The following is a 56,705-nucleotide window of genomic DNA, read 5'->3' as shown; positions in this document are numbered from 1 at the left end:
ACTCCTGCGCGAATGGAACACGATCTCCCCATCCGCGTCGACGGGACGCGGGAAGACGGTGCGGAAAGGGCATCGTCGGCCATCGACACGTCACCGGGTAGGTGCGGTGGTCGCCATAGCGGCGTGCCATCTCAAATCCGTCGGTCCGCCGAGGGCAGGAATCCGATACCGGATCGAGAAGGAGAGCAATTCGATGCGCAGGTCCACACGAGCGCGCCGGTCACCCGGCATCGCGCGGAGCAAGCGTCTGCTGGCCGTTGTCGGCACGCTCGTGGTCTTCGGCGGAGTCGTCGCCGTGACCCAGATTTCGTCGGCCGGGGACCGGCGGAACAACAAGCCCCGACCGGCATCGGGACAATGCGTGGAGCCGAGCCCGGGCGCCACCGCGCCGAGTGGGGGCGGTTCGACCAGCAGGACCTGGCAGAACGGTCGGTGGGTGCGCAATCACTGGGGTGACGGGCAGCAGTCGGTCCCCGAGTGTGAGGACGGCAAGGACGGCACGACGGGCCCCGGCTCGGCCATCGCCTGCCCGGACGTGACGGCCAAGCTGCCGCAGGTGCCGGCTCAGGCCCGGGCCGAGGTGGACCGCAACCTCGCCCAGTTGCAGACCCAGATCGCCGAGGCGGACCGCCGGCTGGCCGCCGAGGGCAACAAGGGCGAGGCGTTCATCCGGAGCGCGATCCTCCAACCCCTCGCGGCCAAGCGCACCGCGACGTTGGCGCGGATCACGACCGCCATCGACCGGGTCGGGCCCCGACCGCAGGGTCTGGCGCAGCTCGCCCAGTGCCAGGTGCAGCCGACTGGCAACAACGGTGGCGGCAACAACGGTGGTGGCAACTCCGGTGGCGGCAACAACGGTGGTGGCAACTCCGGTGGCGGAAACAACGGTGGCGGAAACAACGGCGGTGGCACCGAGCCCGGCGCCGGACTCGGCGTACTGGCCAACGACTGTGACGAGAGCCGGCTCGAGCCGCACAACGGTTTCCAGCTCGGCAACCGTTGCGTGAGCACCGAATTCGGCGAGGTCGGCGCCGCCGCCAACAACCCGTCGCTGCTGATCACCCAGTTCCCCGGGCAGGTCGGCCGCAACCAGGCCTTCACCCTGCGGGTCAGCACCCGCAACCTGATCCGGGACCGCTTCCTGGCCGCGGGTCAGGGCGGCTACTACGTGGAGAGCTCGCTGCTCAACGACCAGGGCCTGGTGCGGGGGCACTTCCACACCGCGTGCCGGATGCTGGACAGCCTGACCACCCCGCCGGAGCCGCAGGAGGTGCCCGCGTTCTTCGTCGCCACCGAGGATGGGCGCGGTGGCGCCCAGCCGGACGAGGTGACCATCCAGATTCCGGGCCTGCCGGAGTCGGGCACGGCGCAGTGCGCGGTCTGGGCCGGTGACGGCTCGCACCGACTGCCGATGATGGAGCGGGCGAACCAGACCCCCGCCTTCGACGCCGTGCGCATCGAGGTCAACTGACGGAGCCAACCAGCGGCGGCCGGTCGCCCGGGGCGGTGAGCCCGGGGTGGTCGGCCGCCGCGTCTCTCCGCGCAGCCCGGAGGGGGAAAAATCCGACGGGGCCACGCCGTTCTCCGGCGGGACCCCGTCTGCGTGTCGGCTGTCAGCGAGTCTTGTACGCCTCGACGACCTCGACCGGGATCCGGCCCCGCTCGGAAATCTTGTAGCCGTTCTTGACGGCCCATTCCCGAATCGCCCGGTTCTGCTCCCGATCCATTCCGGCGCCGCTGGGTCGCCCCGGCCGCCGGACCGTGCGGGCGTTCTCCACCGGGCCGCGGCCGATGCGCCGGCCCGCATTGATGTACGGGTCGAGCGCCTTACGCAGGACGCCGGCATTCTCGTCCGAGACGTCGATGGTGTAGGCCACGCCGTCAAGACTGAACTCGACGGTCCGGTCGGCCTTCCCGCCGTCGAGGTCGTCGGTCAGCACCGTGATTACTTTTCTCGCCATTGCCAATTACTCCCTGTGTGTGGCGGGATGTGTCCAAAGTCTGACCCACCACCCGGGGAAACCGCAACAATGAGCGTCCCGTTCATTTTGGCGCGTCGCGATTTGACTGCCTGACAAAACCGTGAACGGACGGGGGAATCGGCCGATGGCCGGTCGTCATTCGCCGAGCAGACCCGCGTGGCCAGCGACCGCGGCTGCCTCCGCCCGGTTGGAAACCCGCAGCTTGCGCAGCAGTGCGGCGGTCATCCGTTTCACCGTTCGCTCCGAGACGTGCAGTTCTTCGGCGATGTCCACCGTGCTGCGGCCGGCGGCGATCGCGCGCAGCAGTCGGCGTTCCTCGTGGTCCAGGTCCACCGGCGTGGCGCGCGCGGGCCGCAGCAGTTCCCGCAGCAGCTCCGCCGGCAGCACCGCCCAGCCGTCGAGGACGGCCAGCAGCGGCGGCAGCAGCTCCTCCGGTTCGCTGGTCTTCGGCAGGTACCCCTCCGCGCCGGCCCGGAGCGCGTCCAGCGCGGGTGCCGAATCGGCGGAGCCGGACATCGCGACCACCCGTACCCGTGGGGTGGTCCGCCGGATGGCGGCCACCGCCCGGATGCCACCGGGCGGCGGCATGTGCAGGTCGACCAGCGCCAGGTCGGGCTGACAGCGGCTGATCATGGCGGCGGCCGCCGCGGCGTCGCCGGTCGAGCCGACCACCTCGGCGCGGCCCTGCGTGGTCACCGGAAGCAGCAGCTCCAGGCCCCGGACGAAGAGCGGATGGTCGTCCACGACGGCGAGTCGAATGGCGGGGGCGTCCGGCATGTCTGCGCCGTTCCCCAGCGGGTACCGATCATGCGGGTACGGACCGAACGAGGGGAGTCGGGTGGATGCGCGCACCGCACGGTTTGCAGGGCTTGCTGCGAGGGTTGCGCCGATCCGAATCCGTTCATCTCGACCAGCGACCCCCAGACGGTGACTCCGAGCTGCTGCTGCGCGTGCTGTGCCACGAGTTCCGTACCCCGATCAGCACGTTGACCTCGCTGACCCGGGCGTTGGTCGACGAGCGGGGGGAGTTGACCGGCGACGACCGCCGGGCGATCACCGCGCTGGCCCGCGATCAGGCCGTCCACCTGCAGAGCCTGCTGCGGGACGCGACCGCCAGCACCGGGGCGCTCACGCTGACCGCCCAGCCGGAGCCGCCCGTGCGGCTGACCGCGATTCTGCGGGAGGCCGCCGCGTTGGTGCCCGCCCACCGGCGGCGGGCCCGGGCCACCCGCCGGGCGGGTTCGTGCCCGGTGCCGGCCGGCCGGACCCGGCAGGTGCTGGTGAACCTGGTGGAGAACGCGCTGCGGCACGGGCCAGCCGACGGGCAGATCGGGCTGTACGCCGCGCTGCGTCGTCCCGGCCTGAGCATCCTGGTCACCGACGAGGGGCGGGTGGACGACGCCCTGCTGGCGGCGGTGCGGCGCCCGGTGCCGGCCGCCGGGATGTCCGGCCTCGGGCTGTGGATCGTGCGGCAGTTGGTGGCGGCGGACGGGGGAGTGCTGCGGGTGCACCGGCTGCGACCACGGGGGGTGGCGCTGGAGGTGCTGTTGCCGGTGGCCGGGCCGACGCTCTGACCCCACCGGGACACGGGTTGGCCCGGCTGGGTCAGTCGAGCGGGAACCTCCCTCGTCACCAACGTTCCGGTGCCGAGGAGGACAGATGTTCAGCCATGTCAAGGAGCTGCAGTTCGAGGCCAAGCCGGACGGCCCGGACGCCGCGTTCGCCCGCCGGCTCCAGGAGGTCCTGGGCGGCAAGTGGGGCGAGATGACCGTCGCCAACCAGTACCTCTACCAGGGTTGGAACTGCCGGCTGCCCGGCAAGTACAAGGATCTGCTGCTCGACGTCGGCACCGAGGAGATGGGCCACGTCGAGATGATCGTCGCGATGATCACCCGGCTGCTGGAGAACGCGCCGCTGTCACTGTCGGAGGCCATCGCCGAGAACCCGGGGGGCGGGGCGATCTACGCCGGGTCCAACCCGGCGCACTTCATCCACGGCGGGGGAGGGGCGCTGCCCACCGACGCCAACGGGGTGCCCTGGAACGCCGCGTTCATCACCGCCAGCGGCAACCTGCTGGCCGACTTCCAGCTCAACGTCACGGCGGAGGCGCAGGGTCGACTCCAGGTCGCCCGGCTGTTCCACATGACCGACGATCCGGGTGTCAAGCAACTCCTGCGCTTCCTGCTGGCCCGCGACACCATGCACCAGAACATGTGGCTGGCGGCCATCGAGCAGCTCAAGGAGGACGGCCTCGAGGAGATGCCGGTGCCGGAGGCGTTCCCGGACTCGGAGGAGTTCGCCGAGGAGTTCAGCTACACGTACCTGGGCTTCTCCTCGGGTGCCGACGCCGCCGAGGGGCGGTGGGCCTCCGGGCCGACCCCGGACGGCAAGGGCGAGTTCCGGTACGACGACAGCCCTCAGGCACACGCACCGGAGCCGGTGCTTCCCCCGGGCGACCCCCGGCTCTACGGCACCACGCCGGGCCCGGTCGGCGGGGTCGTGAACACGGTCAAGAGCAAGCTCACCTGACGCCGTCTCGTCGGGTCGCCCGCCCGTCGCGGGCGACCCGGGCCGTCGCACCGAAGGAGGACGCTCATGTCCGTCGTACCCGCCCGGGAGACCGGGGTCGTGTCGCTGTCCCGTACCCGGGTCAAGCTGGTGGTCTTCGCCGCGCTCACGGTGCTGGCGGCCCTCGCCGGGTTGCCGGCCCGGATCGTGATCGCCCTGGCTGTGCTCAGTCTGGCCATCCCGATCGCCGTGGCGGTGGCCGGAGGCGGCGGGCTGGCCCGGGAGCTACTGCTGCCGATCCGTCGGCCAGGTCCGGGGAGTGGCCTGGGTCACAGTCCGGAACAAGGGGAACGCCTTGTTACTTGAGTCAGACACGCTCAAGTCAACGCGATAGTAGGTGTTCGATGGCAACTCTTCCGGTACTTCCCCTGACCGACGCCGTGCTGCTGCCCGGCATGGTCATCCCGGTGACCCTCGACCCGACCACCCAGGCTGCGGTCGACGCGGCTCGCGCGAGCGGCGACGGCAGCCTGCTCGCCGTCCCCCGCATCGACGGCGAGTACGGCCCGGTCGGCGCGGTCGCCACCATCGAGAAGGTCGGCCGACTGCCCAGCGGCGAGCCAGCCGCCGTCATCCGTGGCCTGTCCCGGGCCCGGATCGGCTCCGGCGTGCCCGGCCCGGGCGCCGCGCTCTGGGTCGAGGCGACCGAACTCGACGAACCCGCGCCCGCCGGCAAGGCCCGGGAACTCGCCCGCGAGTACCGCGCCCTGGTCACCTCCGTGCTCCAGCAGCGGGGTGCATGGCAGGTCATCGACGCCGTGGAGCGGATGACCGACCTCTCCGAGCTGGCCGACTCGGCTGGCTACGCGCCCTGGCTCAGCCTGGAGCAGAAGACCGAGCTGCTCGGCGCGCCGGACGTCACCGCCCGGCTGGAGCTGCTGGTCGGCTGGGTGAAGGACCACCTGGCCGAGCAGGAGGTCACCGAGCAGATCAACACCGATGTGCGGGAGGGGCTGGAGAAGTCCCAGCGGGAGTTCCTGCTCCGCCAGCAGCTCGCCGCGATCCGCAAGGAGCTCGGCGAGGACGAGCCGGACGGCTCGGCCGACTACCGGTCCCGGGTCGAGTCCGCCGACCTGCCGGAGAAGGTCCGCGAGGCGGCCATGCGCGAGGTCGGCAAGCTGGAGCGGGCCAGCGACGCCTCCCCGGAGGCGGGCTGGATCCGTACCTGGCTGGACACCGTGCTCGAGATGCCGTGGGGCACGCGTACCGAGGACAACACCGACCTGGCCGCGGCCCGGGCGGTGCTCGACGCCGACCACGCCGGCCTGGCCGACGTGAAGGACCGCATCCTGGAGTACCTGGCGGTGCGCAACCGCCGCGCCGAGCGCAACCTCGGTGTGGTCGGCGGTCGCGGCTCCGGCGCGGTGCTCGCCCTCGCCGGTCCTCCCGGGGTGGGTAAGACCAGCCTCGGCGAGTCCGTGGCGCGGGCGCTCGGGCGTAACTTCGTCCGGGTGTCGCTCGGCGGTGTCCGCGACGAGGCGGAGATCCGCGGCCACCGGCGCACCTACGTCGGCGCGCTGCCCGGCCGGATCGTCCGCGCCCTGCGCGAGGCCGGCTCGATGAACCCGGTCGTGCTCCTCGACGAGGTGGACAAGCTGGCCGCCGGCTACGCCGGTGACCCGGCCGCCGCCCTGCTGGAGGTGCTCGACCCGGCCCAGAACCACACCTTCCGGGATCACTACCTGGAGGTCGACCTCGACCTGTCCGACGTGCTCTTCCTGGCCACCGCCAACGTGGTGGAGTCCATCCCCGGCCCCCTGCTGGACCGGATGGAGCTGGTCACCCTCGACGGGTACACCGAGGACGAGAAGGTCGCGATCGCCCGGGACCACCTGCTGCCCCGGCAGCGGGAGCGGGCCGGGTTGACCACCGACGAGGTGAGCGTCGCCGACGAGGCCCTCGCGCGGATCGCGGGGGAGTACACCCGGGAGGCCGGCGTCCGGCAGCTCGAACGTGGCCTCGCCAAGATCCTGCGCAAGGTGGCGGTGGCGCTGGCGACCGACCCGTCGCCGGTACGCGTCGACACCGACAACCTGATCCGCTACCTGGGTCGGCCGAAGTTCACCCCGGAGTCGGCGGAGCGCACCGCGGTGCCCGGCGTGGCCACCGGCCTCGCCGTCACCGGAGCCGGCGGGGACGTGCTCTTCATCGAGGCCACCAGCATGGAGGGCGAGCCGGGGCTGACCCTGACCGGCCAGCTCGGTGACGTGATGAAGGAGTCGGCGCAGATCGCGCTCTCCTACCTGCGCTCCAACGGGCGGCGGTTCGGCATCGACCCGAACGCCCTGGCGGGACGCCGGATCCACGTCCACTTCCCGGCGGGCGCGGTGCCCAAGGACGGCCCGAGCGCCGGCATCACCATGGTCACGGCCCTGGCGTCGCTGGTCACCGGTCGCCCGGTCCGCCCCGAGTTCGGGATGACCGGTGAGGTGACGCTCTCCGGTCGGGTGCTGCCGATCGGCGGGGTGAAGCAGAAGCTGCTCGCCGCGCACCGGGCCGGCCTCACCGAGGTGATCATCCCGGCGCGCAACGAGCCGGACCTCGACGACCTGCCGGCCGAGGTGCGCGAGGCGCTGACCGTGCACACGCTGGCCGACGTGGCCGACGTGCTCGCCCTGGCGCTGCGCCCGGCCGAGGTCAAGGCGCTGGACGGTCCGGCGCTCTTCGCGGTCTGACGCGTACGCCCCAACGGGCCCGCACCGTCCTTCGAGACGGAGCGGGCCCGTTGCTATGCGCGCCGTTCGAAGAACCGTACTGTCGCGCTCGAAATCTCAACTACCTCTCCGCCGTGCGGCGGTACCCCCGGAGGAAACCCGTGAACCTGGTGCTCTGGATCGTCCAGATCCTGCTCGCCGCCATCTTCGGCGGCGTTGGCGTGGCCAAACTGACCCAACCCAAGGAGAAGCTGCACGAGACGATGGGCTGGACGGAGGCGGCCACGCCGATGCAGGTCAAGGCGATCGGCGCGCTCGAACTGCTGGCCGGCATCGGGCTCGTGCTGCCCGCCCTCACCGGCATCGCCACCGTGCTCACCCCGCTGGCCGCCCTCGGGCTGGTCATCATCATGATCGGCGGCATCGTGGTGCACCTGCGCGGCGTGCGGACCGACACCGTGGCGGAGCGCCGCAAGCTGGAGATCCAGGGCACGGTGACCTGCGTGGTGCTGCTCGTCCTCGCCGCGCTCGTCGCGTGGGGCCGGTTCGGCCCGTACTCCTTCTGATCGGTGGGCCGGCGACCGTCGTACCCCGGCGGTCGCCGGCCACGCGCTCAGCGCTCGCCGCCGCGATCCCGGCGTACGGTGGCCTTGCGGCCCTTGATCGTGCTGCCGCGCAACCCGGCGATCACCTCGTCGGCCATCCCCTGCGGCACCTCCACCAGCGAGAACCGGTCGGCGATCTCGATCGAGCCGATGTCCCGGCCGCTGATCCCGGTCTCGCCGGTGATCGCGCCGACCAGGTCCTGCGGACGCACGCCCGCGCGCCGGCCCAGGCCGATGAAGACCTGGACGCCGTTGCCGCCCGAGCGCGGCCGGCCGCCACCGCGCCGGTCACCGCCCCGACCGCCGGACTCCGGCCGGCCCTCACGGGGAGCGCGCACCGGCGCCTGCGGGATCTCCTCCTCGTCGTCCGAGCCGGGCGAGGTCACCTCGTGCGCCAGCTTCACGGCGGCAAGGGCGACCTCCATCAGGTCGAACTCGTCGGTCAGCGTCTCCACGATCACCCGGAACGGGTCCAGGTCGTCCTCGAGCAGGCTCTCCCGCAGCGCCGCCTGGGTCAGCTCCAGCCGACGGGTGCGCATGTCCGCCACCGTGGGGATCTTGTCGATGGTGATCCGCTGGCCGGTCACCCGCTCGATGGTCTTGAGCATCCGGTGCTCGCGCGGCTCGGCGAGGGTGATCGCCACGCCCTCGCGGCCGGCCCGGCCCACCCGGCCGATCCGGTGCACGTACGACTCCGGAGCCGACGGAACGTCGTAGTTGACCACGTGGGTGAGCTGCTCGACGTCCAACCCGCGCGCCGCCACGTCGGTGGCGACCAGCAGGTCGGCGGTGCCCGCCCGCAGGCGGCTCATCACGCGATCCCGCTGCTCCTGGCTCATCCCGCCGTGCAGCGCCTCGGACCGGTAGCCCCGACCGTTCATCGTCTCGGTCAGCCGGTCGACCTCCTCGCGGCTGCGGCAGAACACGATGGCCGCGGTCGGCGACTCCACGTCCAGCACCCGGCCCAACGCGGCCGGTTTGTGTGCCCGCGTCACGATGTACGCGCTCTGCCGCACCCGGGGCGCCTCACCGGCCACCGGCTGCTCCCGGCCGATCTCGATCCGGACCGGCTCCCGCAGGTGCTGCCGGGCCATCCCGTCGATCCGGGACGGCATGGTGGCCGAGAAGAGGACCGTCTGGCGCTGCGCCGGGGCGTGCTCCAGGATCGCCTCGATGTCCTCGGCGAAGCCCATGTCGAGCATCTCGTCGGCCTCGTCGAGCACCACCGTGGCCAGCCCACCGAGCCGCAGCGTGCCCCGGGCGATGTGGTCCAGGGCCCGCCCCGGGGTGGCCACCACCACGTCGACGCCGCTGTCCAGAGCCCGCAGTTGCCGGCCGATCGGCTGCCCGCCGTAGATCGGCAGCACCCGGGCGCCCAGGTCCTTGCCGTAGCGGTGGAACGCCTCGGAGACCTGCACCGCCAGCTCACGGGTCGGCACCAGCACGAGCGCCACCGGGTCCCCGCCATCGCGGTGCGCCGGCATCCGGTGCAGCAGCGGCAGCGCGAACGCCGCCGTCTTGCCGGTGCCGGTGGCCGCCTGACCCAGCAGGTCCCGACCGTCGAGGAGCGGCGGGATCGCCTCCCGCTGGATGGGGGTCGGCTCCTCGTAGCCGAGGGCGGCCAAGGCGCCCAGCAGCTCGTCGCGCAGCCCAAGGTCCGTGAAGGCGAACGCCTCGTCGGTGCCGTCGGGGGTGGTATCGGTCGGTGCGTCGTGCCCTGCGGGTGCGGAACTCATGCGTCAAGCTTTTCATCACGCCATCACACCCGCTGAGGCGACCGGCACAACAACGTCCACCAGCGCTGTGCGGCGCGGTGAGCGGCGGTCCTGCGGGCGGTCAGCCGCCGGTGGTGAGCAGCGCCAGGATCATGGTGGCGGCGACCACGGTGTCCAGGACGCCGCACCACTCGGCGTACCCGCGGGGCACCACCCGGGCGGTGCGGTGGTGCACCAGATCCCAGCCGGCGTGCGCCAGCCAACCCAGCGCCACCAGCCACGTGGCGGCCCGTCCGCCGACGGCGACCGCGACCAGCGTCAGGGCCGCCCAGCCGGCCAGGCCGACCAGTTGGGTGACGAGCACCCCGGGCCCGCGCAACGTACGACGGGCCACCCCGATCAGCAGGTAGCCACCGGGCAGCACCAGCATCGTCCACGGGCTGAGCGCGATCGGATCGACCCACAGGTCGACCGTCACCAGCAGCACCAGCCCGGTCGGCCAGCGACGGGCGATCGCCACCACGGCCGGGTGTCGACGGATCCGCGCCGGCACCTCGTGCCGGTGCCGCACCGCCACCAGCACCATCGCGGGCACCATCAGCAGGTGGCCGCCGAGCATCAGGGCGTCGCCGTCCAGCAGACCGGTCCAGAAGGGCACGAGCAGCAGCAGGAACGGCACGTACATCGCGGCGGCCATCTCGGCGACCCCGCGCCAGTGGTGCGCCCGGTAGCGCATCCACACCGTCATGCCGGCGGTCATGTTGGTGGCCATCACCAACGCCGCCACCTCCGGGCGGCCCAGTGGCGCGGCCGGCCCCAGCGCGGTGCCGGCCACGTCCCACACCGGGCCGAGGAGCAGCATCCCGGCGACCATCGCGAGCACCATCTCGCCGAGGTGCCGCAACAGCCGCCGTGCACCGCCAGCCGGCGCTGCCGGCTGATCGGCCGGCGGCAACTTATTCGACGGTACGGGGAGAGCGTCAACATGCGTCAGTGTCGTTCCCATGCCGTTCACCCTGCCGGCCCGCGGGCGCGGCGGGCAGGCCCGTCCGTCACCGGAAAACCGTGCGGACCGCACGGTGCGACCGTGACATTCCGCAGGGGTGTACCGGGCGCGGGGCGGCCCTACGATCGACGCGTGGCGAGTGCGGCGGTTACCCCCCGAGCGGACCGCCGGCTGCACCGGGCGCGGCAGGGGACCCTGGTGTCGCTGGCCACCGGCCTCTGGGCGAGTGCCCTGCTGCCCGCGGTCGGCCTGACCCGCGAGCCGGACGGGGTGCGGGTGCTGCTCGGCGCGGTCGGCATCCTCGCCTTCGTGGCCACCCAGACCGCCGTGCTGTACGAGGCCGTGACGCCGTGGCTCGACCAGCGCTGGCGACGACGCGCCCAGCTCAGCCTGATCGGGGTGGCGGTGCTGACCGTACCCCTGGTGGGGCCGGTTGCGGCCGGCGTCTGGCCGACCTGGGCCTGGTTGGGCGCCTCACTGATCGGCATGACGCCGCTGCTGGTCCGCCTCCCGGCCGCGCTGGCGGTGGCGGCCGGCACCCTGCTGGTCTCGGCCGGCGTGGCGTGGTGGACCGGCGGCGCAGTCTGGCGCAACCTGGTCGTGACCGGCGGGATCGGCGTGGCCGTCGCGGCGGTCAACGGGTTCCAGGTCTGGTTCTGGGACCTGCTGGTGGAGGCTCGACAAGGGCAGGCCGCCCAAGCCCGACTGGCCGCCGCCGAGGAGCGCCTGCGCTTCGCCCGGGACGTGCACGACATCCTGGGGCACAGCCTCACCGTGATCGCGTTGAAGGCCGAACTCGCCGCCCGCCTCGCCCCGATCGACCCGGAGCGGGCCGGTCGGGAGGCCGCCGAGGTGCAGCAACTCGCCTCATCCGCGCTGAGCGAGGTCCGGGAGACCGTGCACGGCTACCGTGCCGTCGACCTCGGCGAACAGTTGACCGCCGTCGCGGGTGTGCTGCGCTCCTGCGGCGTGCGCTGCACGGTCGTACCGCCGCCGGTCGACCTGCCGCAGGCCGCCGCCGCCGAGCTGGCGGCGGTGCTGCGCGAGGCGGGGACGAACGTGCTGCGGCACAGCCGGGCCGAGTGGTGCCGGATCCACATCGACCGGGAGGGCGACGTCGCCAGGATGACGGTAATCAACGACGGCGCCGACGACCGCGGCCCGGACTCGCACAGCCACGGCCTGCGCGGGCTGGCCGATCGGCTCGCCGCCGCCGGTGGGGAGTTGCGGGTACGCCAGGAGGACGCCGTGTTCACCCTGGAAGCCACCGTGCCGGTGACCCCGTGATCCGCGTCCTGCTCGCCGACGACGAGGAGTTGGTCCGGGTCGCGGTCGCCGCGCTGCTGGGTCTGGAGCCGGACATCGAGGTGGTGGCCCAGGCGGCCGACGGAGCGGGGGCGGTCACCGCGACGCTGGCGCACCGTCCGGACGTGGCCGTGGTGGACCTGGAGATGCCCGGCCTGACCGGGATCGAGGTCGCCGCCGAGCTGACCCGGGCCCGGCCCGAGTGTGCGGTGGTCGTGCTCACCGGGCACGGCCGGCCGGGCCACCTGCGCAAGGCGTTGGCCGCCGGCGCACGGGGCTTCCTGCCCAAGGGTTCGCCGGGCGGCGCGCTCGCCGACGTGATCCGCCGGGTGCACGCCGGCGGCCGGTACGTCGACCCGTCGTTGGCAGCCGACGCGTTGACCCTGCCCGCCTGCCCCCTGTCCCCACGCGAGTTGGAGACGCTGCGGCTGGCCGAGTTCGGCACCCCGGTCGCGGTGATCGCCCGCCGGGTGCACCTGTCCGACGGCACCGCGCGCAACCACCTCTCCGCCGCCGTGCAGAAGCTCGGCGCGGCCGACCGTGCCGAGGCGGTGCGCATCGCCCGCGACAACGGCTGGCTCTGATCCGCCCACGTCGGCCGTGCCCCTCCGGAGGTCGCTGGCGGTCACGATCAGGTTGGTGGAGCTGGCCAGGTGCACCACCCGCGGTCCGCTCGGGGGTACCTGCGCGGGCTCATCTCGATAGCGTGAGTGCGTGCGTACGGTGGAGTTGGTCTGCTCAGGCGGCTTGGACGCCGTGGTCCGATCGGTCTGGGACCGGATGGCCGAGGCCGGGTTGCCCAGCCTGGCCCGCAACACCCACCCGACCAACCGGCCGCACCTGACCCTGGCCGCCGTCGACGAGTTCCCGCCCGAGGCCGAGCACCGCCTGGCCGAGCTGTTCGACGTGGCGCTGCCGGTGCCGGTGACGCTCGACCGGATCGCCGTCCTCGACGGCAGCGCCCCGCTGGTCTGGCTCGTGCGACCCGCGCCGGCGTTGACCGCGCTGCACGCCGCGGTGTGGGACGTTCTCGCGGGGGCCGACGGACAGCGTCCGTGGCACGCGCCGGGGGTCTGGGTACCGCATCTGAGCCTGGCACTGCGATTCCGCGACGCGGATCTGCGGCTGGCCCGGGCCGTCGCTGGCGGTCAGCGGCCGGCGGGCACGTTCGTCGCGGCCCGCAGCTACGACGGCAGGGACCGGACGGTGGGCCCACTGACCCTCCAGCAGCGCGCTGATCTCGGGTGATCGACACGGTGTCGGTGATATCGCGGTATCCCGCTGCCGTGATGGCCCGACGTCAGTGATCTCGAGTCGATCAGGCCGGGCCCGCCGAGCCCAGAGGCCGGGCAGCGCATCCCCGACCGATCCGTCCACCACCGATCGGGGCGATGATGGTGCGATGAGCGCTGTCACCGAGGGCCGGGGGATGGCCGAGCTGGCCGCCCTCCTGGCCGACGGCACCCGGGCCGGCATCTGCGTCGCGCTGCTCGACGGCCGCGCCTGGACCGCTGGAGAGCTGGCCCGGCGGGCCGGGGTCGCGCCGTCCGCGGCCAGCGACCATCTCACCCGGCTGGTCCGGGGCGGGCTGCTCGTCGAGGAACGGCAGGGTCGGCACCGCTACCTGCGGCTGGCCGGGCCGTCGGTGGCCCAGCTGATCGAGGACCTGGCCGGGCATGTGCCGGCTCCACCCGCGCCGGCCGGGTCGCTGCGCGCGGCCACCGCCAGCGCCGCACTGGCGTACGCCCGGACCTGCTACGACCACCTGGCCGGGCGGCTGGGCGTGCTGATGTACGACGCGCTGCTGGCGGACGGGCGCCTGGACCGGGCCAGTGGGTTGGCACTGACCCCGGACGGGTGGGCGTGGGCGGCCGAACTGGGCGTTCCGGTGGATGTGCTGCGGAGCGCCCGACGCCCGGTGGTCCGTGACTGTCTCGACTGGACCGAACGCCGGCCGCACCTGGCCGGTGCGCTCGGCGCGGCGCTCTGCCGCCGCTTCGCCGAGCTGGGCTGGACCACTCCGGGCGCCGGCCGCGCGGTCCGCCTCACCCCGAGTGGTCGATCCGCCCTCGCCGCAGCGCTGGCCATCCGCGAGGACACCCTCACACCCACCCCGCCCGCACCCGCCACCAGCGGCCGCGCCTGACCTCCGGTCACCGCGTCCGCGCGTCCAGCGTCGCGTCGCGTCGCGGCGTCGCGCGGCGGGGCGCGGCGGGGCACAACATCCTGGATGTAGTGGCATCCCTGCGCGCCGAGGCCACTACATCCAGGATCCTGCGTGACGTTGGCGGCGGCCCGGCGGCGCTGCCTGGTCCGGCCCGGCCTGGCCCGGCCCGGCCTGGTCCGGTCCGGCCCGGCCTGGTCCGGTCCGGCCCGGCCTGGTCCGGTCCGGCCCGGCCTGGTCCGGTCCGGCCCGGGGCGGGGCGGTGCGGGCCCTGCGCGGTGGCGGCCTGGCGCGGCGCGGCCTGGCCCGGGCGGGAGAGCGCCCGGAACAGTTCGGTGTGGGGCGAAACGACGCCGTCCTACGGTCGGGCGGTGACTCTTGCCTGGCCTGATATCGCGCCCCCTACGGGAACACCGGCGGGTGAGCCGCCCACGTTCGTCGCCGGCCGTGGCTGGTGGGTGACGCGGCACGCGGACGTACGGGCCGCGTTGACCGACCCCGTCTTCCAGGTGCCGGCCGTCGACAGCGGTCCACCCGGCAGCCTCGCCTGGCTGCGCGCCACGGTCAGCCGGTTCAGCCCGCCGGAGCGGCACCCCGAGCGCCGGACGATCGGGGTGAGCGCGCTGGCTGCCCTGCACCCGGACGAGCTGCGGCACGAGGCGGCACACCTGACCGCGGCAGCGTTAGACCACGCAGGTGGCCGTCTCGACGTGATGCGCGACCTGGCTAGGAGGGTGCCGCTGCGGGTGCTGGCCGGTCGACTCGGCTTCACCGATCCGGCAGCCGCCGGGACGGCGGTCGACGTCGTCGCTGCGGCGTACCACCCAGGGGTTGATCCAGCGTTGGTCTGGCGGGCCGACCGCGCGGTGGCGGCGCTGGTGGCGCTCTCGCCGCCAGCGCCGCCGGAGGTGCGGGCGAACCTGATCGGTCTGCTGGTCCAGGCGTGCGACGCGACCGCCGGCCTGATCGGCGCCGCCGCCCACCATCTGCTGCCGCCGGCCGGCGATCCGCCGGACCTGCCGCCGGCCGGCGACCCGCCGCGCCCGGTGGCGACCGCCGATCTGCTGGCCAAGGTGCTGCGGCTCGACCCGCCGGTGCGGGCCACTCGCCGGGTCGCCGCCCAGGGGGTACGGCTGGGCGGGCGGGACCTGCCGGCGGACAGCTTGGTGCTGCTCCGCTTCGACGCGGCCAACCGCGATCCGGATGTGTTCGCCGAGCCGGGGGCGTTCCGGCCGGGCCGGCCGGACGTGGGGCTGCTGACCTTCGGCGCGGGGGAGCGGGCATGTCCGGGTAACCGGCACGCGCTCGCCCTCGCCGCCGGGGTGCTCGGCGTGCTGCGCCAGCGCTGCCGGCGTACCGGATCCGACCTGCGCCACGAGCCGCACCCGACGCTGCGCGTCCCGACGAACCTGGAAGTGACCGTCCAATGAGTGACCGCCGTGCGGCGTTTCACGCCCTGCACCACGCCGCCCGTCCCCTGCTGTTGCCGAATGCCTGGGACCACGCCTCGGCGGCGGCGCTCGCCGCGCGTGGCCATCCGGCGATCGGCACCACCAGCCTCGGGGTCGCCGCGGCCGCCGGCCGACCCGACGGCGAGGCGGCCACCGCCTGGGAGACCCTCGCCCTGGCCGGCCGGCTCGCCCGGCTGCCGGTCCTGCTCACCGTCGACGTGGAGGCCGGGTTCAGCGACGACCCGGCGACGGTCGCCGGGTACGTGGCGGAGCTGGCCGGGCTCGGCGCGGTCGGGATCAACCTGGAGGACGGGCGTGCCGACGGCACCCTCGCGGACATCGACGCGACCGCCGACAAGATCGCGGCGGTGAAGGCGGCAGTGCCGGACCTGTTCGTCAACGCCCGCACCGACACCTGGTGGCTCGGGTTGGCCGACCCGCTGCCGCAGACCCTGAACCGAGCGCGGGCCTACCGGGCCGCCGGCGCCGACGGGATCTTCGTGCCCGGCATCGCCGAGCTGGCGACGCTGCGCCTGCTCTCCGAGCGGATCGACGCGCCGCTGAACGCCCTGCACCAACCGGGCGGGCCGGGGCTGGCCGAGCTGGGCCGGGCCGGGGTGGCCCGGGTCAGCACCGGCTCCCTGCTGTTCCGGGCCGCGCTGGCCGCCGCGCTGGACACCGCCGCGGCCATCCGCGCCGACACGGTCACCACGCCGCCGACGCCGCCGACGCTGCCGTCGTACGCCGAGGTCCAGGGTCTGGTGGCGGCGGCCGACAACTGACGGTCCGGCGCGTCGGGGCGCTCCGTTCGGGGTGGATAGGAGGATTGTTCGTTCCATCCCGAGTCCTGCTGATTACGGTGTGTTTCAGGGCGATCCGTCAGTGCCGTGATCGGAGAGAGGACGCCGTCATGCGTGTGCCCAGCCGTAGCCCGGGACAGCGTCCCGTGTCGCCGACCGCCCCTGCCCGCCGCCGGCCCTCCGGCAGCGGCCCGCGCCGCCTGCCCGCCCCCGAGCCAGACCTCGCCGCCTACCGGGCGGCCGTCGCCGAGCTGCTGGTCGAGGTGGGTGCCCTGGCCGACGCGGCCAGCACCCGGGCCCGGCAGGTGCTGATCGACGAGCGGCTCCGCGAACCGGCGCTCGCCACCGTGCTCGACGCCACCCCGCAGGGGATCCTCGGGGCACGCGAGACGCTGCTGCTGGAGATGGCCCGCTACCAGCCGAACGAACGCACCTCGGCCCGGGACCTCACCGCGCTGGTCCGGATCTACCTGCTCTCCCGCATCGACGTGCTGTGGTGGCAGGACGCCCCGACCTTCGTCACCGACGACCAGGTCAACGGCAGCGCCGACCTGGTCGACCTGGAGTGGCTGCGCCGCCGCGACCTGTTGCGCTTCCGGTACCAGGAGCAGCCCACGACCGTGTTCGGCCGGGCGGCGCGCGGACTGCGCCGCCGGCTGCTGCCGGACGCCACTCCGCGCACCGCCGGGCTGCTGTTCCGTCGCGCCCGCCGCGAGGTGGTGGCGCTGCTCAACGAGCTCGGGCGGGACTTCGCCGAGGCCGCGCCGCCGGCCACCCCGCCGCTGTGGGTGACGAGCCTGGTCCGCAGCGCCGAGCACCAGTACCGGCTGCGCCGCCTGGGGTACGCCGCGATGCTGCCCAGCGGGCACTGCCTGGGCTACGCCGTGGACGTCGAGCTGGCCTGGTACGAGCGTTTCGGCGCACGGGACGCCCTCGGCGAGCTGTTGTTGGCCCGGCAGGAGAGCGGCGAGCTCAACGTGATCGACGAGGGACAGGCCTGGCATCTCTGTCTCGCGCCCACCGCCCGGCGCCGGCTGCGGCAGGCGTACGAAGACGAGATGGGGATCTGAGTCGATGTGCGGGATCGCGTTGAGCATCGGCCCCGAGGCCGACCCGGCGACGTTCCGGCGGATGCTCGCCGTCCTCGCCTCCCGGGGTGAGGTCACCGAGACCCGGTTGGAGACCGGGCTGCTCGCCGGCACCCGCCGGCTGCGGGTGGTGGACCGGGACCGGGCGGTGCAGCCCTGGACGTCGGTCGACGAGCGCTGGCTGCTCTGCTTCAACGGGGAGATCTTCAACTACCGGGAGTTGCGGGCGCAGCTGACCCGGCTCGGGCACACGTTCCGCTCGTCCGGTGACACCGAGGTGTTGCTCGCCGCGTTCGAGCAGTGGGGCGAGGCTGCGGTGACCCGGCTGCGCGGCGAGTACGCCTTCGCGGTCGTCGAGCGCGCCACCGGCCGGGTGTACCTGGCCCGCGACCCGCTCGGGGTGAAGCCGCTGTACTGGTCCCGGCGGCCCGGCTGCCTGCACCTCGCCTCCGAGGTCAAAGCGCTGGTCGGGCACGGCGCCCCGATCGCCGAGGTGCCGCCCGGGCACCACGGCTGGGCGGATCCGGACGGGCACCTGCGGCTGCGTCCGTACGCCGACCTGCTCACCCTCGGTGAAGGGCTGCCGATCGTCGACGACCCGGACGAGGCCGCACTGCTCGTCCGTGCCGCGTTGTGCGACGCGATCCGGATGCGGGTGGAAACCGACCTCACCGTCGGGGTGGTGCTCTCCGGCGGGCTGGACAGCTCGCTGGTCCTGCGGCAGGTGCGGGACCTGCACCCGGACTGCGTGGCGGTGACGGTCGGCGTACCGGACAGCCCCGACGTGGCGTACGCGCGACGGCTCGCCGCCGACCTCGACGTGCCGCACGTGGTCGTCGAGCTGCGTCCGCGCGACATCCGGCTGGCCGACGTGCGCGAGGCGATCCGGATCTCCGAGCTGACCGAGTACGGCGACATCATCAACGCGGTGGTCTCGGTGCCGGTCTTCCGGCGGATGCGCGACCTCGGGATCAAGGTGGTGCTCACCGGCGACGGCTCCGACGAGCTGTTCGGCGGGTACCCGATGTACCGACAGGTCGACCCGCTCGGGTCCCGTCGGCTCTTCCGGCACCGGATCCGCAACCTGTGCCGTACGGAGTTGCAGCGCGTCGACCGCACCGCCATGGGGTACGGGGTGGAGGCCCGGGTGCCGTTCCTCGACCTCAGCGTCGTGGAGTTGGCCATGCGGCTGCCGCTGAACCTGAAGCTGCGCGATGGGCAGGAGAAGTGGATCGTCCGACGGGCGTTCGCCGATGTGCTGCCGGACTACATCCTGCGCCGGCCGAAGAGCCCCATGTCGTACTCCTGCGGCCTGCACGAACGGGTCCGGCTCTACAAGCCGCTCTTCGCCCGGCTGCACCGTGCGTTCGGGTACGACCTGCTGGAGCCGGTCCGCCGCGATTTCGACACCGTGCTGAGCCGCTGCGACAACGACCTGGACCGGGCCATCGCCGCCGGGCTGGACCGACCGGACTACACGGTCCTGGAACACGCCCGCGACCTGGTCGGCGCGGCGAGGTGGAACGCGCCGCCGATGGTCCGCCGACTGGTCGGCCCGCGACCGCCCCGCCGGTAGTCGGGTTCCGGACATCCCCCGCGCACGCGGAGGTTTCCCGGCCCGCGCATATAGCCCCTGAGCTGCGAAGACTGGTAGAACCGAATAGAGATCCGTCGCTCAATACGTGAAATCCGTTACGTGAGTTCGGGTCCTGTTTCCGCCAGTCGCCCTGCGGCCGGGGGCGTCAGGCGCGTGGCCACCGTGGACAGATAACCGGTCGCCCGCCTGTCTTCCTTCAACCGTGGTGGTCCATGTCCCTTGAAGAGGGAGAACATCCATGTCCCCAGTGCTCCGCGCCCGTCCACGGGCCCTCACCGCATGCGCCGCCATCCTGGCGCTGCTCATCAGCCTGCTCATCGCACCAGCGACAGCGTCGGCTCGCGCCCCCAGCCAGACCGCCCCGCCACAGTCGGCGCCGGCGTTGTCGTCGCCCGTCACCACGGAACGGATCGTCGAGCGGATCGCGCCGGTGGCGGCGCAGTCGCCGGCCGCTCCGGCCGCGCCCTCCGCGTCCTGGTTCGCCGGCACCGCCACGGTGACCTGGAAAGCGCCCGCCGACGGCGGCGCCGCCCTTGACGGGTACGTGGTGACCGCGTACCGGAGCGGCAAGAAGGTGAAGTCAGTCAGCTTCGACGCGTCGAAGACCAGCCAGAAGATCGCCGGATTGACCGCGAAGGGGCGCTACACCTTCACCGTCGCCGCGAAGAACACGGTGGGCACCGGCCCGGCCAGTAAGCCCTCCACCGCTGCCAAGATCATGGCCCTGCCGGGAGCGCCGACCATCATCGCGGTCACCGCCGACACCGCCACGGCCCTGCTGAGCTGGACGCCCGGCCCCAACGGCGGCTCACCGATCACCAACTACATCGTCACACCCTGGGTCGGCGGGATCCGTCAGCCCGCCCAGACCTTCGGACCGTCCACCACCAACACCGTCACCGGGCTGGTCCCCACCACCACCTACCGGTTCACCGTGGCCGCCCGCACGTCCCAGGGCACCGGTGCCGAATCGGCCCTGTCCGTTCCGGTGACCGCGAACGTGTCCCCGACGCTGCTGTTCGACCACCCGACCGAGGCGACCGTCGGGATCGCCTACGTGGCCACCCTGAACATCACCCACGGTGTGCCGCCATTCGTCTGGTCCGTCGCGTCGGGCACCCTGCCACCGGGGCTGCTGCTCAACCCGCTGACCAACGGCATCTCGGGCGTACCGACCACTGCCGGAAACTATCCCGTGGTGATCCGGGTCGTCGACGCGAACGGCCAGACCGGCACCCGGCTGATCGTGTTGGTGGTCAACCTGGCACCGACGCTGGCCTTCCCGCCGCCTCCACTGGGCGAGGTCGACGCGCCGTACGCCGAGCAGCTCAACGTGGTGGGCGGCACGGCGCCGTTCACCTGGACGCTGGCCACCGGGACCCTGCCGCCCGGGTTGACGCTCGACGCGGCATCCGGCCTGCTGTCCGGTCGGCCGACCCAGGTGGGGGCCTACCCGTCGACGGTCCGCGTGACCGACGCCAACGGCCAGACCGCCACCCGGGCGATCCGCATCCTGATCCAGGCCGCGAGCGTGGCCACGCTGACCGCGTCCACGAACGCCACGGTCTTCGGCACGGCGGTGCAGTTCCAGGTCCTCGTCGGCCCGGGCGTCGCCGAGGGCAGCGTGACCCTCATCGACGAGCTGCCCAACGGGGTGGAGACGCCGCTCGGCACCTTCCCGCTGAGCCTCAACGTGGCCAACTTCCAGATCTACGTGCCCGCGTTCGGCCACAACCAGTTCCGGGCGCAGTACGACGGGACCGGCCCGTTGGGCGAGGCGGTGTCCAACGAGATCACCGTCGAGGTCTCGGCGGCCCCCCGCCAGGTGGTCATCGACCAGTTCGCGCAGTCCGGCATCAGTGGCATCACCGACCAGTTCGTCTCGCTCGTCAACAGTACCGCGATCAATCTGCCGATCGCCGGGTTCAAGGTCGAGGCGCCCGGCGGGCTGTCCATCACCATCCCGGGCACCGCTCGGCCGCTGGGTCCCCGACGCGGTTACCTGATCGCGGCCACCAACTATTCGCTGTTCAACATTCAGCCCGATCTCATCGTCCCCAGCCTCGGCCAGGGCGGGCTGCGACTGGTGGCACCCGACGCGGCGAACACGATCACCGACCGGGCGGGGTCGACTCCGGGCTTCTCCGAAGGCGCGCCGCTGCCCGCCTTCAACGCGCCGCCGTTCGTTCCGCACTCCTGGAACCGACTCCGGGTCGCCAGCAACCTCCAGGACACCGCCAACAACGTGGCCGACTTCCGGCTGACCGCCACCGTGCTCGGCCCGATCAACGGGGTCCCGTCCACGCTCGGCAGCCCGTCGCCACAGAACACCCTCGGCACGTACCAGCAGAACGCCGCCATCCAGTCGACGTTGTTCGACCCGAACGTGGCGGTGTCGGTCGCGCCCAACCGGGTCCGCACCGCGAACAGCCTGGTGATCCGGCGGACCCTGACCAACCGATCCAACGCCGCGATCACTCAGGCCCGGATCCGGATCACGTCGCTGAGTGCGGAGAACGGCGCGCCCTATCCCGGTGGGCCGTCGCCGGCGCTCCATTCCAACCTCCGGTTGGTCAACCCGTCCAACCCGACCACGTCGATCACTATCAGTGATGGTCGGACGTTGCTGGTGCGCAACCTGTCCATGGACTCGCCGGCCACCAGCCCGCCGGGCGGCGGGCTGGGCACCACCCTGACGATCCCGTTCGACCTGGGTGGTCTGGCGCCGGGTGCATCGGTGCACGTCGCGCTGACCTTCGCGGTCGACACGCCCGGATCGTGGTGGGTGGCGTACGACATCGACGCCCTCGGCGGCGGCACGGTCCCGACGGTGGCGGCGTCGGCGAAGGGTGAGAAGGCGGCCAAGCAGCGCGCGGCGGACGCCAAGCGCCTCGCCGAGTCGCGCAAGTTGAGCGTCGAGAGCGGCACCTTCCGCTGACGTTGAACGGTTGATGGTGCGGGTGGCGCGTCACCAGGAGCGCCACCCGCACCATGCCGCTGCCCATGATCGTTGACCACATGATGAACGGGGAGCTGATGCCGAGACCCGGACGCTGCGTCTACGGGCTGCTGGTGCACGGGCTGGACGAGGTGGCCGACCTTCCGCCGGCCGACGACGCCGCGGCCGGCTGGCCCACCGTACGGGTCCGCCAGGTGGACGCACCGCCACCGCCGCCGGTGCCGCTGGACGGCCGACGAGGCACCCGGGTCCTCGCCGACGGGCGGACCCTCGCCGTGGACCGGCTGCGGGGCACCGCCACGTTCTACGGCCCACCGCTCACACCGGACGTGCTGGCCCACCCCTACCTCGCGCCGGTGGCCACCACCGTCAACCGGTGGGCCGGACGGGAGACGTTCCACAGTGGCGCATTCGTGCTCGCCGATCGGGCCTGGGCGCTGCTCGGCCCCCGTACCGCCGGAAAGAGCAGCCTGCTCGCGGCCCTGGCCGCCCGGGGTGTGCCGGTGCTCACCGACGACATCCTGGTCGTCGACGGCTCTACCGACGGCGGCGGTGCCGGCACTGTCGACAGCGCCGCCACGCTCGACGGCCCCGCCGCCTTCGCCGGGCCTCGCTGCGTCGACCTGCGGCAACCCGTGCCGGGGATGGCGCTGTCGACCCGCGCCGTCCGGGCCGGTGACCGGCTGCGGGTCGGGCTGCCCCCGATCCCGGCTCGGGTCCCGCTGGGCGGCTGGATCTTCCTCCGCTGGGGTTCCGCGCTCACCCTGACCCGGCTGCCCGGCACGACTCTGCTGGCCCGGCTCGTCGGCCAACGGTCGTTCGGTCAGTTGCCGTCCGACCCGACCGCGCTGCTGTCGATCGCGGCCCTCCCGGCCTGGGAGCTGACCCGGCCACGGGACTGGGCCGCTCTCGACGACACCCATCGACTGCTCGTCGACACCATCGCCGCCAGTCGGGCCGTGGGGGCGCCCCGGTGACCGCCCTGCCGGACGCGGTCCGCTGCCTGAGCCTCGACACGGCCGCCGCCACCGTCACCGCGGCCTTGGCCGAGCGCGGCGTGGAAGCCATCCTGCTCAAGGGGGCCGGGTTGGCCCGCCGGCTGGGCCAGGAACGGCACCGGGTCTACACCGACATCGACCTGCTGGTCGCTCCCGCGTCGTTCGACCTGGCGCAGCGGTCGCTGACCGACCTCGGCTGCCGTAGCGCCCTGCCGGAGGGCGGCCCCGACCACCGGTCGCACTGGTACGAGCGACCGTGGCGGCTGCCCGGCCCGCTGTCGCTCACCGTCGACCTGCACCGCGGCTTCCACGGGGTGAGCGATCCCGAAACGCTCTGGACCGTGTTGTCCGCCTCGGCCGAGCGCATCGCGTTGGCCGGTGGCACGGTCGCCGTGCCGGACGAGGCGGGAACCGCCCTGCTGGTGGCGCTGCACGCCGCCGCGCCGGGGCTGTCGGACCGTCCGCGGGCCGATCTGTCGCGGGCACTGGCGGTCTTCCCCGCCGACACCTGGCGGGCGGCGGCCGACCTCGCCGCGCAGGTCGGCGCGATCCCGTCGTACGCGCTCGGCCTGCGCCTGGCACCGGCCGGCGCGACACTTGCCGCGACGCTGGGCCTGCCCCGGCGCGGCCCGGTGGCGCTGTGGCTGCGGGCCCACCGGGCTTCGCCCGTCGCCCTGACGATGGCTCAACTGGCCGAGCTGCCCACCCTGCGTGACCGGCTGCGGCACCTCGGGCCGCGGCTGTTGCCGACGGCGGCGTCGATGCGGCACGCCAGCCCGTTGGCCCGGCGCGGCCCGGCCGGGCTGTTGCTGGCGCACCTGGCCCGGCTCGTCCGCAACGCCGGGCGGCTCCCGGCGGCGCTGGCCGAGGTCCGCGCGGCACGCCGGAGTGACCGTGGCTGAGGGGACCGCGCTCGCCCTGGCCCGGTTGGTCCGGGGCGGGCTGCCGGCGGTGCGTGCCGCGTGGTGGGCGACCCGCGCGGTGCGATCGGTCCGTACCCAGCTCACCCGGCACGACCTGGCGTCCGTGCGACTGCCGGCCCCGCCCCCCGGCGCGGCGGAGCAGCGACGTGTGGTGCTGGGTGTGCTGCGGCGTACCGAGGCCACCTGCCTGCAACGGTCGCTGGTGCTGCAACGCTGGTACGCGGCTCAGCGCATCCGCCGTACCGTGGTGATCGCGGTGACCCCGCCCAGTGCCGGCTTCCACGCCCACGCCTGGCTGGACGGGGAGACCGACGCCGAGCGCGAGGAGATGATGGAGATCCTGCGCCACCCGACGCCGGAGCACTGGTTGGCGGGTGCCGGTCAGGGCCCCTGAAGCAACCCGTGGCCGCGCAGGTCCGCCAGGAACGCGGCCACATCGGCCTGGGCCCGCTCCCGGTCCACCGGAGTGGCCGCCACCAGCGCGGTGACCAGCTCGGTGCTGGTGGCGCCCGCCACCAGCCGCTGCCAGAGCAGCGCGCCGGAGGCCGCGAGCCCGAAGTAGACCGAGTTGCCGGTGTCCAGGACGACCACCTCGTCGCCGGCTACCCGCCAGGCCACCCGGTCCGGGTCGACCCGGTGCACGATCTCCTGCTGCGTCACGACCTGACCTCCAGGTTGTCCTGCCGGCCGGCGGAGCCGGTCGGGCGGTTCGGCTCGGCGGGGTTGGCGGCGAGCCACAGGTGTTGCACCAAACTGGCCGTGCCCCCGGGGATCGGCCAGCGGGCCCAGGCGGCGCGCAGGGCGTCCGCGTCCACCAGGTGCGGGTCGACGCCGGTGCCGTCCCAGGCGCGGACGAACTCCCGTGTGGGGGTCCGGAAGAACACCTCGAGGAACCTGGCCTTGCGGCGCGGGGCGGTGACCTCGGCCGGCAGGGCGCCACGGACGATCTCCGCGAGCAGCGCGTCCCGGCTGACGCCCCGCCGATCGCCGGCCAGCAGCGCCAGCGCGGCCACGAACCCTTCGTCGAGCAGCGGCTGGACCGCCGTGGCCTGGTGATCGGCGGCCAGCCCGGCCAGCGCGGAGCAGGTGATCCGCAGGTCCCGGCGCCGCAGGTGCCAGGCGATCCGGTCCCGCAGGCGGCGCGGCTCGGCGCGCTGCTCCGCGCGGTGCGCCCGATGCACCTCCCGGGCCACCGCCGGGCGCAGCCAGCCAAACAGGTCGGCCGGCCCTCGACGGGTACCTACGTCGTGCCGCAGCCACCACAGTCGGGCACGCAGCGAGGCGGCCGGCGGTCGGCGCCAACCCGCGAGGATCTGATCGCCGCCGGCCCCGGTGAGCAGCGAACCGCCGGTGGCCAGCTCGGCGAGCGGCAGGTGCAGGTGCAGATTCACCGGATGCACCACCCCGTACCGGTGCAGCAGCCGACGGGCCACCGGCCCGATCAGGTCCAGGTCGTCGGCGGCCCGGAGGATCTGCCAGGATTCGCCGATCCGTAACGCTCGGACCACCCGCTCCTGCCAGTCCGACTCGTCCGCCCGGGGAGCACCGGCGAAGCGCCAGGTGACGGGCACCGGATCCGGCAGACCTTCCCGGCGCGCCGCCCGTACGGCCACCGCCAGGACCAGTGACGAGTCGAGCCCGCCGGAGAAGCTGACCACGCACGGTGGCCGGGACAGGGCGGGCAGCACCGCGGCGTCGAGTGCGCCGAGTGGATCCGCGATGCCAGACGAAGCAGCTCGATGCGGCGGCGGCGTGTCGACTCCCAACACCGTGCCGGTGGCGAGGTCGAACGGGGTCGGACGGAGCACGGTCACCTCAATCGCGTTTCAGGGTGCCGCGGCGGGCAGCGAACCGCAGTGCCCGGCCGAAAGCCCAGCTCGACAGCGGCAGCAGCAGCGCGGTGGCGCCGAGCAGGACGCCGGCCGACGCCGCCCAGTCGTTACCGGCCAGCGCGGCGCGTACGCCGTCCAGGGCGATCCGGCTGGGCAGCACCGCGGTCAGCTCGGGCAGCGGGCCGGGCAGTTCGGACACCGGAAAGTACGTCCCGGACACGAAGGCGAGCCCGACGACGAAGAGCCGGGCGGCGCTGTCGCCGTGCCCGACGGCGACCGTGAACGCCGCCAGCGCGATGCCCACGGCCATCATCGCCGCGCTCCCGGCGACCAGTACCGCGGCCACCCCCCACCAGTCGGCGCGTTCGGTGCGCAGACCGAGCACGGTGCTGAGGATCGCCAGATAGACACCCGAGCGCAGGAGGGCGAAGAGGAACGGGTAGCCGGCGGTCCCGATGGCCAGCGCGGGGACCGGGACGGGCTGGGCGGCCAGCAGCTCCAACGTCCCGCCGCGCTGTTCCCGGAGCACCCGGCTGGTCAGTTGCGTGTTGGCGGCCTGCAGGACGAGCAGGAAGGTGATGCCGACCGCCACGAAGTCGAAGTAGCTGGGCGAGCGGGCCAGGTCGGTGCCGGACGACGGGGTCAGCGCCCGGGAGATGAACAGGAAGACGACCAGGTTCACGATCCCGAAGGCGAGGTCCAGCAGCAGCGGCAGGCGGAACTGCCGCGGGTCGCCGAGGTCGCGGCGGACCAGGGCGAGGACCACGCCGACCGGGCTGGCCCCGTCGGCACGGCGACCGACCGACGGGGTGGTGGCCGTAGCCGGGGCGGTCGGCGTCACGGGACCGCCGTGAGGGTCAGAGCGGACTGACACCGGCTCCGGTCGTCGGCGTGGTGGGAGGCGATCACGCAGGTCACCTCGGGTCGCCGCTCGAGCGCCTGCCACAGCAGCAGCCGGGACCTGTCGTCGAGCGACCGGCTGGGCTCGTCGAGCAGCAGCAGCGCCGGCTCGGCGACGAGGGCCCGCGCGATGCTCACCCGGGCCCGCATCCCCGCCGAGCAGCGCTCCACCGCGACAGTGGCGTAGCCGGTCAGGTCGAGCTCCTCCTCGATCCGTGCGACGGCCGGGCCGACGGCCCGTCGGGGCAGCCGGAGCCGGGCGACGAGGGCCAGATTTTCCCGTGCCGACAACTTCTCGTACAGGCCCTGCTCGGGAGCGAGACAGACTCCGGTCAGGCGCCGGGCGGGCAGCGAGCCGACCGGGTGCCCGCCGACGGTGGCCTGTCCGGCGCTGAGGGTCAGCGTGCCGGACAGGCACCGCAGTAGCGTGGTCTTGCCGGATCCGTTGCTGCCGCCGAGGAAGATCCGGGCACCGACCGGAACGTCGAGGTCCAGGTCAGTGAAGATCACCCGGCGGCCGAACCGACGCTGCGCCCGGCGGACCGTGAGTATCGGCGGTACTCCCACGACAGCGGGCGTACGCGGGGTCAGAGCGAACCGTCGCCCCCGCCGCCCAGCCCGTCGTCCGGACCCACCGTGCCGCCCTTGGTCAGCTCGGCGAGGGTGCCCAGGCGCTGGATCGTCGGTGGCCGGTAGTCCGGAACGGCCGTCGGGGGCACGTCCAGCTCGCACTGCGATGTCATCGGTTCTCCCTACTCGTATCGGTTTGCCCAGCTTAAACGGTCATCTGACGCTTCAAGGTGATAACACGCATCGGTGGGATAAACGACGCAGCACGGATAGAAACACTCGCCCAGCGGCCAGAATGTGTCGCCGTTCAGCTCACCAGCAGCAGCGTGCCAACCGCGACGGTCGTGCCGGTGACTGCCAGCAGGACGCTGGTCAGCACGAACCGGGTCACCGGCACCGACACTCCGGCCGCCCGGCACCGCTCGAACCACAGCAGAGTGGCGAGCGAGGCCCAGGGAGCGGCCAGCGGGCCGATGTTGGTGCCGATGAGCAGGGCCAGCAGGCGGGTGTGGTCAGCGGCCGGCAGCACCGACTCGCCGGCCAGGTAGGCCGGCAGGTTGTTCACCGCATTGGCCAGCAGCGCGCCCGTACCCCCGGCGCGTAGCTCGCCGAGGGTGCCCCCGTGGGTGCCGAGCAGGCTGCCGACCAGGTCGTCCAGCCCGTACCGACCGAGGGTCTGCACCACCAGGAACAGGCCGGTGACAAAGAGCAGCAGCCGCAACGGCACCAGCCCCGGGCGAAGCGTGGCGGGGGAGCGGACGACGAAGCCGACCAGCACCAGCGCGACCGCGACGGTCGAGGCGAGGCCGATCTCCACGCCGGTGAGGATGCCGGCGACGAAGAGCAGACAGCCGGCGAGGGCGGTGCGGTGCAGCACCGGATCGGCCGGCACGTGCGGGGCTGGCGGAACGAAGCGCCCTCCGGGCGGTGCGTCGCGTCGCCACCAGCAGTACCAGAGCAGCGCCATGGTCACCGTGACCGCGGCGGCCTGCGGCAGCGCCATTCGAGCCGCGTACGCCAGCGGCGGCAGCCCGATCCGGTCGGCGGCCAGCAGATTGGTCAGGTTGGACACCGGCAGCAGCAGGCTGGCGGTGTTGGCCAGCCAGACGGTGGTGACCGCGAGCGGGCCGGCCGGCACGCGCAGGGTGCGGGCCAGCGCGAGCAGCACCGGGGTGAGCAGCACGGCGGTGGTGTCGAGGTTGAGCACCAGGGTGGTCAGCGTGGCGAGGCCGCCGCAGAGCAGGAACAGCGCCGCCCAACTGCCCCGGGCGGCGATCGCCAGCCGGCTGGCCAGCACGTCGAAGACCCCGGCCACGGCGGTCAGCTCGGCCAGCACGATCACCGTGCCGAGAAAGAGCAGCAGCGGCAGGATCCGGTGCAGGGTGGCGGTCGTCTCCGCGCGAGGCAGCAGCCCGCTCACCGCGCATGCCGCGCCCACCACCGCGAGGACGACCGCCACCAGGTCGAGCGGGTGGGGACTCCAGCGCGTGGTCGGCTCGGGCGGCGCGGCAGGCTTCACATCTGACCACGGTGGCACAGGGCCCGACCAGCCAATCATCCGCCCCTGTCCTGGTGACCGGCCCCACCAAGCCCGCCGTGGCGAAGCGGGCGGCCGCGTGGTGTTGCGGTGCCGGGCCCGACCGTGGCCTACCGGTCCGGCACCGGACCGGGACAGCCCCCTGGTGTCGGTCCTTTGCTCTGCTTCACCCCACGCAACGCCGGACGTCCGCTATCCGGACATCGGGTGTTGCGCCCGTTGAAGCAGAGCAAAGGGCCGATGATGAACGGATGGTCGGCGCGCTCGGCCCGGTGGACAACCGTCGATCGGTCCCATAGCGTCCAACGGATATGCGGAGGATCCTGCCGGCCGTCATGACGGCCCTCTTGCTCGTGCTGACCTCCTGCGGCACGGCCGCATCGCCGGGTGCGCCCGATCCGGCGCCGAGCGGCACCCCGACCGCCTCCCGGCAGGACGCCGCCCAGGCCGAGCAGACCCTGGCCAGCCTGCGGCGGGTGGACGACCTGCCGCTGTACGAGATGACCTACGTGGGGGCGTACGACCCGACGGCGGGCACCGACGCGGCCCCGCCCAGCCCGTTCGGCTGCTCGCTGTTCGTCGCCGCGGGCGATCCGGCTCGACCGTTGTTCGCCCGCAACTTCGACTGGGACGCCAACCCGGCGCTGCTGCTGCGTACCGACCCGCCGGACGGTTACGCCGCCCTGTCACTGGTCGACATCTCGTACCTCGGGGTCGGCGCGGACCCGACCGGCGACCGTCGGCTGCTCAACGCGCCGCTGTTGCCCTTCGACGGGATGAATGAGCGGGGCCTCGCGGTCGGGCTGGCCGCGGACGACGCGGCGACGGCCCGCCCCGACCCGGGCAAGCCCACCGTCGGCTCGGTGCGGATCCTGCGGCTGGTGCTGGACCGGGCGGCCACCGTCGACGAGGCGATCGCCGTGTTCACCCGGCACAACCTCGACTTCGACGGCGGGCCGGCGCTGCACTACCTGCTGGCCGACGCGACCGGCGCGTCCGCGGTGATCGAGTTCGTCGACGGCACGCTGCGGGTGGAGCGGGGGACGGGCGGCTGGCAGGCGCTCACCAACGTGCAGGTCGCCGGGGTGCCCGAGCAGCGGCGCCGCGAGGATCGCCGGTACGGGCAGCTCGCGGCGGCGTTGACCGAGGCCGGCGGTGTGCTGGACGCCACCGCGGCGCACCGCGTGCTCACCACCGTTCGTCAGGGGCACACCCGGTGGTCGGTGACGTACGGCCTGCGCAGCGGCGAGGTCCGGCTGGTCACCACGGGCGGCACTCCCCGGGACTACCGGCTGCCGATGAGCTGACGCGGCCGGGCCCGGCCCCTCGGGCGAGGGACCGGGCCCGGATCGTGCGTCGGAGCTACCAGCTCAGGTAACCGGGCTGGGTCTGCACGTTCAGGTCGGGGAACCGGACGAGGTTGGCCGTCCAGGTCCGCCAGTCGTTCAGCTCCAGGACGTCCAGGCCCTTCTGGATGTCGTTGGAGTAGATGTGGCCGTTGTAGTAGTAGGTGGACCAGGCGCCACCCGTGATGGCCTGGGTGTCCGAGAGCGGACCCCGCTCCCAGAAGGCGATCTCCTTGGGGTGGCGCGAGTCGGTGAAGTCCCAGACCGAGATGCCGCCCTGATACCACGCCTGCACCATGATGTCCCGACCGAGCACCGGGATCAGCGAGCCGTTGTGCGCCACGCAGTTCTCGGTCTGGGCGTTGGTCCGCGGGATCTTGTAGTAGCTGCGGAAGACCAACTGCCGGGCGTTGCCGCGGCCGGTGATGTCGTAGACGCCGTCCGCGCCCCGGGTCGGTCCGACGGTCTCGTTGCAGGTGGCCGCCCCGCCGCCGCCCAGCTCGTCGGTGAAGACGACCTTGGTGCCGGCGTTGTTGAAGGTGGCCGAGTGCCAGAAGGCGAAGTTGACCGTGTCCTGGACTCGGCTGATCACCCGGGGAGCTTCCCGGTTCTTGATGTCGAGCAGGATGCCGTCACCCATGCAGGCGCCGGCGGCCAGGTCCTTGGCCGGGTACGCGGTGATGTCGTGGCAGCCGGCGGTCGCCGAGCCGGTCTCACTGCCCGGGAAGCCGCCGTCCGGGAAGAGGTTCGGCGTCGCGATCACGGCGGCGTCGGTCGGCCTCGTCAGCGGCACCTTCACGATGGAGATCGAGTCGTGCGGCGGCTGGCAGTCCGGGAATTCGGCCCGCGGGCTGTACGACGAGACGTACAGGTAGACGTTCCTGCGGTCCTTGCCCGGCACCAGCGTGTGGGTGTGCGACCCGCAGGCGGTCTCTACGGATTTGATGTACTGCGGGTTGGCCTTGTTGCTGATGTCGAAGACCTTGATGCCCTCCCACGACTCCTTGATGGAGGCGGGCTGCGCCACGCTCTCGCACGAGTCGTCGCTCCGCGAGGAGTCGGTGGAGAGGAACAGCAGGTTGCCGTACACGGTGATGTCGTTCTGCGACCCCGCACAGGACACCTGCGCGGTGATCTTCGGCGCGCTGGGCCGGGAGATGTCGTAGATGACGAACCCGTTGTAGTTGCCGGCGAACGCGTACTTGCCCTGGAAGGCCATGTCGCTGTTGAGCGCGGCGACGGTGTCGAACGGCGCCTGCTTGGGCAGGTTGGCGATCTGCCGGAGGTTGGGGCTGCTGCGGATCTCGTCGACGCCCGGGATGTCGGTCGTCGTGGCGGCGGCGGCCGCTGGCGGTGCCGCCTCGTGGGCGCTGCTCGGCGTCGCCACGGCGACACTGGTCAGGAGGAGGCCCACGGCGGTCAGGCTGACGAGCCTTAGCTGTCGGAGCCGAGGTGTGGAGGATCTGAGCATCGGCGGCGCCCTTCGAGGGGGGATGGCGATGCCCGGTACATTACCGACCAATGGTGTTTGTCGATGTGACCCGGGTCACATCCTGGCCTACTCGTCAATGGATAAGATCGCTGCGACCTCGACCTGAGGGAGTGGGGCATGACTGTCCGACGTGGTTGGTTGCTGACCGTCGTCATATCGGCGGCCGTGGTGCTGGTCCTGGTGATGCTGGCCGTCCGTGCCGCGGACGACCCTGCCCGCCCGGCCGCCGGGCCGGCCTTGCCGACTCCGACGGCGGCCACCCCGACCGGCCCGGCCGCACCGCCGGTGATCGTGCCCGGTCGACCGGGGGAGACCGCGACCGCCCGACCCGCACACGAGGTCCGCGACGACAGCGCGCCCCGCTACAACGCCCTGGACACCACCTTTGTTCAGATGATGATTCCGCACCACCAGCAGGCGCTGGAGATGACGCAGCTGGCTGCCGACCGGGCGGCCGATCCGCGAATCCGCGCCTTCGCGGATCGGATCCGAGCCGGCCAGGGCCCGGAGGTCGGTGTGCTGCGCGGCTGGCTGACCGCGCGCGGGTTGCCGGCGGAGACGCCCGGGCACGACCACGGCGGCATGCGCGGCATGCAGACGCCCGAGGCGATGCGGGCGCTGGCCGGCGCTCGGGGCGTCGAGTTCGACCGGCTCTTCGTGCGAATGATGACCGAGCACCACCAGGGCGCGGTGACCATGGCCACCGACCTGCTCTCGGTCGGCGTCGACCAGACCCTCAACGAGCTCGCCACCTCGCTCGCCACCGAGCAGGCCATCGAGATCACCCGCCTGCGCGCCCTCACTCCGCGCTGACCGGGCCCGGCCTGCCCGCACGAGCCACGGCGGCGGGCCCGTCGGCCCGAGGCACTACGCTGGGTGATCGTGAGACGCGCGAAGTTCGGTCGTCCGGTGCGCGGCGTCGCCTTCGACGTCGCCGTCTCCGCCGTGGTGGGCCTCATCGGCCTGGCCGGCGCGGCCAACCTGGCGGGCGGCTGGGCGGCCGCTCTGGTCGGCGCGGGGATGGCGGTGGCGCTGCTGTTCCGCCGCTCGCACCCGGGCGCGGTGACCGTGGCGGTCGCGGCGCTCGGCCTGGTGCAGGTGATCGCCGAGTGGGGGCCGCTGCCCTACGACGTCGCCGTCCTGATCGCGCTCTACAGCGTGGTCAAGTACGGCGAGCGGCTCCGCGACGCGGTGCTCGCCGGTGCGGCCGCCGCGGTGGGCGTGGTGCTCGCCGCCGTGCAGACCCCGGGCGTCATCGACTGGTGGGTGACCGCGCTGTGGTACGCGCTGGTCACCGGCGCGGTCTGGCTGGTCGCGCTGAACGTGCGGACCCGCCGCCTCTACGTCCTCAGCCTCGAGGAGCGGGCCAGCACCCTGGAGCGGGAACGGGAGGCCGAATCCCGGGCCGCGGTGGCCGAGGAGCGCACCCGGATCGCCCGGGAACTGCACGACGTGGTGGCGCACAGCATGGCGGTGATGATCGTCCAGGCGGACGGCGCGCGGTTCATGCTCGACCGCGACCCCGAGCAGGCCCGCACGGCGGTGAAGGTGGTCGCGGACACCGGCCGGCAGGCCCTCGAGGAGATGCGCCGGCTGGTCGGTGTCCTGCGGGACGCGAGCCCGGCCGACGCGGGCGGAACCGCGGTCGCCGCCGATCCCGAGCACCGCCGACTGGCCGTTGCCGAGCTGCCCGACCTGCTGGCCCGGTTCCGCGACGCCGGCCTGCGCATCCGACCCACCGTGACCGGTGAGCCGCCGGCCCTGCCGCCCGGGCTCGAGTTGACCATCTACCGGGTCGTGCAGGAAGCGCTGACCAACGCGCTCAAGCACGCCGGCGTCGGCGCCGGCGTCGACCTGACCCTGGCGTACGCCGCCGACGCCGTCGTGGTCGAGGTGGTCGACGACGGGCGCGGCCGCCCGGTGGTCAGCCCGGCGCCGTCCGGCGGTCACGGACTGCTCGGCATGCGGGAGCGGGTGACGGTGTACGACGGCAGCCTCACCGCCGGCACCCGACCGGCCGGGGGCTGGCAGCTCGCGGTCCGGCTACCGCTACCGTCGGACCCGGCTACGGAGGTGATCGCGGCATGACGGTCCGGGTGGTGATCGTGGACGACCAGGCGCTGGTCCGCGCCGGGTTCCGGATGGTGCTGGACTCCCAACCTGACCTGGAGGTGGTCGGCGAGGCCATCGACGGCGCGGACGCGCTGCGGGTGCTCGCCCGCACCGAGGCCGACGTGGTGGTGATGGACATCCGGATGCCGACGATGGACGGGGTGGAGGCGACCCGACGGCTCTGCGCCGACCGGCCCGCCGGCCCGCCCCGGGTGCTGGTGCTGACCACGTTCGACACCGAGGCGGACGCTTTCGCCGCGTTGCAGGCCGGTGCGAGCGGCTTCCTGCTCAAGAACGTTCCGCCGGAGGAGTTGCTGGCCGCGATCCGGGTGGTGGCGCAGGGCGATTCGGTGGTCGCGCCGTCGATCACCCGGCGACTGCTGGACCGGTTCGCCGGTCAGCTCGGCGCCGGCCCGGCCGCCGACCCCCGGTTGGGGCAGCTCACCGAACGGGAGCGCGAGGTGTTGCTGCTGGTCGCGCAGGGATTGTCCAACTCGGAGATCGCCGCTCGGGTGCATGTGGCCGAGGCGACGGTGAAGACCCACGTCGGGCGGATCCTGGCCAAGCTGCAACTGCGCGACCGGGTCCAGGCCGTGGTGCTGGCGTACGAGAGCGGGCTGGTCACGCCCGGCGGATGACCCCGCGTACGACCTGGGTCGTACCGGCACGCGGGTGGACCGCGACCCGGGGCGCACACAGGTCGAGCGCGCAGGTGGAGATCGACCGACCCGTGCCGGCCCTAGCGTCGGAGGGGTCCGATCCGCACCGCCACGGGGAGCCCCACATGATCCGCCTGACCCTGCGCTCGTTGCGCGCCGAGGCGCTGCGCATGCTGCTCTCCGCGCTGGCCGTGGTGCTCGGTGTCGCCTTCATCGCCGGCACCCTGATCTTCGTCGACGGGATGCGGGCCGGCGCGTACGAGCGGGCCGGCACCTTCGACCGGCACACCGACCTGGGTGTCTACCCCACCGGGAGTCGGGTGCTGCCCCCGGCGCTGGTCGACCGGGTCCGGGCGGTCGACGGGGTGGCCGCCGCGGCCGGCGAGCTGACCAACACCGCCGGAATCGTCGGCGCCGACGGTCGGCCGGTGCTCGGCTTCACCATGCTCGTCGCGATCCCCACCGAGGCTGCGCTGCGCTCGTACGACGTGGTCGCCGGCCGGCTGCCCGACCGGGCCGGCGAGGTGGTCCTCGACGCGCCGACGGTGGCCGAGGAGGGTTTCGCCCTCGGCGCCCCGGTGCAAATCGGCGGGGGCGAGGGGACTGCTCGCCCGTACACCCTGGTCGGCACCGTCGACGTGGCCGGCTCCGCGCGCGACGTCGGTGGCCCGTTCGTCGGTCTGGTCGGGACGGACGCGTTGGCGTTGACCGGCGAACGTGGCTACGGGCGGATCATGGTGGCCGCCCGACCGGGAACCTCCGCCACGGCCCTGGCGGACCGGGTCCGTGCGGTGGCCGGCGCCGACACGACGGTGAAGGGTCGCCAGCAGATCCTCGACGAGGCCGTCAACGAGGCGGTCCGGGACGTGAACCAGTTCCGCATGGTGCTGATGATCTTCGTGGGGGTCGCCGTGGTGGTGGCCGGCTTCGTGATCGCCAACACCTTCGCGATCGTGCTTGCCCAGCGGACCCGGCGGACCGCGCTGCTACGGCTGGTCGGAGCCACCCGGGGCCAGCTCTTCCGCGCGACCCTGCTGGAGTCGGCGGTGGTCGGGCTGGTCGCCTCGACGCTCGGGGTGCTGCTCGGCGTGGCCCTCGCGGGCGGGCTGCGGCTGCTGATGTCCCGGCTGGACGCGCCGGTCTCGGGTGGGCTGACGGTGACCGCACCGACCGTGCTGACCAGCCTGCTGCTGGGGGCGGCCCTCACCGTGGGCTCCGCCCTCCTACCGGCCTGGCGGGGCACGCGAATCGCCCCGGTGGCCGCGCTCACCGACGCCGCGGTGCAGCCCAGCCGGGGTGCGGGATGGCTCCGGCTGACCGTGGGCGCGGTGGTGCTCGCGGTCGGAGTCGCGGCCCTGGCCGGGGCCGCGAGCGCCGGACAGATCCTGCTGGTGGCCGCCGGTGGGGTGCTGTCCTTCTTCGGGATCGTGCTGTTCGGGCCGGTGCTCGTGCCGGCGCTGGTTCGGGTGTTCGGCTGGCCGGCCCGCCGGCTGTTCGGCGCGACCGTCGGGCTGGCGGTGGCCAACGCGGTCCGCAACCCGCGTCGGGTCGCCGCGACCGCCACCGCCCTGGTGATCGGAATCGGACTGGTGTCGGCCTTCGTGGTGGGGGCGCGCAGCACCAAGGACGGCATCGAGCGCAGCGTGGACGCCCAGATCGGGACGGACTTCGTGGTCAGCGGAATCGGTCAGGACCTGCCCGCCTCGCTCGCCGACGAGCTGGCGGCCCGTCCCGAGTTGGGTGTCGTACACGAGCAGCGCGGCGTGGTTCGTGCCGGCGTCGAGGTCCGCGCCGCCCACCCGGCGCTGGTCGGGCGGACGGTGCGCACGGTGACGGGGGACGTCGGTCGGCTCGGCCCGGGGCTGGTGTTGGTCCACCGGGAGCTCGCGCAGGCGCGCGGCTGGCAGGTCGGCTCGCCGGTCACCGTCGGTGGGCGATCGTTCCGGGTCGCCGCGGTGGTCGCCGACGACGCGCCGTCCATGGTGGGCGGCGAGGTGCCGGCCGGTCACGTCATCGATCTGACCGACGCCGACTTCGCCGCGCTCTTCCCCAACCAACGGGGGGTCCTGGCCGAGGTGGACCCCGCCGCCGGCGTGAGCGCCGAGCGGGCCCGCGACGCGATGGAGTCGGTGCTGGCCCGCTACCCGACGGTCAACCTGCTCGACCAGGGCGCCTACAAGAAGATGCTCACCGGCACCGTGGACATGCTGCTGGCCTTCGTCACCGCGCTGCTCGGCCTGGCCGTGGTCATCGCCCTGGTCGGTGTGGCGAACACGCTGAGCCTGTCGGTGGTGGAACGCACCAGAGAGAACGCCGTGCTGCGGGCGGTCGGGCTGACCCGGGGTCGGATGCGGGCCATGCTCGCCGTGGAGGCGGTGCTGCTGGCCCTGGTCGGCGCGGTGCTCGGCATCGGGCTGGGCACCGGTGTGAGCGCCGCCGCGATGGCCCTGCTGGACCGGCTGAGCGGGGAGTTCCACCTGGTGCTGCCACTGGGCCAGCTCGGGTTGATCCTCGGCGTCGCGGTGCTGGCCGCGCTGCTCGCCTCGGTGCTGCCGGCCCGCCGGGCGCTGTCCCGTCCGGTGGTCGAGGCGCTCGGCGACCAGTGAGCGCAGTCGTCCGGACGGACATCCGCCGGCCGGCCCCGCCGACTTCCTCGGCGGCGGGACCGGCCAGCGGTGCCGGGTCTACAGGCGCTCGACCATCGGGCCGACGCACCGGTTGCGGGTGTCGAAGACGTAGCGGGCGTGCTGCGCCACCAGGTCGTAGTCGAAACTGTCGTGGTCGGTGACCACCACGACCGCGTCGGCGGCCCGTACCTCGTGCTCGGTCAGGCCGACCACGGTCACGCCGGCGGGGATCTGGTGCGCCTCGGCGTACGGCTCGACCGCGTGCACCTCCGCGCCGAGGGCCTGCAACCGCTGGGCCACGTCGACCGCGGGGGAGTCCCGCATGTCACCGGTGTTCTTCTTGTACGCCAGCCCGAGCAGCAGCAGCCGTGCGCCACTGACCGCCTTGCCGGTCCGGTTGAGGCCCGCCATGATCCGCTGCGTCACGTGCTCGGGCATCTCGTGGTTGACGTCGTTGGCCAGCTCGATGAACCGGAACTGCCGGCCGAGACGCCGCTTGACCTGCCAGGACAGGTAGCACGGATCGATCGGCAGGCAGTGCCCGCCGACGCCCGGGCCGGGCCGGAACGGCAGGAAGCCGAACGGCTTGCTCTCCGCGGCCTCGATCGCCTGCCAGACGTCGATGTCCAGGGGGTGCGAAAGCATGGTCAGCTCGTTGATCAGCGCGATGTTGACCTGGCGGAAGGTGTTCTCGATCAGCTTGGTCAGCTCGGCGACCCGGGTGGAGTCCACCGGTACGGTCCGCTCCACGATGCGCCGGTAGAACCCGTCCACCCGGGCCAGCGACGCCGCGTCCACACCGGAGACCACCTTCGGCGTGTTCTCCAGCCGCCAGGTCGGGTTGCCCGGGTCGATCCGCTCCGGGCTGTAGCCGAGGTGGAAGTCACCCGGGCTGCTCAGCCCACTGGCCGACTCGAGGAGCGGGCGCAGCAACTCCTCGGTGGTGCCCGGGTAGGTGGTCGACTCCAGGATCACCGTGCAACCCGGCCGCACGTACCGACCGATGCTCTTGCCGGCCTGCTCGACGAAGCTCAGATCCGGGGTGCCGTCGCGCAGCGGGGTGGGCACGGTGATGACGCAGATGTCGAAGCCTTCGGCGTCGGTGTACTCGGTGCTCGGCTGGTACCGACCGCTGCCCAGCGCTCGACCCAGCCGGTCGGTCGGGATGTCCTCGATGAACGACTCACCGGAGGCCAGCCGCTTCACCCGGTCGGCGTCGACGTCGAGGCCGACCACGTCCAACCCCGCCTCGACGGCCCGCATCGCCAACGGCAGTCCGACGTACCCCTGACCAATCACGACCAGCTTCTCAGCGCTCACCCAGGCTCCTGCGGCAGATGGTGGAAATGACCTGCGAAGAGCGTAGGGCGGTTTTGAGCGACGTAAGTCCGTTTTGGGGATATCGGTGCTGTTGGGAGTGCCGGGACGCGCGGAACCGGCCGAAATCAGCCGGCCGTCGGCCCCTCCGGGTCGGTCGGCGCGGTGCTGGTGTCGGTGGGCGTCGGCGTCGGCGGCGGATCGCTCGGCGTCGGGCCGCCGGTCGGCCCGCCCGTGGGCGGCGGTGCCGTGGTGGCGCTCGGCGTCGCCGTCGGACTGGTCGTCGCGCTGGGCTGGGTGGTCGGCGTCGCGGTGACCGACGCCGACGGGGTGGCGCCGGGAGAGATCGGCCGGCCCGGCCGGGCCGGATCCAGGGTGGCCTGCTCGTTGGCCGCTGGCACGTCCACCTGGCCGGTCTGCTGCACCGTCGGTGACGTGGACGGCAGCTTGACCGCCGGGGCGTCCGCGTTCTTCGCCGCGCCCAGCGCCGCCACCAGGCCGGTCAGCGCCACCAGCACGGCCGCCGTCGCGCCGACCAGCGCCCCTCGCCGGCTGCGCAGCCCGCCGCCCGTCGCCACCGCCGCGCCGACCGGCACGTCGGTGCGGGTGTGTGGACCCGCCTCGCGCAGCGGCGTCGCCGCCATCGCCAGGGCCGTCGGCGGCTCGCCGCCGGTCACCGCGGTCCGAGCCGCCTCGGCCATCGCCGCGCCACTGGTGAACCGCTCGAGCGGATCCTTGGCCAGGGCCCGGGACACCAGGGCCCGAACCGCCTCCGGGATGTCGTGCGACAACTCCGGCGGCTCGTCGTCGAGGTGTCGCACGGCGACCTGGAGCGGGTTGTCGCCGGTGAACGGCGGACCGCCGGTGAGGCAGCAGTAGGCGACCGCGCCGAGGGCGTAGATGTCGGTGGCGCCGCTGACCGGTCGGCCGGCGGCCTGCTCCGGCGCCATGTAGAGGGCGGTGCCCGGCACCGCGTTGGTGCTGGTGATGCTGGTCACGTTGGTCGAGCGGGCCACGCCGAAGTCGACCAGGACGACTGTGCCGTCCTCCTGCACCAACAGATTGCTGGGCTTGACGTCACGGTGCACGATGCCGCCGGTGTGCGCCGCGGTCAGCGCCTGGGCCGCCTGGGCCACGATCGACATCGTCTCGGCCACGTCGAGCCGCCCGGCCGCCTCGATCCGCTTGGACAGCGGCTCGCCCTGCACGAACTCCATGACCAGGTAATCCGCCCGACTGCCGTCGGGCAGGTCGTCCTCGCCGCAGTCGTAGACCTGCACGATGCCCGGGTGCCGCAGCGCCGCCATGATCCGCGCCTCGGCCCGGAAACGGGCGATGAAGTCGGGGTCGGAGACCAGCGCCGGCAGCAGGACCTTGACCGCGACCTGCCGGCCAAGGACCAGGTCCGAACCACGCCAGACGTCGCCCATGCCGCCGGTGGCGACACGTTCGTCCAGGCGGTACCGACCGCTGAGCACGACCTCCGATGACAACACCGCATTACCGTACCCAGAGTGGCGCGCAACGGCGCGCTGTGGGCGCTCGGCCGGGTGGTCCGTACCGTCGGTCCAACCGGTCTGACCTGTAGGGACGTGACCCTTCTGTGACGGTGCCGAGACGCCGCGTGACGAAAGCCGACACAGGGTGGGCAGGGGTTGTTCCTCAGCCGGTGAGGCGTCCGCTGGTCAGCACGTTACGACGACGCGCCGGCCGGCAGGGGTTGATAATCGTTCCTCTTCCGTGACAACGTGCCGACTTGTCGTTTCCTCCGTCCGCTCCCAGCGGCCAGCCCGCTCGGGCCCGCCGGGCGGCTCGGCGGGCGGCGCGTCGACGGCGGCCGCCACGGCGCTGGTCCAGACATCCCGCCCAGGCCACCTCGGTCCCGGGCGCCATCAGTAGGCGGAGGGCGGTACGGGTGCGGGACCTGGTCGGGCCGGTTCGCCGCCGGGGTGGCGGATGACCGCCGAGCTGTCCGAGGCGGTCACCGCCGCGCAAGGTGGGGACGAGGACGCCTTCCGCGTGCTCTACCGGCGCCTTCAGCCCGGCCTGCTGCGGTATCTGACCGCCCTGGTCGGCGCGGACGCCGAGGACGTGGCCTCCGAGACGTGGCTCCAGATCGCCCGCGACCTGCCCAACTTCACCGGCGGCGAGTTCCGCGCCTGGACCGTCACGATCGCCCGCAACCGGGCGATGGATCACCTACGTCGGCTGCGCCGCCGGCCGACGCTGCCGGTGCCGGCGCAGGCCCTCGGCGAGCTGGCCAGCGACGCGGACACCGCCGAGCTGGCCGGTGAGACGATCGGCACCGAGGCAGCTCTGGCGCTGATCGCCCAACTGCCACCCCGCGAGGCCGAGGCGGTCCTGCTGCGGGCCGTGATCGGGCTCGACGCGGAATCCGCCGGTCGGGTGCTCGGCCGGCGGGCCGGCGCCGTACGGACCGCCGCGCACCGCGGCCTGCGGCGGCTCGCGGCCCTTCTGCAACAACAGAATCCGGTCCCACCGTCCGCAGCGGCGGGGGGCAACGGGACACTGGCCGGCGCCGAGGCCGCCGCGTCGTCGGCCGGTCCATCGCCGGCCAGTATCGAGGGCACGGCGCCCCAGCCGCGGGCCGGCCGGCCCCACCGGTCTGCACAGGCTGAGCCGGCGGATGGCTGACGTGAGGGGATTCCGGATGAACCCGCACCGGCCGGACCGGCCGGCCGATCGCGCCGAGACGGAACGGTTGCTCGACGCGAACCGCGCCGACACCCCCGCCGGCCCGGATACCGCTCTGGCCCGGCTGATCGCCGCGGCGGCCGGTCCGGCTCGACCGGGGGAACTGGCGGGCGAGCAGGCTGCCCTGGCCGCGTTCCGGGCCGCCCGGGCCGACCCGACGCCTACCGCGGCTGGTCGGCCACACCGTCGTCGGTTGACCACTGGCTTGTCGGCCTGGATCGGCGCGGTGGCGGTCACCGCCACCGCGGGCGCCGCCTTCGCCGCGGTCACCCTGGACCGGACGCCGGTGCCGGCGCCACCGGCGACGAGTAGCCCGCGGCCGACTCCCGCCGTCGCCAGGCCCTCGTCCGACGACCGTACCGACCCGCCAAGCCGGCCGACGGCTCCCGGCACGGGCTCGGCGCCGACCGGTCCGCCGTCCGCCACCGGTACGCCGTCCGTCGGCCCGGTGCCGGGCAAGCAGCTCCATCGGTTGTGCCGTACCTGGCTGGCCAAGGCGCCCAAACAGCGGGAGAAGGCGCTCAGCAAGCGCCCCTACCAGGATTTGGTGGCGGCGGCCGGTGGTGCTGACGAGGTCGAGGCGTACTGCCAAGGGTTGATACCCGAGGCGCAACCAGCGGGGCCGCCGACGCTCACGCCGTCACCACCGAAGCCGGGCCGACCCGACCGGGACTGAGCGCCCGGTCACCGGGGCGGTTCGATCCGCCCTGCGCGGGGAAATTCGTCTGTTAGACAGAGGTTGGTGGCGCCGTGGACGCCTCCGACGGTGTCGGTGGGCGCGGCTACGGTGGCACAGTGTCCCGGAGCCGGCGTACGGAGAGGGGGCCCCACCGGTGGTGACGTCACCCGAGCTGGACCGCGGCGGCATTCTGCACGAGTCCGCTGCCGCAAGTCGACATCTCGCCCGCATCTGCTTCAAGACCGGCCCACCGATCCACACAGGCGTCGAACTGGAATGGACCGTGCACGACGCCGCCGATCCCGCCCGACCCGTCGACCCGGCGCGGCTGAGGGCGGCGCTGCGGCGGCACAGCCCCGTCACGCTGGATGCCACCAGCCCGGCCGAGCCCCTGCGACACGGTGGCGCGGTGACCCTGGAGCCGGGTGGCCAGCTCGAGATCTCCACCCCGCCGCGCCCCTCGGTCGGCGCGTTGATCGAGGCCACCGAGGCCGAAATCGCCCAGGTCACCGATCTGCTGGGAGCCGCCGGTCTGATCCTCGGCCGCAGCGGCATCGACCCGCACCGCAGGCCCCGCCCGGTGCTGGAAACCCCCCGGTACCGCGCCATGCGTGTCAGCTTCGACCGGCGCGGTCCCGCCGGCCGGACGATGATGTACAGCACCGCGGGTCTGCAGGTCTGCCTCGACGCGGGTGAGCCCGACCAGGTCACGGCCCGCTGGTCCGCGGCTCACGCGGTCGGCCCGCCGCTGCTCGCGGCGTTCGCCTCTGCCAGCCGGCACGCCGGTCGGCGCACCGGCTGGGCCTCCGCCCGGATGGCCGCCTGGTTGGCCATCGACCCGGCCCGCACCCGCCCGGTGTGGGCACCAGGCCGGGCCGACGAGGACCCGGCCGCCGCCTGGGTCCGTTACGTGCTCGCCGCGCCGCTGCTCTGCCTGCGCCGAGGCGGCCCGGACTGGACGGCGCCGCCGGGCGTGACCTTCGCCGACTGGCTCGACGGCGCCCTGCCGCGCCCACCCACCACCGATGACCTCGACTACCACCTCAGCACGCTCTTTCCGCCGGTGCGTCCGCGCGGCTACCTGGAGCTGCGTTACCTCGATGCCCAGCCCGGCCGGGACTGGCGACTCCCGCTGGCGGTGCTGACCGCGCTGTTCGCCGATCCGGCCACCGTGCGATCGGCGTACGCGATCGGCGCACCGGTGGCGCACCGCTGGTCGGCCGCCGCCCGACACGGTCTGGCGGACCCGGCGTTGGCCGCCGCCGCGGTGGCGCTGCTCGACCTGGCCCTGACCACCCTGCCCCGGCTGGACCTCCCGGCCGGCGGTCACGACGAGATCCAGCGAGGCGTACGGAAGCGGCTGGCGGCCGCAAAGAGAGGGGAGACCGGTGAGCGCGAGGAGTGAGCCGGGGTTGCGAGCCCCGCAGTCGCGAACGGAAGGCGGCTCGGTGAGCGCGAGGAGTGAGCCGGGGTTGCGAGCCCCGAGCACGACGGGACACGCCGACGGGGAGCAGCTACGCGACCACATTGCGGCGGAGCTGGCGCGGGCCCGGTCCCGCACGGCGCTGCTGACCGAGGTGGTCGACGACGCCGACCTGATGCGCCAGCACTCGCCACTGATGTCGCCGCTGGTCTGGGACCTGGCGCACGTCGGCAACCAGGAGGAGCTCTGGCTGGTGCGCGACGTCGGCGGCCGGGAGCCGGTCCGGTGTGACATCGACGAGCTGTACGACGCTTTCAAACAGCCCCGCCGGGACAGGCCCGCGCTGCCCCTGCTGCCCCCGGCGGAGGCCCGCGCCTACCTGGGCACCGTCCGGGACAAGGTGCACGACCTGCTCGAGGCGGTCAGTTTCACCGAGCGGCCGTTGGTCGCCGACGGGTTCGCCTTCGGCATGATCGTGCAGCACGAGCAGCAGCACGACGAGACCATGCTCGCCACCCACCAGCTGCGCTCGGGGCCGGCGGTGCTGCACGCCGCGCCGCCTCCGGAGCCGTCCGCCCGGGTCGGCGGGTCGGTGCTGGTGCCGGCCGGTGCGTTCACCATGGGCACCGACATCGATCCGTGGGCGCTGGACAACGAACGACCCGCGCACGTGGTCGACCTGCCCGCGTACGTGATCGACGCCGCTCCGGTCAGCAACGGCCAGTACGCGGAGTTCATCGCGGACGGCGGCTACACCGACCCGCGCTGGTGGAGTGCGGCCGGGTGGGCGTACCGGGTCGAGGCGCAGCTCGCCGCGCCTCTGCACTGGCAGCCGGACTCCGACGGCTGGGCGTACCGGCGCTTCGGCCGGACCGAGCGGGTCCGCTCCGACGAGCCGGTGGTGCACGTGTGCTTCCACGAGGCGCAGGCGTACGCGGCGTGGGCCGGCAAGCGGCTACCGACCGAGGCGGAGTGGGAGAAGGCGGCCCGCTGGGACCCGGCGACCGGCCGGTCCCGCCGCTACCCCTGGGGCGACGACGATCCGACCGACGCGCACGCCAACCTCGGCCAACGCCACCTGCGGCCGGCGCCGGTCGGTGCCTACCCGGCTGGTGCCTCGCCGCTGGGCGTGCATCAGCTGATCGGCGACGTCTGGGAGTGGACCTCGACGCCCTTGCGGGGGCATCCCGGCTTCACGGCGTTCCCCTATCGGGAATACTCCGAGGTCTTCTTCGGCGACGAGCACCGGGTGCTGCGCGGCGGCTCGTTCGGCACCGACCGGTCCGCCTGCCGGGGCACCTTCCGTAACTGGGACTACCCGATCCGGCGGCAGATCTTCAGCGGCTTCCGCTGCGCCCGCGACGCGCATCCGGACGAGTCGCACCGGTGAGCCTCCGCGCGGCCGTCGGGCCGGTGGGCGGGGTGCGCTGATGTGTCGCCACCTGGCCTACCTGGGTCCGCCGGTCACCCTGGCGGCGTTGCTCTTCGATCCGCCGCATTCGTTGGTGCGGCAGTCCTGGGCGCCCCGTGACATGCGCGGCGGCGGCACGATCAACGCGGACGGGTTCGGCGTGGGGTGGTATGCGGGCGACGGCGAGCCGGTGCGCTACCGAAGGGCGCAGCCGATCTGGAGTGACCCGACGATCGCGCAGCTCGCCGCGGTGACCCGCGCTGGCGCGGTGCTCGCCGCGGTCCGTTCGGCCACCGTCGGCATGGCGGTGCTCGACGGGGCCGCCGCGCCGTTCGCGGAGGGGCCCTGGTTGTTCAGCCACAACGGGGTGGTGCGCGGCTGGCCCGAAACGGTGGTGCCGCTCGCCGGCGGCCTGCCGGTGCGTGACCTGCTCACCTTGGACGCCGCCACCGACTCGGCGCTGCTCTGGGCGCTGGTCCGGCATCGGCTGCGCGCCGGTGCCGACCCGGCCGAGGCGGTCGCGCGGACGGTGACCGAGGTCGCCGCGGCGGCGCCCGATTCGCGGCTCAACCTGCTGCTCACCGACGGGCACCGGGTGGTGGCCAGCGTGGCCGGGCACGCGTTGTCGGTCCGGGCGGAGGCGGGTTCGGTGCTGCTCGCCTCCGAGCCGTACGACGACGACCCCGGGTGGCGGCCGGTGCCGGAGGGGCACCTGGTCACCGCCACGACGAGCGAGGTGCGGGTACGCCCACTGCCGACCCGGTGAGCCGCACCGGTCGGGCCCGCAGCAGTGCACGACAGAGGAAAGGGGACACGGATGACCGCGGAGCCGCTGGAGATCTACCTCGAGGAGCGGGAGGTGGAGCGCGACCTGCGCCGAGACGTCCGGGCCGGGTTGAGCGCCGAGGAGAAGTGGTTGCCACCGAAGTGGTTCTACGACGCTCGGGGCAGCGAGCTGTTCGAGGAGATCACCCGGTTGCCCGAGTACTACCCGACCCGGGCCGAACGGGCCGTGCTGGCCGAGCGGGCCGGCGATGTCGCGGCGCTGACCGGGGCCAAGACCCTGATCGAGCTGGGTTCCGGCTCGTCGGAGAAGACCCGACTGCTGCTGGACGCGTTCACCCGCCGGGGCGGGCTGGGCACGTTCGTCCCGCTCGACGTGTCGGTCAGCGCGCTGGAGGCGTCCACCGCGCAGATCGCCGCCGACTATCCGGGGCTGCGGGTCCGGGGCATCGTCGGCGACTTCACCCGGCAGTTGGACCGGCTGCCCACCGGCGGCCGGCGGCTCGTGGTGTTCCTCGGCGGCACCATCGGCAACCTGGTGCCGGCCGAGCGGGCGGAGTTCCTGGCCGCGACGAGTGCCGCGCTCGAGGCCGGCGACTGGCTGCTGCTCGGCACCGACCTGGTGAAGGACCCGTCGGTGATCGTGCCCGCGTACGACGACGCGGCCGGGGTGACCGCCGAGTTCAACCGCAACGTGCTGCATGTGATCAACCGGGAGTTGGGCGCTGACTTCGACCCTGCGGCGTTCGAGCACGTCGCCCACTGGGACCCGGAGCACGAGTGGATCGAGATGCGGCTGCGTGCCCGGCGGGCGATGCGGGTCCGGGTGCTGGACCTGAGCGTGGAGTTCGCCGTGGGGGAGGAGCTGCGCACCGAGGTCTCGGCGAAGTTCCGCCCGGCGGGGATCGCCGCCGAGCTGGCGGCCGCCGGTTTCACGGCGACGGAGTTCTGGACCGACCCGGAAGGGCTCTTCGGGGTGACGTTGGCCCAGGCGGGGTGAGCCGGTCCACCCAGCCCGGCCGACCTGGTTGGTGATCGGCTAGGCTGATCGCGCGAAGGGGAGTAGCCCCCAATGTCGTGGTCGACATACTGGTGCGTTCCGCACCCGGCCACGCGGCCCCGGTCTCCGGGGCGGGCGAGACCTTCGACTCAGGCTGTTGCAGCCGGGTCGAGGGCGCCCCTGTTCCTCCTCCCGGCATTGAACGGGAAGGACGTCATGGAGGGATTCCTCGCCGCGCTGGTCGTCAGCTTCGGCGTCATCTTCGTCGCCGAGCTGGGGGACAAGAGCCAGCTGATGGCGCTGACCTTCGCCACGCGGTTCCGTACGCTGCCGGTCTTGATCGGTATCACCGTCGCCACGGCGGTGGTGCACCTGGCGTCGGTCGCCATCGGCACGGGTCTCGGCGCCGTGCTCCCCACCGAGTGGATCTCCCTGGTGGCCGGCCTGGCGTTCCTCGGTTTCGGCGCATGGACCCTGCGCGGGGACGCCCTCACCGACGAGGAGAAGCGCAAGGCCGAGAAGACCAGCAAGACCGCGATCGTCGCGGTGGGGGTGGCGTTCTTCCTGGCTGAGCTGGGCGACAAGACGATGCTCGCCACGATCACCCTGGCCACCAAGTACGGCTGGTTCGGCACCTGGCTCGGCTCGACCGTCGGCATGGTGGCGGCGGACGCGCTGGCCATCCTGGTCGGTCGGATGCTCGGGCGCCGCCTGCCGGAGAAGGCCATCAAGTACGGCGCGGCGGTGCTCTTCGCCATCTCCGGCCTCTGGCTGATCCTGGAGGCGGTGAGCCAGCTGACCTGATCGCCGACTACCCGCCTCGACGGCGGGTAACGGCCCCGGGTGGACCCGGTGGACCTGCTGCGCCAGGGTGACCAGGCGCTGGTCGCCGTGGTGGAGGTCGCCGGCGCCGTGGTGATCTTCGTCGGGGCGGTCTGGGCGGCGGTGCGGTTCGTGGTCGAGGGGCTGCGACACCGCACCGCCGCCGTCTTCACCCCGATCCGGCTCTCCCTGGGCCGGTTCCTCACCCTCGGCCTGGAGTTCCAGCTGGCGGCCGACGTGCTGCGGACCGCGGTGTCCCCGTCGTTCGCGCAGATCGGGCAGCTCGCCGCGATCGCCACGATCCGGACCGCGCTGAACTACTTCCTCGGCCGGGAGATCCGCCAGGAGCAGCGGCAGGTGACCGAGGGGGAGCGCCGGACGTGATCGGTGCGCTGGTCACCGCCGTCACCGCGCTGGCCCTGGTCGCGGCGCTCGTCACCGTCCTCACCACCGGGGCCCTCAAGACCGCCGTCCGGGTGCTGCTGGACCTGCTGACCGCGGCCGGTCTGCTCCGGCTCGCCGGTGGACTGGGCTGGACCGACCTGGCCAGCGCGGCGGCGATCGTTGCGCTGCGCCAACTGCTCGGGCTGGCGTTGGGCGCGGCGCCGCCCTGGTCACGTCGACAATCCCCGCCGCCCTGCGCCGGGGACGAACGACCTCTACCGTTGGCGGTACGAGGCGAATCCGACGAAACCGGGAGGATAACCACATGAGCCGGCACGACGAACCGAACGAGTACGGCTACTCCGGTGGTGCCACCGCTCCCGAGCCGCAGCCCGGCGGGAAGCCCGACGAGCAGGACCTGGCCGAGGAGGTGGCGGTGCCCGGCGACGACCTCACCGCCCCGGCGGCCGAGGCGCTGGCCGAGGAGACCGAGGACCACCGGCCCGCCAAACGCCGCCGCTGACGACAAGCCCGACCGCCTGGGTCGGTCACCTGTCGGTCCGCCCCTGGTGGACGTCGGGTATGCCGTCTCCGTCGGCGTCCACCCGTTCCCGCTCCGCCACCCGGCGGTACACGGCGTTGCGGCGGCTCAGCACGATGGCGGCCATCCCGGCGGAGATCACCGAACCGGCCAGCACGGCGGTCTTGACCCGGTCGTCGGCCGCGCTGCCGGCGCCGAACGCCAGGTCGCCGATGAGCAGCGAGACGGTGAAGCCGACGCCGGCCAGCAGCGCGATGCCCAGCAGGTCGGTCCAGGTGATGTCCTCGTCCAACTCGGCGCGGGTGAACCGGGCCAGCAGATAGGTCGACCCGAACACGCCGATGCTCTTGCCGAACACCAGGCTGGCGACGATGGCGATCACCACCGGGTCGGTCAGCAGCGCGCCCAGGTCGGCGCCGCGCAGGGTGACTCCGGCGGCGAACAGGGCGAAGATCGGCACCGCGAGACCGGCCGACACCGGCCGCCACCGGTGCTCCAGGTACGCGGCGAGCCCGTCGGCGTCCGTCCCCGTACCCGCTGACTGCCCGGCGCCGGTCGGCGCGCCCGGCCGCGACCGCCGGGTGCCCAGCACCGGCACGGTGCAGCCGAGCAGGACGCCGGCGACCGTGGCGTGCACACCGGAGGCGTGCACCAGGGCCCACGCGGCGACCGCGAGCGGGACGAGCGCCCACCACCAGGTGCGACCGCGCTGCACCAGCAGGGCGAACAGCCCGATCGGCGCCAGTGCGGCGAGCAGCGGCAGGGGTTGGAAGTCGGCGGTGTAGAAGACCGCGATGATGGTGATCGCGAACAGGTCGTCGACCACGGCGAGGGTGAGCAGGAACGCGCGCAGGCCCTGAGGCAGATGTGAACTGACCACCGCGAGGACGGCCAGCGCGAACGCGATGTCGGTGGCGGTCGGGATCGCCCAGCCGCGCAGCCCCTCCCCACCCGACGTGAGGATGACCGCCGTGTAGATCAGTGCGGGCAGCAGCATCCCGCCCAGGGCGGCCACCACCGGCAGCGCGGCGCGGCGTGGGTCACGCAACTCGCCGGCGACGAACTCCCGCTTGAGCTCCAGCCCCACCACGAAGAAGAAGATGGCGAGCAGGCCGTCCGCCGCCCAGCCCGCCAGGTCCAGGTCGAGGTGCCAGCGGGTGCCGCCGGGCCAGGGCACCCAGTCTCCGAGGCGGCTGTATCCGTCGGCCCAGGGTGAGTTGGCCCAGAGCAGCGCGAGGACGGCGCCGAGCAGCAGCAGCGCGCCACCGACGGTCTCGGTGCGCAGCACGTCGGCCAGGTGTCGGGCCTCGGGCCAGGTGGACGGCGAGAACAGCCGGCGGGACCGGTCGGACGATGGGGTGCGGTCACTCATCTACGGGGCTCACTCAGGTGTCGACGGGCAGCGGGAACTCACTCGCCGACCAGACTTCCCGGCACCCCGCCGACGACCCTATCCGTCGAGCCGACGACCGGCGCGGCCGGAGGCCATCCGATCGGCCGCCGATTTTTTTTCCCCGATATCACCGCTGCCGAATGGTCGGTTGTCGGGTTGGTCATTCGGGCGCAACCTGCCGCCGTCGAAAACACATAACTCCGGACATAAGCTGTATGAGCCGGTTTAATGGTTTCACGAGTTTAAAGACGACCTTGGGGGTTTTCGTGAAGTTCTTTGGCGTAACCGGACCGGCACGGAGGCGCGCCTGATGGACCTGCTCCGCCAACTTCGCCACGCACGTCGGCACTGGTGGGTCGTGCTGGCCACGGTCATGGTGGTCCTGGGCGTCTCAGCGTTCCTGACCGTGCGGGCCCAACCCCGGTACGTCGCCTCGGTGACCTTCTTCGTCACCACCCCCAACTCGGGCGTCACCGACGCCTACCAGGGCGGGCTCTTCCTCCAACAGCGCGTCAAGTCGTACGCCGACCTGCTGAGCAGCGACCGGCTGGCCCAGAGCGTGGTGGCCGACACCCCGGTCGGGCTCACCGCCGACGAGGTGCAGCGGCGTGTGACCACGTCCACCGAGACGGGCACCGTGCTGCTGCGCGCGTCGGTCATCGACACCGACCAGACCCGCGCCATGAAGGTGACCGAATCCCTGGCGCAGAAGTTCGTCGAACTCGTGCAGAAGGTCGAGACGACGCCCGAGGGCAAGGCCCCCATCAAGATCGAGATAGTCAGCGGCCCGCGGGTCAGCGCCAGCCCCGTCTCACCGCAGCCGGTACGTAACCTCACCCTGGGCGGGCTGATCGGTCTGGTGCTCGGCATCGGCCTGGCGATCCTGCGCGGCGTCGCGGACGTCCGTCTGCGTGACTCCGCCGGCCTGCAACGGGCAACTGGCAGCCCGCTGCTCGGGGAGATTCCGTTCGAGAGCGGCGCCCGCTCGGCGCCGCTGATCGTCGGCGAGGCGGCGACCTCGGCGCGCGCCGAGGCGGTCCGCAAGCTGCGGACCAACCTGCGCTTCGTGGACGTGCACGAGCCGGCCCGCGTCATCGCCGTGACCAGCGCACTGCAGGGCGAAGGCAAGACCACGCTCTCCTGCAACCTGGCCATCGCGTTGGCCGAGGCCGGCTGGCGGGTGCTGCTGGTCGACGCCGACCTGCGCCGCCCCAAGGTCGACGAGTACCTGGGCCTGGACGCCGGAGTCGGCCTCACCGACGTGCTGGTCGGCGACGTCCAGGTCGGCGACGTGGTGCAGCGCTGGGGCGACAAGTCCCTGCTGGTGCTGCCCAGCGGCTCCGCCCCGCCCAACCCGAGCGAACTGCTCGGCTCCAAGGCGATGGCGGACCTGCTGCTGGCGCTCCGCGAGTCGGCGGACATCGTCATCATCGACACCGCGCCGCTGCTCGCGGTGACCGACGGCGTAGTGGTGGCCGTGCAGGCCGACGGCGCGCTGCTGGTGACCCAGCAGGGCCGTACCTCACGGACCCAGGTGGCCGCGGCGGCCCGCTCACTGCACTCGGTGTCGGTCCGCCTGCTCGGCTGCGTGCTGAACATGGCCAAGGTGGCCAAGGCCGAGGCGTACCAGTACGAGGCCTACCGGGTGGCCGCCTCGACAACTGCACCGTCGGTGCCGGCCGAGCGGGCCGCGCCTCCCCGGCACGGCGAGGGCGCCGGGGTCAACGGCGTCACCGATCGCACCCAGGAACTCACCCGGTTGCCCCGATGAGCGCGGCGAGGGGTCGCAGCGATCGTTCGATCTCCTCGGCGCAGCGTCGGAATTCATCGTCGCCACCACCGATCGGGTCCCGCAGGTCGTCCGCGTCCGGAGCGGTGGGTTGCAGCCGCCCCCGGACGCGGGCGGCGGCGGCGATCGCGGCCCGCAGCGGGTCGTCGGCCGAGTCGACGGGCGGTTCCGCGGCTGCGGCCAACCGGCCGAACTGGCGCAGGGTGAACGTGCGGTGCAGCACGGCCGGCGCCAGCGCGGTGCAGACCGAGCGCTGGCGCCGGGTCGCGGTGAGCACCAGCGTCGCGTCGACCAGGTGCTCCGGCCGCAACGCCCGGCTGCGGAACGCCGCCGGGTCCGCGCCGCTCTCGGCCGCGATCTCCTTGGCGTACGGGTGCATGGCCAGCCCGTCCATCGCATTGGTGCCGGCGCTGGCCACGGTCACCGGCCGGTCGGCGAGCAGCCGGCGGGCCAGGAACTCCGCCATCGGCGAACGGCACAGGTTGGCGTGGCAGACGAACAGCACGCGATCGGCCATCGGTATCCCTCTCGTCGGTGCGGACACGGGTGGCCGCACCGCGCGGGCGGTGCGCCGACGCCGGTGGCCGCGCGGGGAGGGGTTGTCGGCATCGTACGCGGGTCAGGCAGCCGTCGGTCGCGGTGCCGCGCCGACCGGCACCGATCCACACCGGACGGCGGTGACCCGGTGAAGATCGGGATCCTGTCGTACCACTTCCCGCCCGAGCCGGCGTTCATCCCCGGCAGCCTCGCCGAGGAATTGGCGGCGCGCGGGCACGAGGTACGGGTGCTCACCGGCTTCCCGGACTACCCCGGCGGTCACGTCTACCCGGGCTGGCGGCAGCGCTGGCACCACGAGACGCACAGTGAGCGGCTCACCGTCCGACGGGTGCCGCGCTACTCGGGTGGCGCCTCCTCCACGGCCGCCCGGATGGCCAGTTACCTCTCCTTCGCCGGCAGCGCGGGCTGGATCGCGCGCCGGTACCTCGGGGACGTGGACGCGCTCTACGTCTTCCAACTGCCCGCCACCACGTTTGCCACCGCCAGCGTGCTGCGGCTGCTCGGGCGGGTGCCCGCGGTGCTGCACGTCCAGGACGTCTGGTCGCGCGATGGCGCCGACGAGGGCGCGCAGGGGCGCTGGGCGGTGCGGATGGGCTCGGCGATGACCCGGATCTACCGGGCCGCCGCGCGGATCGCGGTGGCCGCCCCGTCGATGCGCGACCTGGTCGTCGCCGCTGGCGCCGACCCGGCCCGGGTCCGGGTGGTCTTGAACTGGACCGACGAGCGGATCTTCCACCCGGCCACGCCCAGCCGCGCCGCCCGGGAACTGGTGCGCCGCGACCGTCGGTGCGTGGTCATGCACGCCGGCACCATCGGCGCCCGACAGGGTCTGGAGACCGCCGTACGGGCCGCGGCGGCGTTGGACCGGACCATGGACCTGGTCCTGGTCGGCTCCGGTGGGCAGGAGCGACGGGTACGCGGGCTCGCCGCCGAGTTGGGCGCGGAGAACGTCCGCTTCGTGGAACGACGGTCCCCGGTGGACATGCCCGAGCTGTACGCCGCCGCCGACTACCAGCTGGTCATGCTGCGGGACCTGCCGGAGTTGCGCGGCTCGCTACCCGGCAAGCTGCAGGCCGCGCTCGCCTGCGCCGCGCCGGTGGTCGCCTCGGCCGGCGGGGACACCGCCGAGCTGGTCGAACGCGCCCGGGCCGGGCTGTCCTGCCCGCCGGAGGACTGGGCCGCCCTCGCCGACCGGTTCTGGTTGGCCGCCACCATCCCGGCGCCGACGCGTACCGAGATGGGTCGTCGTGGTCGGCAGGTGTACCTGCGGGAGATGTCCTTGCCGACCGGGGTGGACCGGATCGAACGGCTGCTGCACGAAGCGGCTGGTCAGGCCGCCGAGCCGCGAGGAAACCTCGCATAAACGCCCAGAAATGCCATATCCGTACGAGACCGCTCACACTGTGCTAGAAATTGTGAGGGAAATCGTTCCTTCTGTCCGGTTCCGCGAAACGGGAGTGTGGTGTGACGGAAAGCGAACGACCGCGTCGGCGGCGAAGCCGGTCTCGGCGTCGCCGTCGGGCCCGCCTGCGCCGAGCTCTCCTCGGCGCCCTGGTGGTCGGCTCGCTGTTGCTGCTGACCGGAGGATGGGTCGGCTTCCGCGGTTGGCAGGCGAGAGCTCACCTGCTCAACGCCGCCGGCCTGGCCCGGGAGCTGAGCGCGCAAGTGGTCGGCGGGGACACCGAGCGTGCCATGCGGACCCTCGCCGCCCTCCAGGAACAGGCCGGAGCGGCCCGGACCGCCACCGCGGACCCGGGTTGGCAGCTCGCCCGGCGTACCCCGATCGCCGGCGATGACCTCGACGCGGTCCGGCTGATCGCCGTCGCCATCGACGAGCTCGCCCGGCAGGCGTTCCCGACCCTCCTGCGGACGGACCTGACCAGCCTGGTGCCCACCGAGGGACGGCTGGACCTGGCCCGGCTCACCGCGGTCTCCGCGGAGCTGGCCCGGGTGGACGGCGCGGTGCAGCGCACGCGTCGCGACCTGGCCGCCGTGCCGGCCGACCGCCTGGTCAGCCAGATCCGGCAGGCGTTGACCGACCTGCGCGACGAGATCGATCGACTGGCCGGCCTCACCACGGCCGCCGTCCAGGGTTCCCGGCTGCTGCCGCCCCTGCTCGGTGCCCGCGGCGCGCGGCGTTACCTGCTGGTCTCGCAGAACCTGGCCGAGCTGCGCGCCACCGGCGGCATGTTCGGCGCGTACGCGCTGATCGAGGCCGAGAAGGGCCAGGTCCGAATGGGCGGGCAGGGCAGCAGCGCTTCCCTCGGCCGGTTCACGCCGCCGCTGAAGCTGCCCCCGGAGACGCGGGCGCTCTGGACCGACCTGCCCGGCATCTACCCCGCCGACGTCAATCTGACCCCGCACTTCCCGACCGCCGCCGCCCTGTACCGGGAGATGTTCCGGCGCAAGACCGGTACGACGGTCGACGGCGTGCTGGCGGTCGACCCGGTGGTGCTGTCCTACCTGCTCAAGGCGACCGGCCCGGTCATGGTGCCCGGCGGCGTCCCGCTGGCCAGCGAGAAGGTCGTGCAGACCCTGCTCAACGAGAGCTACCAGCGCTTGAACACCAAACAGCAGGACGAGTACTTCGCGGCGTCCGCAGCCGCGGTCTTCGACGCCTTCTTCAAGAAGAATGTCAACTCGCGAGTGTTGTTGTCCGTATTCGACCGTGCTATCACGGAACGCCGGATATTGTTCTGGAGTGCCCGACCGGAAGAGCAACGGACGTTCGGCGACAGCCGGATGGCCGGCACGCTTCCGGAGAAGGACACCGTGCCAACGGTCGGCGTGTTCCTGAACGACGGCAGCGGCGCGAAGCTCGGCTACTACCTGCGGCCGGCGGCGAACGTGACGGTCGGCGATTGCCGGCCCGACGGCCGCCGCGAGCTCCGGCTGCGGGTGACACTGCGCTCCACGGCGCCGAAGTCCGGTCTCACCGAGTCGGTCCTCGGCCTCGGCCTGGCGGGCGACCCGTACACCGTTCGCACGCTGGTGTCGGTATACAGCCCGGCGGGTGGCGCGGTGCTCGACGCCCGGCTCGACGGAACCGAGACGGCGCTTGGCAGCGGCACCGATCGCCGCCGCCAGGTCGCCACGGCCAGCGTCGACGTCGGCCCCGGCGCCGAGCGAGCGTTGGAGGTCACGATCCTGACCGCCAAAAGCGGCGCCGGCCAGGCCGAACTATGGCTGACCCCGACCGCCAGCCCTTGGACCACCCAAGTTCATTCCGCACCAAGCTGTGACCAGTAGGAGGGAACCATCATGCGGCTATCCCGCATCATCATGGCGCTCGCGGTCGGTCTGGCCGTGGTGGCCGTACCGACAGCAGCCGGAGCGGCACAGCCGCAGCCGACGCCTTCGGCGACCACGGACCCACCGCAGCCGCCGCCGTACCCGCCGGCTGCCGCCCAGCTCACCGTCAACCGGCCGACCATCTACCTCGGCGAGACGGTCACGCTGACCGGCACGGGCTTCGGTCCGAACGAGACCGTCGACATCGTGGTGTCGGTGGCCCCGCTGGCCGCCCCGGCCGCCGGCCAGGCACCGGCTCGCCGCAGCGACGGCAGCACCGTGGCCATGGCACCGGTCGCCTTCCACGCGAGCGCGGCGCCGAGCTTCACGGCGTTCACCAACGCCGAAGGCCGGTTCACGAGGAACTACAAGCCGACAGTGGAGGGTCTGCTGACCTTCACCGCCACGGGTCGCGAGTCCGGCCGGAGCGCGTCCACCGAGCTGCGCGTGCTGCCACCCCGGCAGCCGCTGCCCGTCACGGGTGACAGTCTCGGCACGCCCATGAAGCTCGGCGGTGGCCTGGTGGCCGCAGGCGCGCTCATGCTGCTGATGACCCTGGCCTGGCGTCGCCGCCAGCGTCTCGGTGGGGCCGCCCGCTAAACCGCACCACCCGGGCAGGGCCCGGATCGTACGCAGGCTGGCGCCCGTCGGACCACTCCGACGGGCGCCAGCTCTATTTGTTGAAGCGACCCGACCGATTCGGGGCCCCGAGTGAGGTGGGGCTGACGGTGCCGGGCCTGCGGGTGGGATTCGCGGTGCTGGGCCGGTGTGGGTGGGGCTGACGGTGCCGGTCCCGTGCGGGCCGGGAGGCTCGCCCGGCCTAGCTTCGGCGGTCGGCTTGATCGGTGATCGAGGCCCGCCACCCTGTCGTGAGCATTGCCCACCGGGCGCGTTCGCACCAATTGTCCAGTACGAGCCGTGTGTCTTGCCATGATCGACTCGGTGTCGGTGATATCGCGGTATCCGGCCGTCCCCGATGCCCCGACATCACCGATGCCGAGTCGATCACGCCTGGGTGGGCTGGTCTGGCATCGAGTCGATCGGGTGGAGGCGGGCTTGATGTCTGGTTCGAGTGGTTTCGGTGTGTGGCCGGGTGCACTCGTGGGGTGGAATCGTGGCCGGGTCGGGGTCGTTACATACCCTGACGATCGCAGGACCGCCCCGCGCAGGGGCCGGACGCACAGCCGTAGAGCCGTCCCGTGCAGGCTGCGGGTCCGCCCGCCCCCGCAAGAGGGCCGGATGGCAGAGCCGCAGGATCGCCCCGGCGTGGCGCCGGATGTCAGGGCCCGCAGGATCGGCCCGCCCGCATGGGGCCGGATGGCGGAGTCCCCCGGGCCGGAATGTTGGCCGGCCGGTGGTCGTTACACCTGGACCCGGCGCCACGAGGCCCCCGCCCGTCGGCCGCCGTGAAGACTTTCCCCCGCTTGTTGCAGCGCCGGACGAGGTGCTCACACCCGGACACCCGGGTGTCCTTACCCCCGAAGGAGCTTCCCCCATGAACACGATCATGCGTAAGAGTGTGTTGTCTGTTGCTGGTCTGGCGTTCGCCGGTGGTGTGTTCGCCGGCCCGATCGCCGCCCACGCCGCCACCCCCGTCACCAACAGCAAGCCCGTCGCGGTCGCCGTTCAGGGCGACAAGCCGGACATGGGCAAGCTGATCCCGCACGGCACCCAGGGTGAGCAGTCGACGATCGCCCTCGACGGTGAGC

The 56,705-nt window shown here is 73.0% G+C and carries 52 protein-coding genes and 1 pseudogene; 38 read left to right on the top strand and 15 right to left on the bottom strand.

The genetic code is table 11. The features are described 5' to 3' along the window. Positions 1-193 precede the first annotated feature (193 nt). Positions 194-1,471, top strand: coding sequence for a hypothetical protein (locus V6V47_RS11010; protein ID WP_334628008.1), 1,278 nt, complete (start codon positions 194-196; stop codon positions 1,469-1,471). 142 nt (positions 1,472-1,613) lie between these two features. Here the strand turns inward: V6V47_RS11010 and V6V47_RS11005 are convergent, their stop codons facing one another. Together V6V47_RS11005 and V6V47_RS11000 are read right to left on the bottom strand one after the other, a co-directional pair. Then, complete coding sequence (locus V6V47_RS11005) at positions 1,614-1,961, bottom strand: histone-like nucleoid-structuring protein Lsr2 (protein WP_334628007.1); 348 nt, start codon at positions 1,959-1,961, stop codon at positions 1,614-1,616. Positions 1,962-2,117: 156 nt separating this feature from the next. Further along, the gene (locus V6V47_RS11000; protein ID WP_334628006.1) at positions 2,118-2,759 is read right to left on the bottom strand and encodes a response regulator transcription factor; all 642 of its coding nucleotides are present in this window, start codon (positions 2,757-2,759) and stop codon (positions 2,118-2,120) included. A gap of 65 nt (positions 2,760-2,824) precedes the next feature. On the opposite strand from V6V47_RS11000, the gene V6V47_RS10995 reads away from it, so the two are divergent. The 5 genes from V6V47_RS10995 to V6V47_RS10975 all read left to right on the top strand — a co-directional run bounded on the left by V6V47_RS10995 (position 2,825) and on the right by V6V47_RS10975 (position 7,770). Next, positions 2,825-3,556, top strand: a complete 732-nt coding sequence (locus V6V47_RS10995; protein ID WP_334628005.1) for a sensor histidine kinase — start codon at positions 2,825-2,827, stop codon at positions 3,554-3,556. A gap of 85 nt (positions 3,557-3,641) precedes the next feature. After that, positions 3,642-4,511: a manganese catalase family protein gene (locus V6V47_RS10990; RefSeq protein ID WP_334628004.1), complete on the top strand. Its 870-nt coding sequence runs from the start codon at positions 3,642-3,644 to the stop codon at positions 4,509-4,511. Positions 4,512-4,577: 66 nt separating this feature from the next. After that, positions 4,578-4,856 carry a hypothetical protein gene (locus tag V6V47_RS10985; protein ID WP_334628003.1) on the top strand — a complete coding sequence of 93 codons (279 nt, stop codon included), beginning with the start codon at positions 4,578-4,580 and terminating at the stop codon, positions 4,854-4,856. A 38-nt stretch (positions 4,857-4,894) separates the two neighbouring features. Further along, entirely contained in the window at positions 4,895-7,225 is a 2,331-nt protein-coding gene (gene lon, locus V6V47_RS10980; protein WP_334628002.1) for an endopeptidase La, read from the top strand. Positions 7,226-7,365: 140 nt separating this feature from the next. Continuing rightward, positions 7,366-7,770: a DoxX family protein gene (locus V6V47_RS10975; protein ID WP_334628001.1), complete on the top strand. Its 405-nt coding sequence runs from the start codon at positions 7,366-7,368 to the stop codon at positions 7,768-7,770. A 47-nt stretch (positions 7,771-7,817) separates the two neighbouring features. On the opposite strand, the gene V6V47_RS10970 is transcribed toward V6V47_RS10975, so the two are convergent. Then, positions 7,818-9,545 carry a DEAD/DEAH box helicase gene (locus V6V47_RS10970; protein ID WP_334628000.1) on the bottom strand — a complete coding sequence of 576 codons (1,728 nt, stop codon included), beginning with the start codon at positions 9,543-9,545 and terminating at the stop codon, positions 7,818-7,820. 100 nt (positions 9,546-9,645) lie between these two features. After that, entirely contained in the window at positions 9,646-10,530 is an 885-nt protein-coding gene (locus V6V47_RS10965) for a hypothetical protein (RefSeq protein WP_334627999.1), read from the bottom strand. A gap of 132 nt (positions 10,531-10,662) precedes the next feature. Between V6V47_RS10965 and V6V47_RS10960 the strand changes: the two genes are divergently transcribed. The 12 genes from V6V47_RS10960 to V6V47_RS10905 all read left to right on the top strand — a co-directional run bounded on the left by V6V47_RS10960 (position 10,663) and on the right by V6V47_RS10905 (position 24,209). Next, the gene (locus tag V6V47_RS10960; protein WP_334627998.1) at positions 10,663-11,817 is read left to right on the top strand and encodes a sensor histidine kinase; all 1,155 of its coding nucleotides are present in this window, start codon (positions 10,663-10,665) and stop codon (positions 11,815-11,817) included. Beyond that, entirely contained in the window at positions 11,814-12,419 is a 606-nt protein-coding gene (locus V6V47_RS10955) for a response regulator transcription factor (protein ID WP_334627997.1), read from the top strand. Before V6V47_RS10960 ends, V6V47_RS10955 begins: the two co-directional genes overlap by 4 nt. Positions 12,420-12,549: 130 nt before the next feature. Beyond that, positions 12,550-13,083 carry a 2'-5' RNA ligase family protein gene (locus V6V47_RS10950; protein ID WP_334627996.1) on the top strand — a complete coding sequence of 178 codons (534 nt, stop codon included), beginning with the start codon at positions 12,550-12,552 and terminating at the stop codon, positions 13,081-13,083. Between the two features lie 154 nt (positions 13,084-13,237). Then, entirely contained in the window at positions 13,238-13,981 is a 744-nt protein-coding gene (locus tag V6V47_RS10945) for an ArsR/SmtB family transcription factor (RefSeq protein WP_334627995.1), read from the top strand. A gap of 389 nt (positions 13,982-14,370) precedes the next feature. After that, positions 14,371-15,429: a cytochrome P450 gene (locus V6V47_RS10940; protein ID WP_334627994.1), complete on the top strand. Its 1,059-nt coding sequence runs from the start codon at positions 14,371-14,373 to the stop codon at positions 15,427-15,429. After that, positions 15,426-16,232, top strand: coding sequence for an isocitrate lyase/PEP mutase family protein (locus tag V6V47_RS10935; RefSeq protein WP_334627993.1), 807 nt, complete (start codon positions 15,426-15,428; stop codon positions 16,230-16,232). The genes V6V47_RS10940 and V6V47_RS10935 overlap by 4 nt, the downstream gene beginning before the upstream one ends. 128 nt (positions 16,233-16,360) lie before the next feature. Further along, positions 16,361-17,320 (top strand): DUF5715 family protein, encoded by a 960-nt coding sequence (locus V6V47_RS10930; protein ID WP_334627992.1) that lies wholly within the window; start codon positions 16,361-16,363, stop codon positions 17,318-17,320. Between the two features lie 4 nt (positions 17,321-17,324). Next, complete coding sequence (locus V6V47_RS10925) at positions 17,325-18,914, top strand: asparagine synthetase B family protein (RefSeq protein ID WP_334627991.1); 1,590 nt, start codon at positions 17,325-17,327, stop codon at positions 18,912-18,914. Positions 18,915-19,173: 259 nt separating this feature from the next. Next, entirely contained in the window at positions 19,174-21,873 is a 2,700-nt protein-coding gene (locus V6V47_RS10920) for a fibronectin type III domain-containing protein (protein WP_334627990.1), read from the top strand. Positions 21,874-21,938: 65 nt separating this feature from the next. Further along, the gene (locus tag V6V47_RS10915; protein WP_334627989.1) at positions 21,939-22,871 is read left to right on the top strand and encodes a hypothetical protein; all 933 of its coding nucleotides are present in this window, start codon (positions 21,939-21,941) and stop codon (positions 22,869-22,871) included. Then, on the top strand, positions 22,868-23,794 hold the full coding sequence (locus tag V6V47_RS10910; protein ID WP_334627988.1) for a nucleotidyltransferase family protein: 927 nt from the start codon (positions 22,868-22,870) through the stop codon (positions 23,792-23,794). Before V6V47_RS10915 ends, V6V47_RS10910 begins: the two co-directional genes overlap by 4 nt. Beyond that, positions 23,787-24,209, top strand: a complete 423-nt coding sequence (locus V6V47_RS10905) for a lasso peptide biosynthesis B2 protein (RefSeq protein ID WP_334627987.1) — start codon at positions 23,787-23,789, stop codon at positions 24,207-24,209. Before V6V47_RS10910 ends, V6V47_RS10905 begins: the two co-directional genes overlap by 8 nt. Here the strand turns inward: V6V47_RS10905 and V6V47_RS10900 are convergent. The 6 genes from V6V47_RS10900 to V6V47_RS10875 form a co-directional block, all read right to left on the bottom strand. Beyond that, positions 24,197-24,475 carry a PqqD family protein gene (locus V6V47_RS10900; RefSeq protein ID WP_334627986.1) on the bottom strand — a complete coding sequence of 93 codons (279 nt, stop codon included), beginning with the start codon at positions 24,473-24,475 and terminating at the stop codon, positions 24,197-24,199. The two genes, V6V47_RS10905 and V6V47_RS10900, sit on opposite strands and share 13 nt — an antisense overlap. Then, positions 24,472-25,623 (bottom strand): asparagine synthase C-terminal domain-containing protein, encoded by a 1,152-nt coding sequence (locus tag V6V47_RS10895; RefSeq protein ID WP_334627985.1) that lies wholly within the window; start codon positions 25,621-25,623, stop codon positions 24,472-24,474. The genes V6V47_RS10900 and V6V47_RS10895 overlap by 4 nt, the downstream gene beginning before the upstream one ends. A gap of 7 nt (positions 25,624-25,630) precedes the next feature. Then, positions 25,631-26,488 (bottom strand): ABC transporter permease, encoded by an 858-nt coding sequence (locus tag V6V47_RS10890; protein ID WP_334627984.1) that lies wholly within the window; start codon positions 26,486-26,488, stop codon positions 25,631-25,633. Then, entirely contained in the window at positions 26,485-27,114 is a 630-nt protein-coding gene (locus V6V47_RS10885; protein WP_334627983.1) for an ABC transporter ATP-binding protein, read from the bottom strand. The genes V6V47_RS10890 and V6V47_RS10885 overlap by 4 nt, the downstream gene beginning before the upstream one ends. A 20-nt stretch (positions 27,115-27,134) precedes the next feature. Next, positions 27,135-27,290, bottom strand: a complete 156-nt coding sequence (locus V6V47_RS10880; protein WP_334627982.1) for a lasso RiPP family leader peptide-containing protein — start codon at positions 27,288-27,290, stop codon at positions 27,135-27,137. Between the two features lie 134 nt (positions 27,291-27,424). After that, complete coding sequence (locus V6V47_RS10875; protein WP_334627981.1) at positions 27,425-28,636, bottom strand: SLC13 family permease; 1,212 nt, start codon at positions 28,634-28,636, stop codon at positions 27,425-27,427. Positions 28,637-28,989: 353 nt separating this feature from the next. On the opposite strand from V6V47_RS10875, the gene V6V47_RS10870 reads away from it, so the two are divergent. Beyond that, on the top strand, positions 28,990-29,961 hold the full coding sequence (locus V6V47_RS10870) for a linear amide C-N hydrolase (RefSeq protein ID WP_334627980.1): 972 nt from the start codon (positions 28,990-28,992) through the stop codon (positions 29,959-29,961). A gap of 55 nt (positions 29,962-30,016) precedes the next feature. Here V6V47_RS10870 and V6V47_RS10865 read toward each other — a convergent pair whose 3' ends face one another. Then, positions 30,017-31,471, bottom strand: a complete 1,455-nt coding sequence (locus tag V6V47_RS10865) for an LVIVD repeat-containing protein (protein WP_334627979.1) — start codon at positions 31,469-31,471, stop codon at positions 30,017-30,019. 138 nt (positions 31,472-31,609) lie between these two features. Here V6V47_RS10865 and V6V47_RS10860 point away from each other — a divergent pair, with 138 nt between their 5' ends. From V6V47_RS10860 to V6V47_RS10845, 4 genes are all read left to right on the top strand, one after another. After that, the gene (locus V6V47_RS10860) at positions 31,610-32,305 is read left to right on the top strand and encodes a DUF305 domain-containing protein (protein WP_334627978.1); all 696 of its coding nucleotides are present in this window, start codon (positions 31,610-31,612) and stop codon (positions 32,303-32,305) included. Positions 32,306-32,368: 63 nt separating this feature from the next. Beyond that, positions 32,369-33,580: a sensor histidine kinase gene (locus V6V47_RS10855; RefSeq protein WP_334627977.1), complete on the top strand. Its 1,212-nt coding sequence runs from the start codon at positions 32,369-32,371 to the stop codon at positions 33,578-33,580. Continuing rightward, positions 33,577-34,242 (top strand): response regulator transcription factor, encoded by a 666-nt coding sequence (locus V6V47_RS10850; RefSeq protein ID WP_334627976.1) that lies wholly within the window; start codon positions 33,577-33,579, stop codon positions 34,240-34,242. Before V6V47_RS10855 ends, V6V47_RS10850 begins: the two co-directional genes overlap by 4 nt. Before the next feature lie 146 nt (positions 34,243-34,388). After that, positions 34,389-36,869 (top strand): ABC transporter permease, encoded by a 2,481-nt coding sequence (locus tag V6V47_RS10845; RefSeq protein WP_334627975.1) that lies wholly within the window; start codon positions 34,389-34,391, stop codon positions 36,867-36,869. Between the two features lie 78 nt (positions 36,870-36,947). On the opposite strand, the gene V6V47_RS10840 is transcribed toward V6V47_RS10845, so the two are convergent. Next, positions 36,948-38,210 (bottom strand): nucleotide sugar dehydrogenase, encoded by a 1,263-nt coding sequence (locus tag V6V47_RS10840; RefSeq protein ID WP_334627974.1) that lies wholly within the window; start codon positions 38,208-38,210, stop codon positions 36,948-36,950. A 125-nt stretch (positions 38,211-38,335) separates the two neighbouring features. Continuing rightward, entirely contained in the window at positions 38,336-39,703 is a 1,368-nt protein-coding gene (locus tag V6V47_RS10835; protein WP_334627973.1) for a serine/threonine-protein kinase, read from the bottom strand. A gap of 460 nt (positions 39,704-40,163) precedes the next feature. On the opposite strand from V6V47_RS10835, the gene V6V47_RS10830 reads away from it, so the two are divergent. The 10 genes from V6V47_RS10830 to V6V47_RS10785 all read left to right on the top strand — a co-directional run bounded on the left by V6V47_RS10830 (position 40,164) and on the right by V6V47_RS10785 (position 47,947). Beyond that, a complete protein-coding gene (locus V6V47_RS10830; RefSeq protein WP_334627972.1) occupies positions 40,164-40,862 on the top strand; it encodes an RNA polymerase sigma factor in 699 nt (232 codons plus the stop codon). Positions 40,863-40,878: 16 nt separating this feature from the next. Beyond that, positions 40,879-41,598, top strand: coding sequence for a hypothetical protein (locus tag V6V47_RS10825; RefSeq protein ID WP_334627971.1), 720 nt, complete (start codon positions 40,879-40,881; stop codon positions 41,596-41,598). Between the two features lie 157 nt (positions 41,599-41,755). Continuing rightward, complete coding sequence (gene egtA, locus V6V47_RS10820; protein WP_334627970.1) at positions 41,756-43,006, top strand: ergothioneine biosynthesis glutamate--cysteine ligase EgtA; 1,251 nt, start codon at positions 41,756-41,758, stop codon at positions 43,004-43,006. A 67-nt stretch (positions 43,007-43,073) separates the two neighbouring features. Continuing rightward, a complete protein-coding gene (gene egtB, locus V6V47_RS10815; protein WP_334628023.1) occupies positions 43,074-44,414 on the top strand; it encodes an ergothioneine biosynthesis protein EgtB in 1,341 nt (446 codons plus the stop codon). A 40-nt stretch (positions 44,415-44,454) separates the two neighbouring features. After that, positions 44,455-45,201 (top strand): ergothioneine biosynthesis protein EgtC, encoded by a 747-nt coding sequence (gene egtC / locus V6V47_RS10810; protein ID WP_334627969.1) that lies wholly within the window; start codon positions 44,455-44,457, stop codon positions 45,199-45,201. A 51-nt stretch (positions 45,202-45,252) separates the two neighbouring features. Beyond that, the gene (gene egtD, locus V6V47_RS10805; protein WP_334627968.1) at positions 45,253-46,218 is read left to right on the top strand and encodes an L-histidine N(alpha)-methyltransferase; all 966 of its coding nucleotides are present in this window, start codon (positions 45,253-45,255) and stop codon (positions 46,216-46,218) included. A 216-nt stretch (positions 46,219-46,434) separates the two neighbouring features. After that, complete coding sequence (locus V6V47_RS10800) at positions 46,435-47,022, top strand: TMEM165/GDT1 family protein (protein ID WP_334627967.1); 588 nt, start codon at positions 46,435-46,437, stop codon at positions 47,020-47,022. Positions 47,023-47,061: 39 nt separating this feature from the next. After that, positions 47,062-47,424, top strand: a complete 363-nt coding sequence (locus tag V6V47_RS10795) for a DUF1622 domain-containing protein (protein WP_334627966.1) — start codon at positions 47,062-47,064, stop codon at positions 47,422-47,424. Continuing rightward, complete coding sequence (locus V6V47_RS10790) at positions 47,421-47,753, top strand: hypothetical protein (RefSeq protein WP_334627965.1); 333 nt, start codon at positions 47,421-47,423, stop codon at positions 47,751-47,753. The genes V6V47_RS10795 and V6V47_RS10790 overlap by 4 nt, the downstream gene beginning before the upstream one ends. Next, positions 47,750-47,947, top strand: a complete 198-nt coding sequence (locus V6V47_RS10785; protein WP_334627964.1) for a hypothetical protein — start codon at positions 47,750-47,752, stop codon at positions 47,945-47,947. Before V6V47_RS10790 ends, V6V47_RS10785 begins: the two co-directional genes overlap by 4 nt. A gap of 25 nt (positions 47,948-47,972) precedes the next feature. Here the strand turns inward: V6V47_RS10785 and nhaA are convergent, their stop codons facing one another. Beyond that, the gene (gene nhaA / locus V6V47_RS10780; RefSeq protein ID WP_334627963.1) at positions 47,973-49,337 is read right to left on the bottom strand and encodes a Na+/H+ antiporter NhaA; all 1,365 of its coding nucleotides are present in this window, start codon (positions 49,335-49,337) and stop codon (positions 47,973-47,975) included. Positions 49,338-49,668: 331 nt separating this feature from the next. Here nhaA and V6V47_RS10775 point away from each other — a divergent pair, with 331 nt between their 5' ends. Continuing rightward, positions 49,669-51,129: a polysaccharide biosynthesis tyrosine autokinase gene (locus V6V47_RS10775; RefSeq protein WP_334627962.1), complete on the top strand. Its 1,461-nt coding sequence runs from the start codon at positions 49,669-49,671 to the stop codon at positions 51,127-51,129. On the opposite strand, the gene V6V47_RS10770 is transcribed toward V6V47_RS10775, so the two are convergent. After that, positions 51,110-51,664 (bottom strand): arsenate reductase/protein-tyrosine-phosphatase family protein, encoded by a 555-nt coding sequence (locus V6V47_RS10770; RefSeq protein ID WP_334627961.1) that lies wholly within the window; start codon positions 51,662-51,664, stop codon positions 51,110-51,112. The genes V6V47_RS10775 and V6V47_RS10770 overlap by 20 nt on opposite strands. 168 nt (positions 51,665-51,832) lie before the next feature. Between V6V47_RS10770 and V6V47_RS10765 the strand changes: the two genes are divergently transcribed. The 4 genes and pseudogenes from V6V47_RS10765 to V6V47_RS10750 form a co-directional block, all read left to right on the top strand. Then, positions 51,833-53,068, top strand: a complete 1,236-nt coding sequence (locus V6V47_RS10765) for a glycosyltransferase family 4 protein (RefSeq protein WP_334627960.1) — start codon at positions 51,833-51,835, stop codon at positions 53,066-53,068. A 101-nt stretch (positions 53,069-53,169) separates the two neighbouring features. Beyond that, positions 53,170-54,954 carry a DUF4012 domain-containing protein gene (locus tag V6V47_RS10760; protein ID WP_334627959.1) on the top strand — a complete coding sequence of 595 codons (1,785 nt, stop codon included), beginning with the start codon at positions 53,170-53,172 and terminating at the stop codon, positions 54,952-54,954. A 12-nt stretch (positions 54,955-54,966) separates the two neighbouring features. Then, positions 54,967-55,596: a hypothetical protein gene (locus tag V6V47_RS10755; protein WP_334627958.1), complete on the top strand. Its 630-nt coding sequence runs from the start codon at positions 54,967-54,969 to the stop codon at positions 55,594-55,596. An 895-nt stretch (positions 55,597-56,491) separates the two neighbouring features. After that, positions 56,492-56,705 (top strand): annotated as a pseudogene (locus tag V6V47_RS10750) (hypothetical protein); the annotation flags it as partial.

The sequence above is a fragment of the Micromonospora sp. CPCC 205539 genome, assembly GCF_036906815.1.
GTDB lineage: Bacteria > Actinomycetota > Actinomycetes > Mycobacteriales > Micromonosporaceae > Micromonospora.
The sequence above is the reverse complement of the archived record's forward strand: the minus strand, read 5'-3'. Positions and strand labels throughout refer to the sequence as shown.

What these genes read in the sequence shown, in the direction of transcription:
- V6V47_RS10925 (WP_334627991.1), top strand. Translation starts at nt 17,325, where the DNA reads ATGTGCGGGATCGCGTTGAGCATCGGCCCCGAGGCCGACCCGGCGACG.
- V6V47_RS10775 (WP_334627962.1), top strand. Translation starts at nt 49,669, where the DNA reads ATGGACCTGCTCCGCCAACTTCGCCACGCACGTCGGCACTGGTGGGTC.
- egtD (WP_334627968.1), top strand. Translation starts at nt 45,253, where the DNA reads ATGACCGCGGAGCCGCTGGAGATCTACCTCGAGGAGCGGGAGGTGGAG.
- V6V47_RS11005 (WP_334628007.1), bottom strand. Translation starts at nt 1,961, where the DNA reads ATGGCGAGAAAAGTAATCACGGTGCTGACCGACGACCTCGACGGCGGG.
- V6V47_RS10985 (WP_334628003.1), top strand. Translation starts at nt 4,578, where the DNA reads ATGTCCGTCGTACCCGCCCGGGAGACCGGGGTCGTGTCGCTGTCCCGT.
- V6V47_RS10965 (WP_334627999.1), bottom strand. Translation starts at nt 10,530, where the DNA reads ATGGGAACGACACTGACGCATGTTGACGCTCTCCCCGTACCGTCGAAT.
- V6V47_RS10785 (WP_334627964.1), top strand. Translation starts at nt 47,750, where the DNA reads ATGAGCCGGCACGACGAACCGAACGAGTACGGCTACTCCGGTGGTGCC.
- V6V47_RS10995 (WP_334628005.1), top strand. Translation starts at nt 2,825, where the DNA reads ATGCGCGCACCGCACGGTTTGCAGGGCTTGCTGCGAGGGTTGCGCCGA.
- V6V47_RS10935 (WP_334627993.1), top strand. Translation starts at nt 15,426, where the DNA reads ATGAGTGACCGCCGTGCGGCGTTTCACGCCCTGCACCACGCCGCCCGT.
- V6V47_RS10860 (WP_334627978.1), top strand. Translation starts at nt 31,610, where the DNA reads ATGACTGTCCGACGTGGTTGGTTGCTGACCGTCGTCATATCGGCGGCC.
- V6V47_RS10845 (WP_334627975.1), top strand. Translation starts at nt 34,389, where the DNA reads ATGATCCGCCTGACCCTGCGCTCGTTGCGCGCCGAGGCGCTGCGCATG.
- V6V47_RS10970 (WP_334628000.1), bottom strand. Translation starts at nt 9,545, where the DNA reads ATGAGTTCCGCACCCGCAGGGCACGACGCACCGACCGATACCACCCCC.
- V6V47_RS10850 (WP_334627976.1), top strand. Translation starts at nt 33,577, where the DNA reads ATGACGGTCCGGGTGGTGATCGTGGACGACCAGGCGCTGGTCCGCGCC.
- V6V47_RS10880 (WP_334627982.1), bottom strand. Translation starts at nt 27,290, where the DNA reads ATGACATCGCAGTGCGAGCTGGACGTGCCCCCGACGGCCGTTCCGGAC.
- V6V47_RS10870 (WP_334627980.1), top strand. Translation starts at nt 28,990, where the DNA reads ATGACGGCCCTCTTGCTCGTGCTGACCTCCTGCGGCACGGCCGCATCG.
- V6V47_RS10770 (WP_334627961.1), bottom strand. Translation starts at nt 51,664, where the DNA reads ATGGCCGATCGCGTGCTGTTCGTCTGCCACGCCAACCTGTGCCGTTCG.
- egtC (WP_334627969.1), top strand. Translation starts at nt 44,455, where the DNA reads ATGTGTCGCCACCTGGCCTACCTGGGTCCGCCGGTCACCCTGGCGGCG.
- lon (WP_334628002.1), top strand. Translation starts at nt 4,895, where the DNA reads ATGGCAACTCTTCCGGTACTTCCCCTGACCGACGCCGTGCTGCTGCCC.
- V6V47_RS10755 (WP_334627958.1), top strand. Translation starts at nt 54,967, where the DNA reads ATGCGGCTATCCCGCATCATCATGGCGCTCGCGGTCGGTCTGGCCGTG.
- V6V47_RS11000 (WP_334628006.1), bottom strand. Translation starts at nt 2,759, where the DNA reads ATGCCGGACGCCCCCGCCATTCGACTCGCCGTCGTGGACGACCATCCG.
- V6V47_RS10915 (WP_334627989.1), top strand. Translation starts at nt 21,939, where the DNA reads ATGATCGTTGACCACATGATGAACGGGGAGCTGATGCCGAGACCCGGA.
- V6V47_RS10865 (WP_334627979.1), bottom strand. Translation starts at nt 31,471, where the DNA reads ATGCTCAGATCCTCCACACCTCGGCTCCGACAGCTAAGGCTCGTCAGC.
- V6V47_RS10945 (WP_334627995.1), top strand. Translation starts at nt 13,238, where the DNA reads ATGAGCGCTGTCACCGAGGGCCGGGGGATGGCCGAGCTGGCCGCCCTC.
- V6V47_RS10990 (WP_334628004.1), top strand. Translation starts at nt 3,642, where the DNA reads ATGTTCAGCCATGTCAAGGAGCTGCAGTTCGAGGCCAAGCCGGACGGC.
- V6V47_RS10825 (WP_334627971.1), top strand. Translation starts at nt 40,879, where the DNA reads ATGAACCCGCACCGGCCGGACCGGCCGGCCGATCGCGCCGAGACGGAA.
- V6V47_RS10830 (WP_334627972.1), top strand. Translation starts at nt 40,164, where the DNA reads ATGACCGCCGAGCTGTCCGAGGCGGTCACCGCCGCGCAAGGTGGGGAC.
- V6V47_RS10800 (WP_334627967.1), top strand. Translation starts at nt 46,435, where the DNA reads ATGGAGGGATTCCTCGCCGCGCTGGTCGTCAGCTTCGGCGTCATCTTC.
- V6V47_RS10920 (WP_334627990.1), top strand. Translation starts at nt 19,174, where the DNA reads ATGTCCCCAGTGCTCCGCGCCCGTCCACGGGCCCTCACCGCATGCGCC.
- V6V47_RS11010 (WP_334628008.1), top strand. Translation starts at nt 194, where the DNA reads ATGCGCAGGTCCACACGAGCGCGCCGGTCACCCGGCATCGCGCGGAGC.
- V6V47_RS10930 (WP_334627992.1), top strand. Translation starts at nt 16,361, where the DNA reads ATGCGTGTGCCCAGCCGTAGCCCGGGACAGCGTCCCGTGTCGCCGACC.
- nhaA (WP_334627963.1), bottom strand. Translation starts at nt 49,337, where the DNA reads ATGAGTGACCGCACCCCATCGTCCGACCGGTCCCGCCGGCTGTTCTCG.